Here is a 57,671-nt window from a genome sequence, read left to right as displayed (position 1 = left end):
GCCTTTCAGGATCTGATCAAGCGTCATGAATCATTCAGGACTTCCTTCCATATGGTTGATGGACAGCCAGTTCAACGAATTGATCAACAGGTGGAATTCAGGATCACATCTCTCGAGCTGGGTGACCAGACTTTAGAAGCGTGGCAGGCGAGATTTGTACGTCCATTCAATCTGACTCAGGCTCCGTTGCTGCGGGTCGAACTTGTGCAGATGGGGCCGGCTGAATACAGTCTGATTATGGATATGCATCACATTATTGCGGACGGTGTTTCTATGGGCGTTTTGACCAGGGAGCTGATCGCCCTGTATGAAGGACAAACGTTTGAACCACTACAATTGCAATACAGGGATTATGCCGAGTGGCAGGCACTATCCAGAACAACGGAAGTGATGCAGGCACAGAAGGACTACTGGCTCAGTGCCTATCAAGAGGAAGTCCCGCTCCTGGATCTGCCTATCGATTTTGCAAGACCACAACACCGCAATTATGAAGGCGAACTGTTTCCGTTCGAGTTATCTGAGGGTGTGTCGCAACGGCTGTCTCAATTGGCTCATCAAGAGGGCGTAACCTTATTTATGCTTCTGCTTGCTGGTTATACAACACTGTTACATCGATACACTGGGCAAGAGGATATCATCGTGGGGACACCAATAGCAGGTAATTCACAGCCGGAGCTGGAAAATGTAATCGGTTTGTTCATTAATACGCTGGCACTTCGGAATCGTCCCGTAGGCACGTTTACGTTCAAGGAGTATCTGAACGAGATCAAGGAGAACACACTTCAGGCCTATGAAAACCAGGATTATGCATTTGATGAACTGGTTGAACAGCTTGCCTTGGCAAGAGATATGAGCCGAAGTGCCTTGTTTGATACGATGCTGGTATTCCAGAATTATGACAGTGAGGAGCTTGCGATAGAGGGTGTGCAATTCAGCTCACTTCCTCCAAGTAACATCCGATCCAAATTTGATATCACTTTAACCGCAATGGAAGCTGAGGGCCGGATCAAATGTGTATTTACGTACTCTACGGAGTTGTTTAAGCCTGAAACAATAGAGCGTATGGCAGGCCACCTGACTGAGTTGCTGGATAATATCAGTAACGATGCCACGTCGCGGTTGCAGGATATTCAATTCATCACGTCAGAAGAGACAAAATCTATTATGCAGCTATCCTGTGGTCAACCTGTGCAATACAGAACAGATGCAGCCCTGATCGAACTGTTCGAGGAGCAAGTGAGGAAGTCATTCGGGCAACGGGCAGTTGTGTCAGGAGAAAACGAATTATCTTATGAAGAGTTGAATCGCAGCGCTAATCAACTGGCTCGCTCGTTGAGAGCAAGAGGGGCTGTACCGAATTCGGTTATCGCAGTAAGCATTAATCCATCTGTGGACTTGATTATAAGCATGCTGGCCGTTCTTAAAACGGGAGCCATCTATTTACCGATTGATCCTGAGCAGACTGTGAACAGGACAAATGTTATTTTGAAAGACAGTCAGGCTATCCTTCTGTTGACGGATCATCCGTTGTCCAAGGAGTTATCTTTCAGTGGCGATGTGTGTCAGGTTAACGATGGCAGTATCGAGAGCTTTGACTACACGGATCTATCTCTGCCGACTTCGCCTGAACAGCAGGTCTATATGATCTATACATCAGGTTCAACAGGTACTCCGAAAGGTGTCTTGGTTCGCAACCGAAATATTGTTAATTACACACAATGGTTCATCCGCGAGGCGGGAATTTCTACGGCAGATCGAACGATGCTGATGTCTTCCAGTGCTTTTGATCTGGGATACACAGGTGTATTTTCATCCTTGTTGCAGGGCGGAGAGCTTCACGTTCCAAGCAAGGAAGACTACACCAATCCGGCTAGAGTATTACAAATGATGGCTTCACAGCGTATCACATTCATCAAACTGACACCTTCATTATTCAATCTGCTGCTCCATGATCCTGCATTTACAGAATGGCAGCCTGTGCTGAGGCTGGTTGTGCTTGGTGGAGAGAAGACGAATACAACGGATGTGGAAAAGTATCTTCAAGAATATCCAAACAGCCGGATCATGAATCATTATGGTCCAACTGAAACGACGATTGGTGTCGTTTTTCATCACATATCGTCTGTAAATGTTCATTCCTTTATGGATTATCCGGTTATTGGCAGACCGATCGATAACACAGCGGTATACGTGCTGGATAACCATAATCATCTGGTGCCCCGGGGTGTTTTCGGTGAAATTTGTGTTACGGGTGAAGCAGTATCCACCGGCTATTTCAATCAAGCAGAACTGACCCGAGAGAAATTTGTTGAAGATCCATTTCAGCCGGGGCAGATCATGTACAAAACAGGAGATCTTGCCCGTTGGACACATGATGGTGAGCTGGAACTGGCAGGTCGGAAGGATAACCAGGTGAAAGTGCGTGGTTATCGGATTGAATTGGATGAAATCAAAAAACAAATGCTGCTTCTGGAAGGTATACGCGAGGCCGTTATCGTACCTGGAGCCCAGGAACAGGCTGCCGTACTCTGTGCCTATTTCACCGCAAACAGATCGATACCATTGGACGAAATTCGCATTCATCTGGGTGTCGAATTGCCTGAATATATGATTCCTACGCATTGTATGCAATTGGATACCCTGCCTCTGAACGGCAATGGGAAATTGGATGTACGTGCACTTCCCGAACCGGATGCAAGCATGGGTGGAGAGACGGTCTATGAGGCCCCAAGAAACGAGGCGGAGAGGTTGCTCGTTTCGATCTGGGAAGAGGTGCTTGGCTTCAAGCCAATGGGCATTAACCATCACTTCTTTGCTTCCGGTGGTGATTCCATCAAAGCATTGCAAATTATATCCAGACTGTCCAGAGCTGGCAAAAAGCTCACCATGAAAGAGCTATTTGCCCATCCACAGATCAAGTTGCTGGGACGTTACATGAGAGAAGATTCCCTTATAAATCGGATGAAGCAGCCTGTGACGGGTCCAGTTGATCTTACACCCATCCAGAAGTCTTATTTCTTGCAGCATCAACGTACAGGAATGAACCACTTTAATCAGTCCCTGATGTTGTACCGCGAGGAGGGATTCAATCCAGAGACAGTCCGGCAGATCATGGAAGGGTTAATGATGCATCACGATGTCTTGCGGATGTCCTATCATGAGGAACAAGGCAAGGTGGTGCAGACCCAGCTCGATTATGAAGCAGGTCTTTTCCAAATGGAGGTACAGGACATGAACGGTCTTGATGAGCAGGAATTGTTCATCAAGGTGCAGCAGGCAGCCTCCCGTATACAGGAATCCATAGACATTTTCGAGGGGCCGCTGGTGCGAGCTGTCATTTTCAGAACCGATCAGGGAGATCACTTGCTCCTTGTAATCCATCATATGATAATTGATGGTGTATCCTGGAAAATTTTATTGGAAGATTTGGCGATAGGATACCAGCAGCTTCTGGAAGGACAAGATCTTTCTTTTTATCCGATTACGGATTCTTACCCGTACTATGCCTCTTTCCTGAACGACTATGCGAAGGGAGGGCGTCTCGCGAAAGAGCGGGCGTATTGGATCAAGACGGATCAGGAAGAGACCGGTTTTCTTCCAAGGCATGAAGTTCATCTGGATGAATACCGTTACGGTGATAATCGAATGAGCAGTGTGTCGCTGGACCGGGAGATGACCACTCAACTTTTACGAGAGACAAACCAGGCCTACTATACCGAAATTAATGACATTCTACTGGCTGCTCTCGCTCTCTCCATCAGGAAATGTGCAGGAGCGAGCAAAATTAAGGTAACGATGGAAGGTCACGGTCGCGAGCTTATGGGAGACGAATTGGATATCAGTCGTACAGTTGGCTGGTTTACAAGCAAATATCCGGTATGTATCGATCTCGGGAATGAGGAAGGGCTTGGCACAACGATCAAGGATGTTAAAGAGCAGCTAAGAAGAGTTCCAGCCAAAGGAATCGGTTACGGCATATTGAAGTATATGTCCAATGAGTTGCCAATGTTGAAAGAGCAGACACCGCCCCTGTTGTTTAACTATTTGGGACAGATGGATCAGGACATCAATAGTGGTCTGTTTCGTTCTTCCTGGTTGTCAGCAGGCAATCCGGTTGGTGATGATGTGATTCGTGCCAATCCAATGGAAGTTATTGCCTATGTGGCTGATGGTCAATTGATGATTAACATCACTTACAATCACAAGTTGTTTGATGAATCCATTGTAGTGAACTTTGCAACAACCTACCAAAAAATGCTTCAACAGGTCATTGAACATTGCGCGCAGCAACAGCAGGCCGAAAAAACGCCATCCGATTATGGAGATCCATATGTAACGCTGCAAAATTTGAAAGTGATTACGCAAAAGTTCGGCCCAGAGCGAATTGAGAAAATATATCCTTTGGCCAACATGCAGCGCGGGATGCTGTACCATGCACTTGAGAATCGCGGAGACAGGGTTTATTTTGAGCAGCTGATCATGAATATCAGAGGAAATCTTGACATTGATCGGTTTCAGGAGAGTCTGACCCTGTTGATGCAACGTCACGAAATGCTTCGTGCTTCCATTGAATACCAAGTTACGGAAGAGCCGCGGAATATTATTTGTCAAAACCGCGGGGCTGCTTTTGTATACCGGGATCTTCGAGGATTGCCAGAACAGGACAGAGGCACTCGTGTATTGTCAATTGCTATGGAGGACAAAAGAAAAGGCTTTGACCTTGGAAAAGATACACTGGTTCGATTTGAATTGTTGCAGACCAATGAGGAGCAATACTCGTTAATCTGGAGTAACCATCATATCTTGCTTGATGGCTGGGCAAGAGGCATCATTCTTGCAGAGCTGGTCCATCTCTATGAATGCAAACGTACTGGGAAAAACATTCAGCTCCACGAGCCTGTACCTTACAGTGAATATGTGGAATGGTTGCAGGCGTTGAACAAGGATGAAGCCATCTCGTACTGGAGGAATTATCTGGGCGGATATGAGAACAAGGTTCAGTTGCCAGCAGGAGCTTCTCGTTCATTGAACGATGGGGTCACTCCACAGGAGCATCAATTCCGCATTTCCAGACAGCTCACGAAGCAAATGAATGACCTTGCCAACCGGAACCATGTCACATTTTATACGGTTATGCAGTGTGTCTGGGGAATCATGCTTGCGAAGTACAACGATACTTCGGATGTCGTCTTTGGAACGGTGGTATCCGGGAGAGAAGCGCAGGTAAGAGGGATCGAAAACATGGTTGGTTTATTTATCAACACCATTCCTGCACGGATTCAATGGGATGAGGGACATACCTTCAAACAACTGGTTGGAGATATGCAGGCCTTATCGATTGAAGGGAGTCAGCATCACCATCTGGGTCTGGCTGAAATTGCGTCTTTGAGCAGTCTGAAAAGAGATTTGATCGATCATATTATGGTTTTTGAAAATTACTCGGTGGATTCAAGTCTCGTGGAACAGGGCGCGAGTGATATTGGGTTTGTCATTGAGGATGTCCATAGTCAGGAACAGACGAATTATGGATTCAATCTCATTGCAATACCTGGTGAAGAGCTTGTAATCAAGTTTGCTTATGATTCGGGCAAATATGATGAAGCCCTGATGAAAGTCATGGAAGACCATATGCTTACGCTGTTGAAACAAATTGTGACAGATGAAAACTTGCGGGTTGATGATATCCAAATCATGACCAAACAAGAGCAGGTCATCCTGTTGGATCAGTACAACGATACCGCATCAGCCTATCCAAAGGGCAAAATGATGCATCAGTTGGTCAGTGAACAGGCCGCCAAGACTCCTGAACATATTGCCGTAGCGTTGGGCGATAATGCGCTGACTTACAATCAGCTCGACATAAAATCGAATCAATTGGCAAGACATTTAAAGGCTATCCATGTTGGTCCAGGTTCCATGGTGGGTATTATGGTTGAGCGCTCACCCGAGATGATTGTTGGCATTCTGGCTATTATGAAGGCGGGCGGAGCGTATGTGCCCATTGACCCGGAATATCCCGCAGAACGAATTGCATTTATTTTGGAGGATAGCGGTTCACCGATTATATTGGAAATGGGAGAAGGCCATACCGTGTCAGGCAGAACATCCGTAGCGATTGATGCGGATTATAGCCATTATTCAGCAGAACCATTGGAACTGCAAGCTGGACCGGAGGATATAGCGTATATGATTTATACCTCAGGATCGACCGGGAAACCAAAAGGCACAATGATTCCGCACAGCGGTCTGATCAACTATATTTTCTGGGCGAAGGACGTTTATTTGCAGAATCAGGAGCTTGATTTTGCCCTGTACTCTTCCTTTGCGTTTGATTTGACGATCACTTCGATCTTTACACCGCTGGTTACTGGAAATAAAATAGTGGTATATCCAACCAGCGGAGATGAACCGGTGATCCTGAATGTATTCAGGGATCGGCAAGCAGGCGTGGTTAAATTGACACCATCACATCTGAATCTGATTAAGGATATGGACAATACCCGTTCCAGTATCAAGTGCCTGATTGTAGGTGGTGAGGACCTGAAATCGGAATTGGCTCGGGAAGTGTACGAAAGTTTCGGAGGCAAGGTTCAGATCTTTAATGAATATGGGCCAACGGAAACGGTTGTAGGCTGTATGATCCATCCGTACAATCCCGAGACGGACACGAGAATCTCAGTACCTATTGGGAAACCTGCTGCAAATGTGCAGTTATATGTGCTGAATCAACAGCAGCAACTGCTTCCGGCTGGTTCACCAGGGGAACTTTACATTGGAGGTGATGGAGTATCCCGAGGATACTTCGGACGTCCAGAACTAACGGTGCAGAAGTTTGTACCCAATCCGTTCAAAGAAGGGACTACCCTATACCGGACAGGTGATTTGGTGCAATGGCTGCCTAATGGCGACATGGAATTCCTCGGACGAATCGATCATCAGGTGAAAATTAGGGGATACCGTATTGAGCCGGGAGAAATTGAACATCGTTTGCTGCAACAACCGGAAGTCAAAGATGTAATTGTGACCCCGCGGCAAGATGATGCTCAGCAGAGCTATCTCTGTGCGTACATCGTACCTGTGGACCCGAGTAAAAAGATGGACATCGTTCAACTGAAACAGGGATTGCTTGACGAGCTTCCCGCATATATGATACCTGCATTCTTTATTGTGATGGATCAACTCCAATTGACGGTGAACGGAAAAGTGGACTTGAAGGCATTGCCTGAGCCCAAGGGCAGTGTGACAGCTCTACATTCCTATACACCACCGGAAACGGAACTGGAACGCCATATGACAGATATTTGGGAGGACATTCTTCCAGTGAAGCCAATTAGCATACATGCAAATCTGTTTGAGCTGGGTGCGAATTCGTTAAACGTGATGTCTTTTGTATCCCGTTTGTACAGTCTGTTGAATTTTAGAATCCCGTTTAAGGACATTTTTGAAAAACCGACCATTGCTGATCTGGCGGCCTTTGTTGAGAAAGCCATAGATCTGCTGGAGGACTACACCGAAGATTACATGCAGCTAACCCGGACGAGCGAAAAAAATCGGATTATTTTCTGTTTTCCTCCCGCTGCTTCCATGGGGATTGCCTACATGACGCTTGCTCAGCATCTGGACTCGTTCGGAGTTTACAGCTTTAATTTCATCACTTCAGAAGATCGGATTGCTCGTTACGCCCAAATGATGATTGATATTGAAAAGGAGGGCCCGTTCACACTGATGGGTTACTCCTCGGGTGGAGTGCTGGCCTTCGATGTAGCCAAAGAGCTTAATCGCAGAGGATATGAAGTGCGTGACCTGATTATACTGGACTCAAAATACCGAACAGAGGTGGAAGAGCATCGTCTGACTGAAGAACAAATCAGGCAGGAGATTCAGCAAAAGTTCAACATGAGTCAATATCAAGACCTTGAAAAATTGGCGAATGACTATTTGCTGGAGCTGATTACGAAGTCTTACCTGTATGTTCATGAAGCCATAACCTTTGGTACGATTGATGGTAACATCAGTTATGTGACTTCAGGACTTTTGAATGCCAATGCTTCGATTGCCTTGTGGGCCCAATCCACCACAGGACAATTCAGACAAGTGAAAGGTTACGGCAAACATATGGAGATGATCGACAAAAACTATCCAGAAATTGTGGAACAGAATGCAATGCTCATCAACGAACTCTTGCTGACAAGCACTAAATAACATTATAAGGTTGGCGTTTCGTGAGTCAGAAACGCCAACCTTTTTTTAACATGAAAGTAGGTTGAAATCATGCAGAATATTCGTGTACTCATTGCGGATGACGATAAGGAGATTCGAGACCTGATCCGAAAATACCTGGAGCGAGAGATGTACACCGTGGATACTGCCGCAGATGGTGAACAAGCGCTGCAGCTGTTCCAACAGCACAAATATAATATGGTCATTCTTGACCTGATGATGCCTCAGATGGACGGTATGGAAGCTTGTCGAAGAATTCGCAGTATCAGTAATGTACCCATCATGATGGTAACAGCCAAAGACCACGAAACAGACAAAATTATAGGTCTTGGCATAGGTGCAGATGATTACATTACCAAACCATTTAGCATTCATGAGCTGGTTGCCAGAATTAAGGCACTTATGCGCAGATTTATGGTTCTTGGGACGGAGGTTCCTGACCACAGTGAGGTCATTCGTTTCAAAGGATTGATGATGAATTTGAAAACATACACAGTTGATGTTCAGGGAAAAGAGACCGATCTGACTGGCAAAGAAACGGAATTGCTCAAATTTATGATGTCCAATCCTGGCCAGGTATTTACCAAAGCCCAATTATTCAGAAATGTATGGGATAACGGGTACTTGGATGATGACAATACCATCATGGTACATATCCGAAAGCTGCGAATGAAGATTGAATCCGATCCTTCGAATCCACAATTCATAAAAACCGTTTGGGGCATCGGTTATAAATTTGTAGGTGAACGGGATGAGTAGAGATGCCGTCTTGATGTTATCCGGTCTACAGTTGATCATCGGAGCTGGGGCACTTGCCATGGAATACTACACGAGCTTGACGCATGGTTCACGAATGTGGTTGTTTGCAGCTTTCGTTTTCACCAGCATCATGGTACTCGTTAATCAATATCAGAATCGAAGCAAGCAGCAATCGATTGCTTCTGAACTGCATCGGGCGGTCAATGGAGAAGGAAAAAGAAGAATATTAAGCAAAGGGAATGTACTGCTGGATGAGATCGTTTTTGCAGCAAATGACCTGATGGAGCAGCTTGAAAGCATAAAGATCGATGCCCAGCGCTCTCAGGCAGTAAGAAAGAGTCTGTTTTCCAGCATTTCTCATGATATTCGCACACCTCTAACTTCGATGATTGGTTATGTGGATGCGCTCAAGGATGACATTGCTTCGACAGAAGAAGAGAGAAGAGACTATATGGATATTTTGTCGCGAAAATCGAAGGATTTGAAAAAAATGATAGATGAGATGTTCACCATGGCCAAACTGGATGCAGACGAGATGCCCATGCAGGCTGAACCGTTGGATCTGGCCGAATTGACTAGGGAGATTTTGATTGAATTTATACCCAGTCTCAAAAAAGCAGAGATGGATCTAAACATTCAGATTCCGGATTACCCTTGTTTCGTTATGGCAGACAGGCTGAGTATCCATCGTCTCATCAGTAATCTGATTCAAAATTCTATCCAGTATGGGCATGAAGGGGGCGTTCTGGGAATTGAAATAGCATGTTATCATCTTAATTTCCAATTAACCGTATGGGATCAGGGACCAGGGATATCGGAGAAAGAGCTAAATCTGGTGTTTGAACGTATGTATCGCAGTGACCACTCACGTAGCCCTGTCTTTGGGGCAAGCGGGCTTGGGCTTTCAATTGCCCGGACACTGGCTGAGAAAAATGAGGGGCATTTGCAGGCAGAGAGCACACCTGGCGTGAAAACATCCTTTATATTCACAATCCCCAAGTATAAGCTGCTGTCAAAGTCACAGCACAATTAAGAGATAGTTAAGATTTGGATAAGCGCTATTTAAAATCTGAAACCTAGAATGAAATTATCAGTTCTTGGAAGGAAGGTGCGCTAGACGTGAGTGTAATTATCAAAACAACAAATCTTACCAAACAATACGGGACTCAAAAATCAGTTAATTCACTGAACATGACCGTTCAACAAGGTGGGATATACGGCTTTCTTGGACGCAACGGGGCAGGGAAAACGACGACAATCCGTATGCTGCTCGGTCTAATCAAACCAACGCATGGTGAGATTGAGATATTTGGAGAGAACCTATTTACCAATCAAAAAGAAATATTAAGAAGAACCGGCTCGATTGTAGAGGTACCCGGGTTTTATGAGAACCTGACTGCCCGCGAAAATTTATCCATCAACGCTCGAATTATGGGAATATACAAAAAGAATGCAATCGAGGACGCGCTCGAAATCGTAGGTCTGCAAAATGAAACCAAAAAATTGGTTGGCAAATATTCTTTGGGAATGAAACAAAGGTTAGGCATTGCCCGAGCCCTGTTGCACTATCCAGAATTGCTGATTCTTGATGAACCTACCAATGGACTTGATCCGATTGGGATCAAAGAAATTCGCAGGCTGATTAAAAATTTGGCCACGGAGAGAAATATTACCATCTTGATTTCAAGCCATATTTTATCGGAAATTGAACAACTGGTTGATTACATGGGCATTATTCATGAAGGGAACCTGCTAGAGGAAATTTCATTTGAGCAGCTTCGGAAGAGGAACCGTAAATACACCGAATTTCAAGTTTCAGATGATAATAAGGCTGCGGTCATTCTCGACGGTTTGGATCAGGCTGAATATGAAATTCATGATGAACGCAATATCCGGGTGTATTCCCATCTTGGACAACAAGGGAAGCTAAACAGAATCTTTATGGAAAATGATATCAACGTAACCAAAATTATGGTGAGTGAGGATCGTTTGGAAGATTATTTCACCAAGCTGGTTGGAGGTGGAACCATTGGTTAATTTGCTCTACACTGAACTTCTCAAGCTGAAACGCTCCAAAATGTTTCTGCTTAGTATCATCGGAGCGGCCGTTGCCCCTTTGATGGTAGCTGCTGCCATGTTTGTGCAAATGAAAACAAAGGAGCCTTATCTTGTTGCACAATTCAGTGTGCTAATGTCCAACACAAGCATATATGCTGTACTGGTCATTGGAGTTCCGTTGTATGGTGTCATTACCGCTTATCTGTATAACAGGGAATATGCGGAGGATACAATGAAGAATCTGCTGACCATTCCGGTTTCCAGAGTCGCTCTGCTAATGTCCAAATGGATTTTGTTGCTGGGATGGATTATGCTGCTTACATTATCTGCGTGGGCGCTGGCGATCATTTTTGGTTCGCTGGGTCAATTTGCAGGTCTTACTCCACAGTTTGTGCTTAACTCGTTCAGCAATTATGTAGTGGCAGGTCTGCTGTTGTTTCTGTTGTCGACCCCGATCATTCTGATTACGCTCGTATTAAAAAGTTTTGTGCCGGCGATTATCGTAACCATTATTATTACACTGGTGAATGTGATGCTGGCTACAAGTGAACATCGCGGACTATTTCCATGGACCGCAGCACTGGATATCGCGAATGGAACACTGGAAGCCAAATATCCTCCAGAGTATTCATATATTTCGATCGCTGCTACATCCATCATTTGTCTTGGACTGGCCATTGGTTATTTTAAGAAAATAGATATTCATTAGTCTTGTCTTCAAACTTATCGAAACCTTCTCGGAAACATGCAAAATCCTAATCAAGTTGGTCGCATATGACTGCGAAAAACATAACGGAGAAGACCTGATTAGTATGGATGAGGGCTTCTTTTTCAATGATCAGGTCAACCCGTAATTACGGGTTGGCCTTTTTTGTGCTCGTTTTCCGATGGGGGAAGCTGGGATGAAAAGCTTAACGTCCACTGCCTGTTCCCCAATATCACTTAATGATATATACTTACCTGATCAAATGTGATATTGATAATCAATATCAATTATTGAGTGATGTATACATTGGAAAAAGTGAAACGAGGAGTGCGGATAGATGCAAGAGGAAGAAGCAAGACAGGGATTTACACCGGAGATGATTGATATGATGGCCAGTATCTGGACACGTTCGATCATTACATTAATAGATGTACGCTTTCAGAATATAGCGTCACAATACCCGTTGGAGCAATATAAAATGCCTAGTAGCATGTTTATCTATGCATATGGGGGAGAAGCGCAAATCCAACTGAATGAAACCACATTTGCAATGGAACGCTTCGGTTTAGTTCACGGCGGGAAGGGGAGCATGCTCAGTATTACGCCTAAAGAGGAGATGGTGAAGACCTTTATGGTGTTTTATAGAGCAGAATCACCTCTTTTTTTCAAGAAACATCTGCAACAATTACTGGAGCAAGTAAATCCATTTGTTCAACAGTTTGGTTATACGCCAAGTGATCCCATCTTGCTACGCGATTGGTTCCAACGGATGATGAATGGCTGGAAACGTGGCAAAGCGATGGATCAGCTACAGGCCAAAAGTTTTTTATATCAATTGATTCATGAGGTCTACAGGGATTTGGAGGGTGGTGAGATTCGGTATCTCCAGCCAGATCCAGCCGGTTCTGCCAAGATATATCTCGATAAACATTACAGGGAGCCGATTATGTTTCAACAAATTGCCGATATGTTTGGGATCAGTGGTGGACAATTAACGCGGTTGTTCAAAAAAAGGGAAGGGATGAACTTACAGGAGTATCTCATTCAGAGAAGGATTGAAGCTGCCTGCCATGACCTGAAACATACAGAAGCGACGGTTAAAGAAATCGCGACAGGAGCTGGTTTCGCAGATGAGAAAAACCTGTTCCGAATGTTTAAGAAGCTTTACAAGATGACACCAAGTGATTATCGGAAAATAAACGCACTATCCATGCAGGTTGATGGTATTGATAATGATTCTCATCTACCTTACGATGAGAGGGAACTAGCAAGTCTAGTCAAGTCTTATAGAGATGGGGAATCAACGATGTTTGGAACATTAAGAAGTAAAGAAATGATTTTGGCGGCGGCGATAAGCATGATGCTGTTATTGACGGCATGTACGTCAGGGACGCCAGCGAATAATGGGGGAACGGCAAATACAACACCTGCGCAGACACAGCAGACGACACAACAGGAAGGGTCGGAGACAAAAGCTTCAGAAGCAGTCTCGCAGACCAGAACGATATCCACAGTTAAGGGTGATGTTGAGGTACCTAACAACCCTCAGCGAGTTGTAGTTGATTATTTGGTTGGTGATGTGGTGGCCCTAGGTGTAACTCCTTTAGGTGTGGCTAGAGCTGCACGGGGGGAGACAGAGCCTGTTTATGCTAACCAGATTACAGACTCCATAAAAGTAGCCATGGAGCCGGAAGATATCATGACGCTTGAGCCTGATCTTATCATTTTGGCATGGAGTGATGAGTCGTATGATGATTTATCCAAAATTGCCCCGACCATTTATGTTCCCTATGGTGATATGACTACAGAAGAGCGGATACAATTTATTAGCGATGTTTTGAACAAACAGGAAGAGGCTAAGGATGTTTTGAATGCTTATACCGGAAAAATCGAAGAAGCAAAGCTAGCCTTTCAGAATGCGGGCCTATCCGATGTGACGATTACGGTTGGAGAATTCAGTGATAAAAGTAACTACATAGCTGGAGCCAAGCATGCCGTTGGTGAGCTTGTTTACGATGAACTTCAATTGCAGGCACCTTCAAAAGTCCAAACGGATATTATTGATGCAAATAAATATTGGGGCGATGTCTCCATGGAAGTATTACCCGCTTACTCTGGGGATTATATGATCTTCTTAGGAGATGGAAACGTTGCTGCTAATAATGCAGTGTGGAATGCCATACCTGCTGTGCAACATAATCGGATCGTAAAGGTGGATTCTTCGCTATCTTGGTCCACCGACGTAATGACTTCCAGTGCATTGATTGATTATATTGTTAGTCAATTGCTGGCATTAGCTAAATAAGAGTTAGAACGAAATTTTAATTGAGCACTCCAAATTTTCAAACATGACCAGTCGAATTTATGGACGTCAATAACCATATTCGTTTGGATTGTAAATAGGTGATGAAAGGGAAACGAAATGAAAAGCAAGCCTGAACAAAAACGCCGTGGGGCGATGAACTTCACCATGTACATGGTAGTAGGGCTTGGATTAACGGTTCTCATGTCGGCGGCATCAATTATGTTTGGTGCTGCTGATATGAGGTTAGCAACGGTATGGGAGGCTATTTTCCGATTTGATCCAATGCTCACTGAACATCAAATTATTCAAACCATGCGTCTTCCGCGTACCGTAGCTGATCTGATCGTCGGGTGCAGCCTTGCAGTATGTGGCGCGATCATGCAGGGGACAACGCGTAATCCGCTGGCCGACTCCGGGCTCATGGGGATTAGCTCTGGGGCAGCATTTGCAATTGCACTTTGCCTGGCCTTTCTGCCGGGTTATTCGTATTGGCAGATGATGTTGTTCGCTTGTCTGGGAGCAGCGATCGCCACCGGTATGACGTACTTTACCGCGTCACTGGGCAATCGCGGAATGACGCCTCAGCGGCTTGTACTGGCAGGTCTGTCTATTTCAATGTTGTTTGGTGCACTCAGTCAGTATTTGGCAATTAATTATGATTTGGGGCGAGCATTGACATTCTGGACGGCGGGTAGTACAGCGGGTGTCAAATGGGGTGAACTGTTGATTATCTCACCGCTTTTTGTTGGTGGTATACTGCTGGCACTGGCGCTTTCCCCTTCGGTTACATTGCTCAGTTTGGGAGATGATGTAGCAAGTGGACTCGGCATTCGTAGCGGACTGGTCAAGATTTTGTCGACAATTATTGTACTTGTACTGACTGGATTGGCTGTTGTTGTGGTTGGCCCGGTTGGTTTTGTGGGTCTGATTACCCCGCATATTGTGCGATATATGGTAGGTGTCGACTATCGATATATTATTCCGGCAGCGGCGTTATATGGTGCGTTGCTGACCGTATCGGCCGATTTGGCTGGACGTTTGATCAATAAACCGTTCGAAACGCCGATTGCCATTATATTTTCTATCATTGGTGTGCCGTATTTTCTCTTCTTGGCGCGAAGACAAAGGAGGGAATATGAATGACCAAGCGGCGTTATACGGTGAAACGAGACATTATCATCAATGTAGTGCTTATGGTGCTCATCCTTGTGTTTGCGATCATTAGCATGAATTCTGGCAAGATGAATCTTTCACCGCTAGAATTGCTGAACGTTCTCATAGGAAACGGTACCGATAAGCAAAATCTGATTGTGTTTGATTTTCGTCTGCCACGAATTGTACTTTCGATTTTGGTAGGTCTGGGAATGGGAGCGGCGGGGGTCGTGATGCAGAGTTTGCTGCGTAATGACATGGCTAGCCCGGGTACACTGGGAATTAGTTCGGGATCGGGTTTGTTTGTCCTGTTCTTCGTTGTATTCATTGAATCCACAGGCAAGAGTTCCTTTATTGCTCTGCCTCTGTTGGCTTTTGTTGGCGGACTATTGGCAGCGGGTTTGATCTTCTTATTATCGTATCGCCGCGGACGAGACATCTCGCCAATCGGTTTGATCCTGACCGGGGTCGCGTTAGGAAGCGGGTACGGGGCGCTGACGACCTTCTTGACACTCAAGCTGGATGATTCGCAGATGAACTTCATGCTGTATTGGCTGGCGGGGAGCCTATGGGGCGATGATTGGGGTTATATTTCCATACTGACACCATGGGTCTTGATCTTACTCGGCTATATTTTTTACAAGGCTCGCATACTGAATGTCCTCCATCTGGGCAATCAGACAGCACAGGGGCTTGGTGTTTCCGTGAAACGGCAGTTTTTTGGGTTGTCAATCGCGGCTGTTGCTTTATCCTCTGGCAGTGTAGCCGTGGGGGGAAGCTTCTTTTTCGTTGGCTTGATCGCTCCGCATATGGCCAGAAAACTGGTCGGTCCCGATCACAAATTGCTCATTCCGGCTGCCAGCTTGGCCGGGGGACTAATCGTGGTGTTGGCTGACACGATTACGCGCACGGTTAGACTCGTAGGAGATGTGCCGACAGGAATCGTTATTACAGTTATTAGTGTTCCATATTTTCTTTATTTACTAGCAAAAGCCAAATAACACAATCAATGATATGGTCTGAATATTTTGTGGAAAACGGCTTGGCAGGATTGTGCGTTGCTTATTAAAGCAGAATGCACGATATCAAAAGTTCAACGATCGAAGCTAGCCTGCATTACCGCTAGGCTTCTTAATAAATAGCATATAGAAAAAGATGCCATTACGAGGATGTCGTATTGGCATCTTTTGATTGTACTCATTGTTTGATAGCCAAGTTGATTATCGGGAAATTACATCAGGATTTATATGGCAGGCTCATCTGACAGCTGAAAACGGGAAACAAAATACCAGATGAGCTCGCGACGCGAGGATATCTTGGTTTTGGCGAAAATGGATTTTAAATGATCCTGAACCGTGTAGACGGAAATATGCATCGCAGCAGCAATTTCTTTGGATGAATAGCTGCGCAGCACATATCCGAGCAGTTCCCGCTCTCGACTGGATAATCCATGGCTTTCGGCAAGCAAGGGCAGCAAATCCTGCGGCATCGCCTGCTCCAAACGGATAGCAATCTGATCCGGTCCTTTAAGCTGTTGCATGAGACTGGCATGAAGTATGAGGTAACGCCCATCCGGAAGTTGAATGCAAACTTTGGATGGTGAGTCGGGAGCAAGTTGAGTATCTTCAGCCCGTTCAGCCCGATTCTTGCGCTGCAAGTGGGAACTCACTGCACGTACCGGACGGGGCAGAATGTCTGGCCCTACATGTTCCAGCGTACGCAATTGGGACAGCCAATATTGCGCGGAGGCGTTCAGGGATAAGAGCTGGAACGTATCCGAAGTGATCAAAATTCCGGGTTCCTCGGGACTTTCACTTGTGATCTCATCGATCAGTGTCAGGCTCGTGGACCGCAGCATCGATGCAATAGAAGCGGTCCAGGACTGGATCATCCACCGCTCCTCTTCTGTAAAGACAGCACTTTCTGTCTTACGATATAGGGTCAGATATCCCCAGCAAGCGTCTCCACTGACCAATACAGCACGTAGTTCATCACCGAACCCCGCTGGCTGAAGAATGTTGATATATCGAGGGCTTTGTTCAAGCTGTAAGTTGGACATATGAAGTGTAGCTGTATACTCACCACTGCGAATTAATTCAGCGTATTTATGTATATCTTCTTCCATGTATTCATTGATGAATAACCGATCATGAATGGCCTCAATGCCATCTTCTGTCACGGCTCCTGTGGAGAGAAGAGTCAGAGGATCAACGGTAGTGAAACAGTATGCGTCGTAAGGGATAACCGAATGGATCTGCTTGAGAACAGCTTCCCGGTAGGTACGTGAGGTCCACGTTCCTTTTTCAAGAGAAGTGATAAGTATGTAATTCTGATCAATACGTGATGTCAACAAGATATCTCCTCTCTCTGTGCGCATATCCCAATGTTCTGGGATTGTAGGCTCGGCGTATCCTTCTATAATGAAATTAGACGAACAACGAGTCAAGTCTAACTTCAATTCAAGAGGAGTGCGATATCCATGAATCACAATTCATCACCGATGAGCTGGGAAACAGCAGATGTTCATCGTTACGAACAATCGATAGCCCTGAAAATTCCGGGTTATTCTCATATGCATGATCTAATGGAACGGCTGCTTTCAGCATCTTTTGCAGATAACAACGATATTCATATCCTTGTTGCCGGTGCGGGAGGGGGAAAAGAGATTGCTCTGCTCGGATCACGTCATGCCGGTTGGACATTGACTGGAGTAGATCCATCACAGCCCATGCTGCAACTTGCTGAGAAACGAGTCACGGAAGCAGGCATCGGTTCCAGAGTGACGCTGCAACCTGTCACGGTTGAAGAGTTGCCGGAGGATATTTTATATGATGGGGCGACAAGCATGCTCATGTTGCATTTCCTTCAAGGGATGGAGGCCAAGAGAACGTTTCTGACCAGCCTCGCAACGAGACTTAAACCGGGTGCACCCCTGATCATTGCGGCTATAAACGCCGATCTTCGATCACCTGCACTTCCAATCATGATGCAAGCTTGGCAGGATCACATGTTGAGTGTGGGCGTGCTTCCTGAAGAGTGGGAGCGTTTTGCTGCTTCCTTAGGCCGTGAATCCGATCCAATATGCTCTGAAGAGATGACTCAGCTACTGACCGAATGCGGTTTCTCACAAATCACACGTTACTTCGGGGCGTTCTGGGTGGAGGGGTATTATGCAATTCGAAACTAACGTGAAGCCTATGAAAGATCAGATCTGGGTGGTTGGTGGTTATGGTCAAGTGGGGCAGATGATATGTAGTCAACTGGGGAAATTGTTCCCAGGTAAAGTATGGGCTGCGGGTACACGCATGAACCGTGCGGAAGAGTTCAGTAGGTCTACAGGTGGTGCTGTGCTACCGCTTCAACTGGATGTAACACGACCTGTAGAGCCATCCATGTTAAGGCCTGTGAAGCTGGTCATCATGTGTGTTGATCAGAGCGATACCCGGTTCGTTGAAGCCTGCGCACAAGCCGGAACCGATTATATTGATATTTCTGCAAAATATGATTTTCTCGCTCAGGTTGAACAGCTGCATACCAAAATGCAACGTTCCCAATCGACCACGATCCTCAGCGTTGGATTGTCACCGGGAGTAACGAACTTGCTTGTACGCGAAGCGACCATGCATATGGATCGGGTAGAGGAAGCAGATATTACCGTGATGCTGGGACTTGGAGAGAAACACGGAAAAGCTGCCGTTGAGTGGACCGTTGATCAGATGAATGCCACCTACCAGGTGATGCAAAAGGGCAAGCCTACGGAAGTGCAAAGTTTCGGAGATGGCAAAAGGATCGATTTTGGAGCGGTATTGGGGAACCGGAAGGCCTATCGATTTAACTTTTCAGATCAACACGTGGTTGCTCGGACGTTACGAATTCCAACTGTATCCACCCGACTATGCCTGGACTCCCGCTGGATCACAGGATCCATGGCAATCTCCAAACGTGCAGGGTTGTTTTCGTTGTTGCGTATCCCGTCTATTCGGAATGGAACGGTGAAGGCCTTTGGTCTTATTCCTGGAGGAGAGCCGATGTATGCGGTCAAGGTCGATGCCATTGGATGGGAAAATGGGGAACAAGTCCGCGTCGAACAATTGCTTGTTGGCGATAAGGAAGCAGATGCAACAGCAGCCGTAGCAACAGCCGTGGCGGAACGCGTATATAGAACGGAGTCAGCGTTGCCTCATGGTGTGTTTCACATTGAACAGTGTCTCTCTTTACAGGACATTCAGGATGCACTTCATACGCCACTAGAGGTGACCACCCAGATCACCTAGTTTCATGTTCTTTTGCTGGGAACCTCCGATCTGCTATGATGGAACAATAATCATGGCATGAATGGAGGGAGGGAGATCATGAACTGCGTTGCTGTATTACCTTATTACAAAGTACAGAGAGAAGTGACGGGTCTCGCCCAAGAGATTGAGATGAATGCCCGCTCCATGATTCTGTATTCAGATAAAATCGTGACCAAATACCGCGAGTTCAACATTACGGAAGTGTTTGATATGTCATTTCGCCGTATGGGTGATGAAGGTGGATTTTTCTATCTGCACACAAGCACAGGAGTATATCCATATATGGTCGAGATTGACCCCAAACCCTTTATACAAACTTTCAGAAAGATGACGATACAAAAATTAAAATGACTTGACCTTTCCGTTACGTGAAGGCTTACCCTCGGATATGGAATGAACCATAACCAATTCAGAGGAGCCGTGAATGTAATGAGTATACTGATTCAGCAAGCTACGATCCTGACGATGAAAGATGCCGATGCCGCCTTCACGGGGGATATTCGTGTTGAGGGAGATCGCATTACGCAGATTGCTGATCACATTGTGCCTCAACCGCAAGATGAGATTATCGATGGTCGCAATAAGGTTGCCATGCCAGGACTGATTAATGCCCACCAACATACACCAATGAGCCTGCTCCGGGGATTCTCGGATGATCTGAAGCTGATGGACTGGCTCGAACGCAAAATGTTGCCTGCCGAAGCGCGGATGAACCCGGAAGATATCTATTGGGGGGCCAAGTTATCCATTGCCGAGATGATCCGTTCGGGTACCACTGCTTTTGCGGATATGTATATCCATATGAACGAGATTGCAGAAGCGGTGAAGCAAACGGGTATGCGGGCATCGCTTACACGTGGAATGGTATTCATGGAGGATGATGGGGGACGCAGGTTGCAAGAGGCGATCGATCTTGTACAGCGCTGGTCTGGAGCGGCCGAGGGGCGGATTACAACCATGTATGGACCGCACTCTCCCTACACTTGTCCCATGGAGCCGTTACGTGAAGTCATTGCTCTGGCTGTCGCTGAGGATATTCCGCTACATATTCATCTGGCTGAGACGAAAGAAGAAGTTGTGAAGATTCGTGAACGTTATGGCATGACACCGACAGAGTATTTGGAAGAGGCGGGTATGTTCGAACAGGCACATGTGTTGCTAGCGCATGGTGTACACCTCAATCGAAGGGATATCAGCAGATTGAAGGGTATGCGCGGTGGTGTAGCACATAATCCGGTCAGCAATCTGAAGCTGGGATGTGGAATTGCTCCGATTACCGAGATGTTGGCCCAGGGGATTAACGTGGGGATCGGAACCGACGGAGCGGGAAGTGCCACAACCGTGGATATGTTCGAAGAGATCAAAGCCGCGACCTGGCTGCAAAAGCTGGACTATGGCGATCCCACTTGCTTGCCAGCCAAGGATGTACTAAGCATGGCTACACGTGGAAGTGCTAGTCTGCTTGGTCTACAGGATGAAGTGGGTATGCTTGAGGTGGGGTGTAAAGCTGATCTGATCCTGATCGATCTGGTGAAACCACATCTTCAACCTGTACATGAAGTAGAATCGTTACTGGCTTACAGTGTAAATGGGGCGGATGTGGACACAACGATTGTGAACGGTCAGATCCTCATGCAAGGCAGGAAGTTGTTAACGATTGATGAGGATGAACTTTACCGTGAGGTGAAGGTTAGAGCCAAACGGATTGTTGAGGGAATTTAATTTTTAGTGAATTTAATCCAAACTGGAAAAATATCTGTGCTCAAAACGCTATGGAGGCTTACTCCATGGCGTTTTTTGTCGAATTATAGCTGGAAATAGTTCCATGGTCCTGTTCAGAATTGGTTCAGAATGACTCGTTATACTGAGCGTGTAGTTGTTCAAATTAGAAATGTATACGAGGAGGAACATGAATTGAAGGGGAAACAAAACAAAAAACGGCTTAAGCCAATATTGAAAAAAAGCATGTTGACTGCGCTCGGATTGGGTATTGCACTGCCTATAGGTGGAACGCTCCCGCAGGCTGACGCAGGTGCAATTGGTCCGGTAATAAACATTTCACGACCAGTTCTTAACGATGGCATCAACTGGTTTAGTTATTCATCGGAAGAAAATAATCCTTCTTTTGTGTCCGATGTGCCTATCGAGGTAACCATCAATAATATCGTCAGAATCAATCTAAGTACACATTTTCGATCCGATGAGTATAGTACGCTCACAGCTATCTCAAGTGATAGCAATATAGCTGAGACTTATGTAGAAACGAGACAAGATGAGAATACGCAAACGCCTATCAGTACATTGGTGGTTATTCCTCGCCAAAGCGGCATAATCAACATCGAATTGAAAGCAAATTATATGATCTCTGGTGCACCAGAAACGGTTACGGATAACATTGAACTTTACATTAGTAAAAAAGGGGATGTAAATGCAGACGGGAAAGTGAATTCTTTGGATGCAGCTGACCTTTTCAATTATCTTCGTAACATGATGACTCGCCGCAGCTTTTCTTATGTAGAGATGAACCGAATGGATGTGGATCGTAATATGGAACCCACTCTGGGGGACATGGATGCTTTGTTAATAGGATACAAAGGCAAAACACTTGGTGGAAAAAACAATGACTATGTGTTGACCTTTAAACAAGTAGATGATGCGCCGTATGTACTAAATGGTGAATTGAAGAATGCCATGTTAATTGGAAATGAAATTGGCGTTAGTCATTATATAATGGATATTGATTACAATGATTACATTAATACTCCTTCTTACCAGTGGTACCGCGCAACGGAAGCTTCGAGAGAAGATATGGTGCCAATCGAGGGGGAAACAGGAGCAAAGTATACCGTTAAAGATGAGGACGAAGGTTATTATCTTGTGCTCGAAGTTATTACTCAGTCCACTTGGGACTCGAATACGGAGCCTAGAAAAGTATACATTGTTGGAAAAGAAAAAATACAACGCCTTGATTAATTCATATTTTTATTTTAGATAACGAATAACAATACATTTTCTATCTTTACCATACGATCTATCAATTGATACAGACATGGAGGCTATCACATGTTTCAACCGAAAAAGAAACGTCCTAGAATCAGAAAAACAATGTCAGGTCTGATCGCACTGACATTACTCTCTTCGCTCATATTGCCAAATGCAGCTGGAGCAGAACCGGTAGAACCAGCACAAGTACAATTTGCAAATGTAAGCGTACAGGCAGGGCAGACCGTTCATGTACCCGTTGCATTGAAGAAGTCATATTTCGGGGTGAAAGCTTATAATATGCAGATTGATTATGATACGTCTGCACTGGAAATTGTTCGGATCACTCCTAAATCGATCAACGCCATCACCACATCCCCAAATGAAGATGGTGTAGCAGATTTTCAGTACGAAATTAACAGTGCGGAAGGCTGGGTTCGAATCATATGGGTCGATTTTACCGGGGGTGACCATTCAATTGTAGATGAAACCCAATTATTTGATATGGAGATCAAAGCCAAAAGCAACGCGACGCCTGGAACGAAACAGCTATCCGTAGATCAAACGGATTCAGAACATTGGCATTTTACGAATGTGGAACATCAGAGCTACACTGAATTGTCCGGTGGAACCATCACAATTACAGCAAACTCAGGTGGTGACAATTCTGGTTCGACACCCACACCGAATCCTGGTAACTCTTCGGGTGGAGGAGGAAGTGTATCGCCAACCTCCCCTGTCATTACCCCTGTTCCATCGACTCCGGCGGTAAACAAAGGTGTAGACATCTATGTCAACGGACAGAAACAGGAACAATCTGCATCGGCTACCACATCAACGGTAAACAATCTGGTTACCACCACTGTTCACGTGGATAATGACAAAGTCATTAATCAGATTGGAAGTGGACTAAAAACGCTTCTACTGCCGATTACAGGTACTGGCAAGGGTGCGGTCGTTGGTGAACTGAACGGAAAATTGGTTAAAACGATGGAAGGAAGTAATGCCGAAGTTGTCATTCAGACAGACAGTGGTACGTACACTCTCCCGGCAAATCAGATTCAGATTGATCAGGTTCTGAACCAATTTGGAAGCACTGTTCCAATGGAAGATATCACCATTCAAATCGCTATTACACCTAGTGCCACATCCAAGCAATCAGCCATTCAGGCCGCAGTGGATAAGATGCAGAACACTTCGGTCGTTGCAGCTCCAGTTGATTTTGAAGTAAAAGCCATCTGGAATGGACAACAAGTTAATGTGGATCGTTTCAACTCTTATGTAGAGCGCTCCATTACATTGCCAGAGGGAGTGGATGGTTCAAAGATCACGACAGGCGTTGTGCTTCAGCCCGATGGCAGCCTTCTGCATGTGCCGACTAAGGTTATCAAAGGCAATAAACAAGATTCTGCTATTATTAACAGCTTGACGAACAGTACCTATGCGCTGATCTATCATCCGGCAACATTCAGCGATGTATCAAGTCACTGGAGTCGGGATGACGTACAGGATCTGGCATCCCGTCTGATCGTACAAGGTACTGGTGAGAACGTGTTTGCGCCAGACCGGAGTATTACGCGAGCGGAGTTCACGGCTGTTCTGTTAAGAGGTTTGGGTCTGCACTCCCCGATTAGCACAGAAGCGGCATCGTTCACAGATGTGAAGACTGGCAGCTGGTATGAGGGTGAGGTTCAGACGGCAGTGTCCTACGGCCTGATCTCAGGTTATGCTGATGACAGCTTCCGTCCGAACAGCGAAATTTCTCGTGCTGAAGCGCTGACCATTGTGTCACGTGCGATGAAACTGGTCGGTCTGGCACAGGCCGATGCTTCAGAGACAACAAGTCTGCTGAGCACATACAGCGATAGCGCTAAAGTACAAGCATGGGCAGCAGAGCCGGTTGCATCGGCGATTAAACAAGAGCTGGTACAAGGTGCTGATGGCAAACTGATGTCAGATGCAGACATTAGTCGTGCACAGTCAGCCGCGATTGTGAAAAGGTTACTTGCAAAAGCTGGACTAATCTAATCAAATTTTGGACACCTACACTTCCTTGAAATGATTTATTTCAAGGAAGTTGTAGGTGTTTTTTTGTATATAGTTCTTTTGAACAACCTCTTATAGGTGCAATGGTCCAGTTCATTATCAGTTCATACTGATTTGTTACGATATGAACATCAAATAGATAGATATTGTGCTTGATCAGGAGAGGAAGAGATCCATATGAAAATACTAGAAGTTAAAAATGTGAAGAAATCCTACACCTTATATGGAAAAGAAAGAGTTCCGGTACTCCACGGTTTGAACTTAAGTTTTGAGACAGGGGAATTTGTCTCCATCCTTGGCGAATCTGGCTGCGGTAAGTCAACGCTGATGAATATCATTGGTGGCATGGACTCCGATTATGAAGGGGACGTTGTTGTTCGTGGCAAGAACTTAAGTTCCATGACCGAGAAAGAAATGGATGATTATCGGAAGAATAACATCGGCTTTGTCTTTCAAAATTTCAATCTGATCCCGCATCTGTCTGTCCTCGAAAATGTGACGATTGCGATGCAAATGACGGATACCAATGAGAAGGATCGCAACCAACGTGCTGTTGATATTTTGACAGAGGTCGGGCTGAAGGATCATCTGAACAAACGTCCCAACCAGTTATCTGGCGGTCAGAAGCAACGGGTTTCCATCGCACGGGCGTTATCCAACAATCCGGATATTATTCTTGCAGATGAACCAACGGGTGCTCTGGATAGGGAAAACGGAGATCAAATCCTCGCTCTGCTCGACAGTATAGCCAAAAAAGGAATGCTGGTGATTGCCGTAACTCACTCGCAGAAGGTCGCTGACTCCGGTACACGGATTGTGAAGGTTGAAGAGGGGCGCATTAGTGACGATATTCACCTGAAAGATCCTTCTACGGCTGTTTACGAGAGTGGTCAGGATTCTTCCCGGAGCCTGAGCTTGCTTGCTTCATTCAAGATGGCACTTAAAAATATGAAACTCAACGGCAAGCGTAATGTACTGGTAGCATTGGGTGGATCTATAGGTATATTAAGTGTACTCCTGATGCTCTCCTTGGGGAATGGAATAACGACATATATGAATGACGAAATCAATTCAAGTATGGACCCTTTGCTTGTGGATATAACCAAGCCGAGTGAAGAAGCCAAAGACATGCAAGGTCCTGAGGCCTTGATGGCACCAGGTGAACCTTTTACCGAAGCTGATGTTGAGACGATTCGCAATTTTCCTAATGTGGATCATGTAGAGACAATTACAACTATTACAGGCAAATCCACTATGGTGAATGAAAAACAAAGTGTAGGACTCACACAGTTAACGACGTTAACGGATGCTTTTGATCCAGCACTGATGACAACTGGTGTTCTGCCGGTAGAAAATCAGATGTTGTTACCTCTCGATACAGCGAAACAATTAAGCGGAAATGATCAAGCTGAAACCATGATCGGCAAGTCTGTGTTTCTATATATCAATGAGATGGATAGTAATAATAAACCAGTGACCTTGGAGAAAGAAGTAACGATCTCAGGGATCTATGAAGCGGCAGATCAACGATCTCCAATGCAACAATCCCCGGGATACATTTCATCAGAGACGTTGGAGCAAATGTATGCGGACAAAGGAATAACAATCGGGCCAATTCAAGTTAACGCCTATGCAACCGATATGAAATATGTAAATGATATCAATGAAGCTGCTGTGGATGCTGGTTTCGCAGGCTCTCAAATGGCCAAGGTCATGGAGAATATCACCACATATGTAAGTATGGCTTCCATTGTACTCGCGGGTATTGCAGGCATTTCGTTGATCGTATCCGGTATTATGATACTGGTTGTACTCTATATTAGTGTCGTGGAACGGACGAAAGAGATCGGGATACTGCGGGCGATTGGAGCAAGAAAGAAGGATATCAAACGAATATTCTTCTCCGAATCTGCCTTATTAGGCATATTTAGTGGTATTATTGCGGTAATCTTTGCAGTGATCATAAGTTATGTGTTAAATATACTTCTGGACAATGCGTTTGGAGCAAAACTGATTAATCTCTCTGGATATTACATCTTGTTTGGTCTCGTGGTAAGTACGGCGATTAGTATCGTGGCCGGTTTGATGCCATCATCAAAAGCGGCGAAGCTGGACCCGATGGAATCCTTGCGATACGAATAAAACCAATGGCGGAAAGGATAGGGTTACATGAACACGATTCTGGTGGTTGACGATGATTCCCATATCCGCAAATTAATCCGAATCTATCTTGAAAAGAATCAATTTTCCGTGCTGGAAGCAGCAGACGGTCAAGAGGCGTTAGATCTTCTCTCTCATACGAAAGTTGACCTGGCAATTGTGGATGTAATGATGCCGAGAATCGACGGCATTGAACTGACGGAAGATATCCGGTCTTATCTGGATATTCCGATCCTGATGGTGACAGCCAAGGGAGAATCCAAGGACAAAGTCAGAGGATTTAATGCCGGGTCAGACGATTACCTGGTTAAACCTTTTGATCCTGTGGAGTTAATCCTGCGTGTGAAATCGTTATTGAAACGATATAACAAAAGTTCATCAAATATCATTCAGATCAGCGGTGTAACGATTGATTTGGGCAATCTGATGGTCGTTGCGGACGGACAAACCATCGAATTGAAAAAGAAGGAATGTGAATTGTTATTTTCTCTGGCGAGTTCGCCAGGGAAAATATTCACACGTACACAGCTTATAGATGATCTATGGGGCATCGATTATGAAGGCGATGAGCGTACGGTCGACGTGCATATCAAACGGTTAAGGGAACGGCTTGAACCTGTACCTGAGCTAGTGATCTCAACGATAAGAGGACTTGGATATCGTCTGGAGCGGACATGAACATGTTGAGGAAGAGCCTGCGACTTCGAATTGTAGCTACGTTTATCGGGATTGTTCTGGTGAGTTTAATTCTCTCCTTTATGATCAATAACGGGTCCCGCGAAAAGGCGCCGAATCGTTTTATGGTTACCTTTGCTGAAGACATCGCTACAATGATTAACCTGATTGATGATCCGGAAAAAGTGAAATCTAGCTTGGGTATTTTTGCCCGCTACGGCTTGAATATTACTCCCGTGAATCAACAAAGTGAAGTGTTGTCTTCCTTGCCAGAGGATAAAGTTCATTCGTTATTTGAGGCGGGGACAACCGATGCAATGTTCATGTCCAGTAAAGATGGAATTGCGACCATAGGTGTTCCCGGAACAAACGAGGGGATCGGCACATTTCTGATTCAAAGTGATTTCTCCTCTCTTTTTCATACACTGCGAAACACGCTCTTAACTTCACTATTAACAGTACTGGTCATTGGTAGCCTACTGATCCTGTTCATGTCCGGGTACATTGTGAAACCAATTAAGAGATTAACGGTTGCAGCGAAGGAGATGTCGTCAGGTGACCTGTCGGTTCGCTTGAAACATAATAATCAGGATGAGTTCGGGGAACTGATGGAGAGCTTTAATCATATGGCCAGTGAGTTGCAAAAAATCGATTCGGTTCGTGATGACTTTGTCAGCAACGTCTCTCATGAAATGCAGTCTCCGCTCACATCAATTAGAGGATTCACCAGAGCCTTACAAGATGGTGTTATTCCATTAGATGAGCAGAAAGAGCATTTGGATATTATATATGAGGAAACGCTGCGCTTATCGAGGCTCAGCGATAATCTGCTTCGGCTAGCCTCGCTGGATTCAGAGCATCATCCGGTTCATTTCACCACATTCCAGGTAGATGAACAATTAAGAAGGGCGATTTTACTGGCAGAGCCGCAGTGGGCGCAGAAGGACATCGAGATCGAACTGGACTTGTTGCCCTGTGAGATCACGGTGGACAAAGATTTGTTCGATCAGGTCTGGCAGAATTTAATAAACAATGCGATCAAATACACCGGCCCTAAGGGTACCATTCATGTCGAGATTGAGACGACATCTTCATTCGTGAAGGTAGTGATTAGAGATTCTGGACAAGGTATACCTGAGGAAGCACTTCCGTATATCTTTGATCGATTCTACATGGTGGACAAAGCGCGAAGCAGCTCGCTTCGAGGCAATGGATTAGGGTTGTCCATTGTAATTAAAATTTTGAAATTGCATCAATGTACAATTGATGTAGAGAGTGAAATAGGTAAAGGCACCCAGTTTATGGTCACGATCCCAAGATCGAGCATTACAACTTAAGGCAAGCCAGAATAGAAAGCAGCAATATGAAAACAATCGGTTCCTGTGCGTTCAGGATTCAGATTGCTTCATATTGCTTTTTTGATATTAGGATACTCGACAAAATTTCATATATAGTTTTGTTTAGCAGGGAATCATTTGATAAAATAGAAGAGACGTTATGTGAATCTATGAACTTAATCAATTTATCATACACAGAATGGAGCCATCCAATGAAATATCGCAATATGGAAGATTGTATTAACGATCTGGAGCAGCACGGTCATTTGATTCGGGTCAAAGAAGAGGTTGATCCTCATCTGGAGATGGCAGCGATCCACATGAAAGTGCACGAGGCTAAAGGCCCGGCGTTGTTATTCGAAAATGTAAAAGGCTCAAAGTTCCAGGCCGTATCCAATCTGTTCGGCACGGTGGAACGAAGCAAGTTCATGTTCCGCGGTACGCTGGAAGGCGTACAACGGGTCATGGCAGTTCGTGACGATCCCATGAAGGCGCTTAAGACGCCATTTCAGCATGTCCAAACAGGTCTTGCTGCGTGGCAGGCGCTGCCAAAACAGAAATCTATTAGCCTGCCGGTGTCCGCGCAAGAGATTCAAATCTCGGATCTGCCGCTCATCAAACACTGGCCTATGGACGGTGGGGCATTTGTGACGTTACCACAGGTTTATTCGGAAGATCCGGACAAACCAGGCATCATGAATTCAAACTTGGGGATGTACCGGGTTCAACTGAATGGCAATGATTTTGAAATGAACAAAGAAATTGGATTACACTATCAGATTCATCGCGGAATTGGTATACATCAAGCCAAAGCGGTCAAAAAAGGAGAACCACTGAAAGTCAGCATTTTCATTGGGGGTCCACCAGCACATACACTCTCAGCGGTTATGCCTCTGCCTGAAGGACTCAGTGAGATGACATTTGCCGGTTTGCTCGCCGGACGTCGCTTCCGGTACAGTTACAAGGACGGGTATTGCATCAGTAACGATGCTGATTTTGTCATCACGGGTGATATCTATCCAGGAGAGACAAAACCCGAAGGTCCGTTCGGGGATCATCTGGGTTATTACAGTCTGACACATGAATTCCCGCTAATGCGTGTGCATAAAGTCTATGCCAAACCTAATGCTATCTGGCCGTTTACGGTTGTTGGTCGACCACCGCAAGAGGATACGGCTTTTGGTGATTTGATTCATGAGATTACTGGAGACGCGATTAAACAGGAGATTCCTGGTGTCAAAGAAGTGCATGCGGTCGATGCGGCAGGGGTCCATCCATTGCTGTTTGCAATCGGCAGTGAACGTTACACGCCGTATCAGGCGGTGAAGCAGCCGACAGAGTTGCTCACGATTGCTAATCGCATTTTGGGTACGGGTCAGCTCAGTCTGGCGAAGTACCTGTTTATTACTGCTGAGGATCAGCAACCTCTGGATACCCACAAGGAAGTTGAATTCCTAACCTATATCTTGGAGCGTATGGATATGCAGCGGGATATTCATTTCCATACCCATACGACGATTGATACTTTGGATTACTCGGGTACAGGACTGAACAGCGGCAGCAAAGTTGTTTTTGCAGCATATGGCGACAAGGTTCGAGAGTTGTGCACGGAAGTGCCGGGATCTTTGAAAAACATTCGTGGTTATGAGAATCCACAGCTCATCATGCCGGGTATTGTTTCGATCCAGACATCGGCCTTTACGAGTTATGCGAATACAGCACAGGAGATGCAAGCATTCACATCTCTATTGAAAGAACAGGGAGGCCTGGACTCGTGTCCGATGATCATTCTATGTGACGACAGTTCGTTCCTGAGTGCTAACCTCAGCAACTTCTTATGGGCAACCTTTACTCGCAGCAACCCTTCACATGATATGTATGGGGTTAACAGCGGGTATGACCACAAGCATTGGGGTTGTGATCAGGTGATTATTGATGCACGTACCAAACCCCATCAGGCACCGCCGCTGATTCCCGATGCTTCGGTCGAGAAGAGCATTGAACGATTTTTTGTTAAAGGTGCTAGTCTGGGTTCGATCAAAATCTAATTTGAGATGATTTGAAGAAGTTCAAACGGAGCGTTTGAACTTCTTTGGCTTACTCTGATACGGCAATGAGGCATAAAAGTGTGTGAAAGTTTAAAACCGGGACTAATATGGATATTGGAGTGAGGATAAAGTCTTAGACGTTCGTATTTACCATTGTGATTAAGGTCGTTTGAACTATGTATGAAATGAAGAATTATAACGATATAAAGAAGTATAGGTATTTTTGTGGCCCCGTTCCGTTGGGTGCTGTTACTATAATGAATTGTTCAGGGGGAATACCGATTTGAGAATCCATATTATGAACCTGCAAGACGGAGACCGTCTAACTGCGGATACATTCAGCGATGCAGGATTACACGTTCTCGGGAAGGGAACTGTGATCAAAGGTGAGGATATCACCTTGCTTATGCAGCACCGTGTAGATTATGTAGATATTGAATCACGCGAAGAGGAAATCACTGAAGCAGAATTTTTTGCTGCAGCCGCCAAGCACGCTTCCGGGATAACTACGAAGGAAGAACCGCCTGAAGAAGAGCTGAAGTCCCAATTTATTCAGACTGTACATAATTATCAAAATGCTTTTCTCGAAGCTCTGACCGTTGGCAAGTTCAACGCCACCATGGTGGATGATGCACTGCAACCGATGGTTGAAGGACTGGATGAGCAGAAAGATGTCGTTCATCTCCTGATGATGCTGGAGCGGGATGACGTCAATAACTATACACATTCAATCCAGGTAGGATTGTTGTCCTTCTACCTTGCGAATTGGCTTGGATATTCTCAGAAGGAGAGTTATCAGATTAGTCGCGGTGGTTATCTGCATGACATTGGAAAGTGCAAAGTTTCCCACCGGATTCGGAACAAAACAGAACCGTTGACGAATGATGAGCAGCTTGAAATGCGGCGTCACACGATATATGGCCATGAAATTATTAAAAATTCGATGACGGATGAAGCGACAGCACTGGTTGCTCTGCAGCATCACGAACGGGAAGATGGGTCGGGTTATCCGATGCAACTTGAGAAAAGTGAAATTCATCCATATACCCAGATTGTATCTGTAGCGGATATCTATATAGGCATGAGATCCGGGAACCACGGAGGCAGCAATCCAAATCTGATCAACAACCTTAGAGATATCTATGGAATGGGATTTGGTAAATTGAATGAAAAACCGGTTCAGGCATTGATGCAACATTTGCTTCCTAATTTCATCGGGAAACAGGTATTGCTCAGCAATGGAGAAAAAGGAGTTATTGTCATGAACAATACATCTGATATTTTCAAACCACTCATCAAAGTGGAGTCTGAAGAATATCGCGATCTCTCCAAAGAGCGTACGCTTGCCATTGATGAATTGCTTATTTAATCTAAATATGATCTGTATTCCTTACTTATATTGAGAACGGGCCTCCTGTACGAAGACAGGGGACCCGTTTTTTGTTATATCATCCTAAATGTGTTGTTCGACCAAGAAAGCAAGCGTATACTTTGCAAAGACCTTATTTTTCCTGCCAAGGAGCGATCGCCATGATTGAAGTGACTACCGAGATTACGATACATGCCTCGATTGAACGGTGCTTTGACTATGCCCGGGATATTAATATACATACTCAGACCGTCTGGCAACATACGCGAGAGCGAGCAGTCGCAGGAGTAACCACAGGAAGAATTGGAGCAGGGGATACAGTTACATTTCAGGCTACTCATTTTGTATGCTGGCATTCCTGGAGAGTCGCAATCGTAAACTCAAAGTGATACTTGAGCAGTAGCCAGAATTGAAGGGATAAAGGAGAGAAGACATTTGATGGATAATGAATATTTTGTAGGTTGGGGCACACTTGCCTTGATTAATGCCGGACTGGCTCAGGGAAAAAACAGAAGTGGTCGGAACTGGTTTCTGATTTCCCTGTTATTTGGTCCGTTGGCAACTCTTTTTATTGTGGTGTGGAACAAACTGGACTAATTCAATGATCGAGATTCCGATGCATATAACGATCGATCATCCAGAATACAAGGGCTGCTGCACTAACGCCAGCACCTAACCAGCATACGGCTGTCCAGCCCGCCCATGCATACACTTGGGTAGAAACGATGGAGCCGGTTGCACTGCCGATGGAATAAAAGATCATATAGGCTGCCGTCAGGCGGCTCTGCGCTTCGGGACGAACTTCGTAGATCAGACTCTGGTTGGTAACATGTACGGCCTGTACGGCGAGATCAAGCAGGATAACACCCAGGATCAGAAACCAGAGGGAATGATGGACATAACCGATGGGCAGCCAGGACAAGAGTAGAATGACAAGCGCAACACCGGTTGTTTTCTGCCCAAGGCCCCGATCGGCGAGTTTACCTGCACGGGCGGCAGCCAGTGCTCCAGCCGCTCCAGCCAGACCGAATACACCTATGACCGTATGAGACAGGGACAGTGGAGGGCTACTTAGTGGCAGAACCATGGAAGTCCACAAGATGCTGAAGGCTGTAAAAATCAGCATGGCCAGCACACCTCGTACTCGTAACACACGCAACTCACGGTACAGTTGCAAGACGGAACCGAGTAATTGGATATAGCTTTGTTTCACTTGCGGGGATTGCTGCCTTGGGAGAACAAAAAATAAGGCGACAATTCCGAGTAATGTAAGGCTGGCGGAGAAGAGATACACCGATCTCCACCCGAGCCAATCGTTCAGCGTACCTGCAACCGTTCGTGCAAGTAAAATGCCAATGACGATTCCGCTGGTTACCAACCCGACAATGCGACCACGTTCGGAAGGGGCTGCCAAGTGTGCAGCAAAGGCAACGAGCGTTTGCGTAATGACGGCTAATAAACCAACGACAGCCATGCCCGTGAATAAAAGTGAGCTGGATTGTGCGGTTCCTACGAGAACCAGTGCAAGCACGGATAAGAGCATTTGAATGATGATCAGCTTGCGGCGATTTAAGAGGTCACCAAGCGGAACAAGAAGGAACAGCCCCAAGGCATAACATATTTGAGTCACTGTGATGACAATCCCTATGGATGATGGAGAGAGGCTGAATTCTTGAGCGATGGAGTCCAGCAGAGGCTGAGCGTAATAAATATTGGCGACCGCAAGTCCGCTGCACAAGGCAAAAAGAAGAGCAACTAACCGTGACATGGCAGGACGATCCTTATTGGATAATTGTGCATCTGGAGAAGAAGTTTGCATGAGTAGTTGTCACCTTTCTGTTATGTACTGATCGGTATGTTATGTTTCGGGATAACCATACTTTATTTGCGTGAATTCTGTCAACAGAGAATTGGGTGAGGGTTAAACTGAAGATTATTTACCCATAGAATACGACGATAAAATAACCATGAGATCGCTTGTATTACTGATTTTTTTCGATTTAATTTAGAGCTGAAAACTCCTTTTCTGTTATTAGGTTTTGACTTTGTAATAAGAGTGAGATTACAATATAAACATACTGATCGATACATAAAGAGGTGAATTGTATGGTTAGACAACGGGAATTTGATACGGATAAAGCACTTGATGCAGCGATGCATACGTTTTGGGACAAAGGGTTCGAAGCGGCATCTTTAAATGACTTGACGACCGCAATGGGCATACAACGTCCCAGTCTTTACGCGGCTTTTGGCGATAAAAAGGAATTATTTGAAACAGCACTTCGCAGGTATACCACTCAGCATGCGGCTCAAGTCAGAGCCAGACTTCAACAGGGCTCCACGGTGCGAGAGGCCTTTCGAGGGCTGTTTGAACATATTGGAGCCGAGGGGAGTGTAACCGAGCCTAGTCACGGCTGTTTTTGCATTAATACGATGGTTGAGCTGGCTCCACATGATCCCAAATTCGCTGTCCTTACACGGGAGCATCAGATGTACCTGGGTGTTCTTTTCAAAGAAACGATAGAACGAGGGCAACAGAGCGGGGAGTTGTCTACTGACATGAACACAAATGCGGTCGCACAGTCTCTGGTAGTATCCATGATTGGACTGACTGTACTGATGAAATCAGGACCGGACCGCTTGTTTGTAGAGCAGAGTATCCAGGTTACGCTGTCTTTGTTACAATAATCGGAATGATATTTATGAAAGTGATGCGAAGTACCTCATTTTACAAGGATGATGGAAGTTGTTTCCCTTCTCTTATCTGTGTCTGAGGGCATTGGGCAGATCAGGCCGAAGTTGCTACAATACAGTTAAGACTTGAGCAGGTATAGGAGGAGATCAGGAATGAATACGAAGTTGCGCTGTGCCGTTTTGGATGACTATCAGAACGTTGCGTTGACGTCGGCAGACTGGAGTTCGTTGATGGATCGGGTGGAGATTCAGACATTCAACAACTATATGGGCTCGGAAGAAAAAGTCATTCAGGAATTGCAAGATTTCGATATTGTGGTCCTGATGCGGGAACGTACACCATTTCCGGAGAGGGTTATTTCGCAGCTCCCTAAGCTAAAACTTCTGATTACAAGTGGTATGCGCAATGCATCCATAGACCTTAAGGCTGCGGAGCAAAAAGGGATCATAGTGTGTGGAACCGAGGGAAGCTCTAATCCGCCGACGGAGCTTACATGGGCACTAATTCTGGGGCTGTCCAGACAACTGGTTACGGAAAATAATGCACTTCGCTCTAACCGAAACTGGCAGAGCACTGTAGGGTTGGATTTGTATGGGAGAACACTTGGATTGCTGGGTTTGGGCAAGATAGGCACTCGCATGGCTGAGATTGCACAAGCATTTGGCATGAATGTGATGGCCTGGAGTGAGAATCTAACACAAGAGAAAGCCGAAAAACATGGTGTCATCTGGTCCGAGACCAAGGAGCAATTGCTTGCACAGAGTGACATCGTATCCATTCATCTGGTATTAAGTGATCGTACGCGGAATCTGATCGGACAAGCCGAATTTCAACAAATGAAATCGAGTGCGCTACTCATCAATACGTCGCGAGCGGGCATTGTCGATCAGGAAGCTATGGTAGAGGCATTGCAGAGTGGTGTGATTGCTGGTGCAGGTCTGGATGTATATGAGCAGGAACCGCTGCCGGTTAACCATGTGATGCGCACATTGCCCAACGTTCTGGCCACACCGCATCTGGGTTATGTGACTCGCGGCAATTATGAGATCTATTATAATCATGTCGTGGGAAATATAGAGATGTTCCTGAAGGGAACACCGATCAGGCAACTGCTTTCTTAGAATAAACGTATGCGGAGTATGACTCTGCTACAGTTATATAGAATCAACGACAAATAAGGTGCTGCCAGGAGAGAGTTAGACCTGAGCAACACCTTTTTAGTATATCTATGTAGCAGGACACCGCATAAAGGGATATTCGTAAAATATATTCTTTCCTACCGACCCATCCCCTCACCAAAACAAATTTAATTGTGTTGTCCTCGCTGGGAGGAATGAATCATGGCAACGCTTGATTCACGAACGATTAAGCGTGGTTCAAATTGGATGTGTTCGTAATCGGTCGTATTCATCTCCCGAATTCGTTTTAACAACAGCTCGGTAGCAAGTCTGGCGACTTCTTCGCCCATAATGGACACGGAACTAATCTGAGGAGACGTGATGGTCGTCCATTGATTATTATCCACACCCACAACAGCCACATCTTCAGGTACACGAACCCCTAACTCCTTGAACCGATTAACCAATCCGATGGCAACCATATCATTAATGGCATAGACTGCATCTGGCATATGCGTAAGTCCGTAGAAATAATCTGCAGCATTGGCACCAGTATTCAATGAAAAGTCCTCACCAAAGTAGACGAGAGAAATGTCCACATGGCCTACAGCTTGCTCATAAGCACGGAAGCGCTCTTCAATAATGTCCTTCGGTGCTCCTGCATAAGCGATTCGAGTCCGGCCGATTTTGAACAGATGTTCCATCACCAGTTTGCCTTCAGGTTGAGACAGAGAGACGATATCTGCCCTCATTCCGGGTTCCAGTTTCTTGCCGTAGTTAATCATAGAGATGGGGAGCGGGGCTTTATCAATCAGTCCCGGTAACGTTTTGGGATAGGCCAGAGGCATGAAGATCAATCCATCTACATGCAATTTTTTTACATTACGTATCGTTTCCAACTCGGTTCGGGCATTGCCTGCCGTGTTAATCTGAACGACATGGTACCCGTGCTGCTTCGCCGTTTGCTCAACAGACCAGGAAATATCCGGAATAATGGCGTTACGTATGTCGGGCACAACGAGCGCGATCTGGTGCGTTTGCCGGATTTTCAGACTCTGTGCGGAGGTGTTGGGTACAAAACCCAGTTCTTCAATGGCCTTCATCACCTTATCTCGTGTTTTAATGCTTATGCCTTCTGAATTGTTGATGGCCCGGGATACGGTAGCGATGCCCACGCCGGCACGCTCAGCCACATCTTTGATCGTCAGTTTCTGTTCTTTCCTCAATGTACGGTACCTCACTTTATCGGAAACGATTCCGAATATTTAGGGATATGTATGCACTTCACGATAAGTATATAACTTAATTATAACATTTGAGCCATGAAGTATCCCGTGATTGGACCACATTTATGCCGAAGTATGATTATATTTCATTCCGTCTGCAATATTATTTGTCAGGATATATCTTAATAACTTGGATTACACCGGTTAAACAATACCGCTAAATTAACTTTAATAAAAGTGTAAGCGTTCTTAATTAAACCCGATATGATCACGAAATAGACATATTAGTGGAGAAATATGTTTGACAGCGTATCTAAAATGTGACATATTTAATTTACGGAAACGTTTCCGATTATATCATATATTATGATCTGGGAGATGAAATGAATGAAAGCATTACGTTGGCATGGAGTCAAAGATTTACGTCTGGAGAATATTAATGAACCTCACCCTGAAGAAGGGAAGGTCAAAATAAAAGTGGAATGGTGCGGCATCTGCGGCAGTGACTTGCATGAGTACACAGCGGGTCCGATTTTCATTCCGGCTCAAGCACCACATCCGCTAACAGGGGAACAAGCGCCTGTAGTCATGGGGCATGAATTCTCAGGACAGGTGGTTGAGGTAGGCGAAGGCGTTACACGTTTCAAGGCAGGCGATCGTGTAGTTGTAGAACCGATCTATGCATGTGGACACTGCGAAGCTTGTAAACAAGGCAAATACAATCTGTGTGATAAAATGGGTTTCCTTGGACTCGCTGGAGGCGGAGGAGGATTCTCCGAGTATGTAACTGCTGCAGAAAACATGGTACATGCCATTCCGGATTCAATCTCGTATGAGCAAGGTGCATTGGTTGAACCTTCAGCTGTAGCACTTCACGCTGTGCGCCAAAGCAAGCTAAAAGTGGGAGATACGGCAGCCGTGTTTGGTGCAGGCCCAATCGGACTACTGGTCATCGAAGCGCTGAAAGCTTCGGGAGCGTCGGATATTTATGTGGTGGAGTTATCGGATGAACGGAAAGCAAAAGCCGAAGAACTCGGTGCCATTGTGATTGATCCAATGCAGTTTAATGTCGTGGAAGAGATCCATCAGCGTACACAAGGTGGCGTTAACGTAGCCTATGAAGTAACCGGTGTTCCACGTGTTCTGCAACAAGCCATCGATTCAACACGTATTGGTGGAGAGTTGATGATCGTCAGCATTTTTGAACAGGAAGCACCGATTCACCCGAACTCTATTGTTATGAAAGAGCGGACGGTCAACGGCATTATTGGTTATCGCGATGTTTTCCCGGCGGTTATCAGTCTGATGGATAAAGGTTTCTTCCCGGCTGACAAGCTGGTGACCAAACGGATTTCGTTGGATGAAGTGGTAGAGCATGGATTTGAAGCACTGTTGAAAGAGAAAAATCAGGTTAAGATTTTGGTAAAAGCTGAATAGAAATCACATAGAGTAAGAACAAGTAGACAGCACATCAGCAGATGTGATTGTCTACTTTTTTTGTATAAATAGGGCGAAATTTGTTGCATGTGCGGGTGGTTTTACATAGTATAAAAAGATACAAATTGTATCATCTTGGTGTGAAGGTAATGATGATGAAAAAATGAAGGAGGAAGCGGACATGCAGAGACATACAAAATGGACAGCCGTAATTTTGACCATTGTCGCAGGAATGAGCTGGATGCTTATGGGAAACTCCAAGCCGAAAAATACCACGTCAACGAGTCAACCCCCTGCGACGGAACGTGGGCTTGCCAAGGTGTCGAATGCACCGATCAGTTCAGCGGATGTAACATCGAAGATCGAACTGCTAGGCAGACCTTTTACCAAAACACCATATGCTAATAACGTCTGGGACATGCAACTGTACAACAGCAAAATATATTTGGGCCACGGAAATAGCAGCAATCTGGGCGTAGCTCCAAATTCAGGCCCTATTCCAGTCATTTATTATGATACAGCGAATGCGAAATTTAAGACCCAGTCGGTGACTAACAGCAACCCGGGCATCTTGCCACTAACGAAGATGTATGTGGATGAGGAACAGATTGATATCTACAGAGTACTAAACGATATGTTGTATATTCCTGGCAATGATTCTGATAGTGAACAGTGGGAACTGGGTAACTTCTATCGTCTGGATGGAGAGGTGTGGACCAAATATCGCAATCTGCCGCTGGGTGTACACGTATACGATTTGGCATCTTATCAGGGTAAGATGTTTGCCGCTCTGGGGACAGACTCCAAACCAACGATATTAATCTCTCATAATGAAGGTGAAACTTGGCAGAAATATGCTACCATTAATACGTTTGGTTTCCGGGCTTATACCATGTTCCATCTTAATGGCAAGTTATATGCATCTGGTATGATGTATCCTGCCAATAAAATATGGAATGACAAAACTAATATTCTGGAGATTAACGAAAAGCTTGAGAAACGGGATGTTGTCATCTATGGTAGCAAAATGTTACCTGGACTAACCTATCAAACGGGCACGATTCCTTATAATAAAATAGGCAAAAATGTTAACTTTAATAATAAGTTGCTCTATATAGCGGGAGGGGTGTTCAATGATGGACAACTGCTGCCCAAATCCTTGAATGTTATGACAGATATTAACCAGGCCAAACGAGTTAATCTGCCAGATGCCAAGGCGCTCCCAACCGATGTGCTGTTGCGTGATGGCAAGGTGTATGTGCTTACGTATACTCGCCAAAGTGCCAATCTGTATATCAATCGGGTCTACCAATCCACGGATCTGACCACATGGAATGAGATTTTACGTTTTACCCAGGACACCTATGCCAAGTCTTTTGAAGAGAACGAGGGTGACTTCTACTTTGGTCTCGGTACCGATCCGGATGTGTTATCGACTTCATCAGGGAAATTGCTTCGAGTGAATCGCAGTGATATCCCCGTGAATGCTAATTAAATTGGAAGGAAGATTATGGATTATATACTATGCTGCATCCACATTATTGGTGACCGGGAAAATTCGTTAAGATGTAGTAGAGTGAATGTCAGACTGCTTCGATGGTGTGATCAAACAGAGGCTGCCGTTAAGGTAGCTTTCTTTTTTTATCTAAAAGATTAGTTCGAACGACTCACTTCAAAAATTTGAAAATAAAATTAAGAAACTCTAAAATGGATAGAGAAATAATCCTAAATCAGTCAACTGGATTACACGTGTTACAATATACAAAAGCATGTCGCATTTCATGTAGATGCGGAGTTCCACACTTCCAATTGCAAAGGAGCAATGTACTATGAACGTACCTTCAGCATTATTCAAACCTTTCACCTCGGACAAGCTAACATTGTCTAATCGAATCGTTATGGCACCCATGACTCGCGGTTTCTCACCAGAGGGTGTACCTGGACCAGAAGTTGCTGAATACTATCGTCGCAGAGCAGCAGGTGGAGTGGGGCTCATCATAACGGAAGGTACAGGCATTAATCATCCATCTTCGGTTAGTGGAGCCAGTATTCCATTATTCCATGGTGAAGATTCGTTGCAAGGATGGGTTAATGTAGTGAAAGCAGTACATGAAGCGGGTGGCAAAATCATGCCACAATTGTGGCATGTGGGTACAGCACGTCGTTCCGGTGACTTGCCTAACGCAGAAGCTGAGCCAGTAAGTCCGTCAGGGGTTAGCATGGCAGGTGAACCATCACATGAACCATTAACGGAAGAGGAGATTCAAGGTCTTGTACAGGCATTTGCCCAAGCGGCAGCGGATGCACAGCGAATCGGGTTTGACGGCATTGAACTGCACGGAGCCCATGGATACCTGATTGACCAATTCTTCTGGGAGCAGACGAATCGACGGACCGACAATTATGGTGGTGATTTGGTACGTCGAACCCAATTTGCGGTTGAAGTGATAGAAGCTTGTCGTGCGGCGGTTGGCCCTGACTTCCCAATTGTGCTCCGGTTCTCCCAATGGAAGATGGGGAATTATGAAGCACGTCTGGTGGAAACGCCAGAACAATTGGAGCAATTCCTGGCACCACTCAGTGCTGCTGGCGTGGATATATTCCATTGCTCTACACGGCGGTTCTGGTTACCTGAATTCGAAGGATCTGAGCTGAATCTCGCGGGTTGGACACAGAAAATCACTGGCAAACCAGCTATTTCAGTTGGATCGGTAGGACTTGAAGCTGAATTTGTAGATAGAGCAACCGAGAACCAGGGAACAGGAGATGCCCATTTGGATCTATTAAATGAGAAATTGGAGAACAATGAATTTGACTTGATCGCCTTGGGTCGTGTTCTGCTTAGTGATCCCGAATGGCCTGCCAAAGTTCGTGAAGGTCGCATATCCGAAATCATTCCATTTACAACGGAAGTGTTGCAAACACTCCATTAATAGAAACCTAAGAACGTTTGGTGAAAGGTGAACTAACACTGAACGGCAACGATTTACAACGAAAAGTAAAACAAAAACGAACAAATAGGCCGCCTTTGGGCGGCTTTTTGAGCTTCCTATACTAATAATTTCAACATATGAAAAATTCACAATAGAAAATCATTTCCTGCACCGTTGCTCCTATTGATTATCCCCACAAGTCCCGCACGCGCTTGGTCACAACACCATTTAGTTCCATATTTCAGGTTCTATAGCAACCATTTTTTTCGCTGCATATATGTCAGCACAACGATTCAATCCTCAGAAGCGCTTATTTTGAAAATCATTCACCTTGTGATAAGGTTAGGCCTGAACCTAAGGGTTGCCAAGATGACATTACATAAGGAGGATGAATATCCTTGCACAACTATAGGTACAACTCGAACAAAAAATGGAGAAAACCACTGCATATGATATGTCTTCTGCTGGGGATCATTCTGCTTTTATCGGCATGTGGCCAAGCACAGAAACCTTCCTCCGCAACGGACTCGAATACCGGCTCCAATGCTGGCTCCAACTCAGGGCAATCTTCCTCATCGCCGGAGCAGAATACCGCTCCACCGCAGGAAGAAGTGCAAGAGGAACCGCAAGAGGAAGTCGATCCGGTGCAGGAGCAGCTCAGTTCATTAACGTTAGAAGAGAAGATTGGACAGATGATACTAGCTGGTGTTCAAGGGACGACGTTGGATGATCAAGCCAAACAGATGATTACGAATCAAAAGGTAGGGGGCATTATTTTCTATGCCAACAATGTATCAACACTAGAGGGAACAGCCAAGTTTGTACAATCCATCAAGGAAGCGAATCAGTCCAACCCGGTACCAATCTTCATGAGTGTGGATCAGGAGGGCGGCAAAGTGAGTCGTATGCCGGAGACGGTGGAATCCATTCCTTCCAGTAGAAAGGTAGGGGAGACGAAAGACAGCGCGCTTGCTGAAAAAATGGGCGAATTGCTGGCCAGACAAGTTCAGCTTGCGGGTTTTAATGTGGACTTTGCTCCTGTGCTGGATGTGAACAGTAACCCGAAGAACCCGGTGATTGGAGATCGTTCATTCGGCAGCTCGGCAGAACTGGTGTCACGTATGGGGATTGCAGAGATGAAGGGACTACGTAAAGAAGGCATTATTCCGGTAGTGAAACATTTTCCGGGTCATGGTGATACGTCCGTGGACTCCCATCTCGATCTGCCTGTCGTGAATAAAACGGAAAAACAATTGGCCGAGCTTGAATGGATCCCGTTCCAGGCCGCAGTGAAGGAGCAGGTAGAGGCGGTCATGGTTGCACACATTTTGTTCCCGAAACTGGATCCGGATCATCCAGCCTCCTTATCGGATGTCATTATTGGTGAACATTTGCGTGGGAAGTTCAAGTATGATGGTGTGGTCATCACAGATGACCTGAGCATGGGTGCAATCGCGAAGAACTTCAAGTTGGACCAGGCAGCCCTGGCAACGGTTAAAGCAGGAAGTGACATTCTGTTGGTAGCTCACAGTTATGAGAGTGCCAAGACGATTTTTGATACGCTAATAAGTGCGGTGAAGTCAGGTGAGATCTCTGAGTCTCGAATTGATGAAAGTGTATATCGTATCCTGGCGCTGAAGCAACAATACAAGTTATCCGATGATCAGAAAGCTTCTGGAGACCTGAAGCAATTGAATGCAGATATTGTGGATTGGCGTAAGCAAATCGATGCTAGATAATAAATCCTGTGTTATGATTTTGCCAGAGGTGAGATCCAATAATGTATACCATTATGATAATAGAGGACGATCCCAAGATTGCGGGATTATTGAAATCACATATTGAACGCTACGGGGACCGGGCCGTTCTGGTCGAGGATTTTGAGATGATTGTGCAACAGTTTGAGCAGGTACAGCCACATGTGGTACTTCTGGATATCAACTTGCCCAGTTACGATGGTTTCTATTGGTGCCGCCAGATTCGTACGCTGTCCACATGCCCCATTTTGTTTATCTCCGCGCGGAGTGGGAAGATGGATCAGGTCATGGCACTGGAGAACGGGGCGGATGATTATATCACGAAGCCATTTGAGCATGAGATTGTTATAGCGAAAATTCGCAGTCAGCTGCGCCGGGTATATGGGGACTATGCTGCACGTGATGAAGAACGCAAGGTGGAACTGGACGGCTTGGTCGTGTACTTGGAAAGACTGGAGATTCAGCTTGGTGATCGCAAAGTGCAGCTGACGAAGAAGGAAACGATCCTGCTGGAAACGTTACTGCGCCGCAGTCCAAAGCTTGTGAGCAGAGAGACAATCCTGGAGAAGCTGTGGGATGACTCTTTTGTGGATGACAATACACTCAGCGTTAACGTTACTCGGGTGCGTAAACGCTTAGCCGAACTTGGTATTACGGACGCACTGGAAACGGTCAGAGGTTCTGGTTACCGATTGAACAATACCTGGAAGGCCTCTTCACCATCATGAGATTGTTTATACGAGAACATCTCGCTTTAACGTGCTGGGTTGTTGCCATCTTGTTCACCGTTGTTGCAGTATTCTGGTATGACGGTTACAACGATTGGATCACGGCTGCTTATGCCGTAACGTTGGGATTATTTTTATACATCGGATATTTGGTGTATCGTTATTTTTCACATCGCTCCTTTTATACCCGGATGTCACGATCGATGGATTCGCTGAAGGAATTTGTACCATTGAACGAAACAAGTCCTTTATCACTGGCGCTGGAAAAGCTGCTGGATTCACAATACGGACAGTACCATGCTCATCTCCATCGGCTGGAACAACGGCAGCAAGAATATCTGACATTCATGAACCAGTGGGTCCATCAGATGAAGACACCGTTATCCGTCATTGAGTTGACCGTGGAAGGTCAGGAAGATGATGATCCTCGGTTCATAAGCATTCGGGAGGAAGCGGACCAGATGAGACGGGGATTGGAGACTGTGCTGTATGTGGCGCGGTTGGATACCTTCGAACAGGATTTCATTGTGGAACCTGTGATACTGAAGACCGCTGGGGAAGAAGCGATCCATGAGCTCAAGCGATTCTTTATTCGCAATCACGTCTATCCAGAGATGCATATAGAACCTTCGCTGGTTGTGCAATCCGATGCCAAGTGGCTTCGTTTTGTCTTGGTACAGTTACTGTCGAACGCAATAAAGTACTCCGCAGGCAGCGGGCAAAAGATCTATGTGCGTGCATATGAAGAGGAACGCTCTATCACGCTGGAAGTGCAGGATCAGGGCATCGGAATTCCGAAGTCTGATCTAAACCGGGTATTCCAACCTTTCTTCACCGGGGAGAACGGGCGGCATTTCAAAGAGTCCACAGGCATGGGGCTGTATATTGCCAAAGAAGTGTTAACGCGGATGAATCATCGGATTGATCTTGAATCTGTGTACGGCGAAGGAACGACCGTCCGAATCACATTCAGCTCCTGAAGTGACAGATTGAGGTAAGATTGGGACATGAGGTGTTTATTTTATTAAAGAAGTATGAGTGTGAGTATGAATTACAGTGTAAGTGTATGTATAGACGTCTATTGCCTGATCGGGGCGAAGGCGTCTTTTTGATGTTCATGATGCAACCTTACAACATTGTCATGTTGATGAAAGGTTAAACCATAGGAGAATGGCCGAAACTTCGATAGACTGTAGTCATAAGAGTACAGGAAAGGCCACGCATAATACGCATGCACATAGCATGAAAAGTAACTTGATTTTGAATTCATACATCACTAAGGAGTTGTAACCATGGAGATTTGTTCTGTGAAACAGATCAGTAAAATCTACAAAGGCATCGTATCTTATGAAGCGTTATCAGGTATTGACCTCAGTATTCAGGAAGGTGAGTTTGTTGGCATCATGGGACCATCGGGTAGTGGCAAAACAACGCTGCTGAACATGATCTCAACCATTGATCATCCAACATCAGGCGAACTGCGGATTGCAGGGAAGAATCCGTTTGAATTGAATCAGGATGAACTCGCTCTGTTCCGCCGCAAAGAGCTTGGATTCGTTTTTCAATCGTTCAATCTGTTAAATACCCTGACAGTCAAGGAAAACATTGTTCTGCCACTGACTCTTGACGGTGTTTCGCTAGCAGAGATGAACACACGTGTGGAACAGCTGGCAAGCAAGCTGGGGATCGAGGGTATTCTGAACAAACGGACATATGAGATATCAGGAGGACAGGCACAGCGTACGGCCATTGCCAGAGCGCTTATCCATTCCCCGAAGCTGATTCTGGCCGATGAGCCAACAGGCAACCTGGATTCGAAGGCGGCAAGAGATGTCATGGAGATTCTCGAAACTCGCAATCAGGAGGATCGGGCTACGATGCTATTGGTCACTCATGATGCAGTAGCTGCAAGTTATTGCAGTCGGGTTGTCTTTATCAAGGATGGCAAACTGTATAATGAAATTCACTACGGCGATAATCGCGCAGCCTTTTACCAGAAGATTATTAATGTATTATCCCTAATGGGAGGTTCAGGACATGAATTTTCGCCAGTTCGCCATTAATAACGTTGTTCGCAACAAACGAATTTATCTGGCTCATTTTCTGAGCAGTACATTTTCCGTTATGATCTTTTTTACTTACGCATTGCTTCTGTTCCATCCCGATTTGAAAGCGGGGTTAAAGGGATCAAGTGGGACGGTTACGTTGCTTGCGAATCAGGGGTTTGTGATTGCGGAGATCATTATATTCATCTTTTCATTCCTGTTCCTGCTCTACTCCGTTGGTTCATTTCTGAAGACGCGCAAAAAGGAATTTGGTATCTTCCTGATCATTGGCATGACACGTAAACAGATGAACAGACTTCTGTTTATGGAGAACATGTGTATCGGATTAGCTTCCATCATTACCGGGATTGGACTCGGAATTATTTTCGGCAAATTGATCCTGCTGATCTGTGGCTCCATGCTGGCTGTTGAGAACAGCCTTCGATTCTATTTTCCGCTAAAAGGCATTGCCCTGACGGCTGGTGCATTTCTGCTGCTGTTTGTTATCATTGCGATGTCGTCATCCTTGCTCATACGGAAAGGTTCGCTAATTGACCTTGTGAAATCAGAGGAAAAACCGAAACCGGAACCCAAAGCCTCACGTCTGCTCGCCTTGTTATCCGTATTGTTAATTGGTGGGGGTTATGCAGGAGTATTCACTTTTGTATGGATAAGCTTCTCCTTTCCGTTATTACTCGCAAGTGTCGTGGTTGTTATTGCAGGTACGTACTTTCTGTTCACACAGCTCAGTGTATACATCATTCGGACACTGAAAAGAAATCCAAGGTTGTTTTTTCGTAAAACCAATCTGCTCTTCCTATCTGAACTTACCTATCGAATGAAAGATAACGCCATCATGTTTTTCATGGTAAGTATCATTTCAGCTTCTTCATTTACGGGAATTGGCACCATGCTTGCTATTGCTGACCCGGGGTTGTCGTCCATGTCGAATCCGTACGCATTCAGTTATATGAATAACTGGGATACTCCCAACTCCGAGCGACATATTCGGCAGATTGAAGAAACGTTGATTGATCATCAAGTTCCCTACGTAAAGGGCAGTTATGTTCATATATCTGAAAATAATAATGGAAGGATTATCAAACTGAGTGATTATAACCGTCTGGCGAAGGCACTTGGGTACGAAGAACGTACGTTGAAACAGGTTGATGAGTCATTTATGACACCAAGTAATTTGGCGGTTCGTAAGAAGTACCGTGAACAGGCTGAACAAGGATTCTCAGGGGCGGAGGTCAAGCTGGAGATTGATAATCGGTCGGAACAGATTCGGCTAGTGACACCTGGTACCGATATTGTGATTCCTTATCAAAATGAAATTAATCTCTACGTTGTAACCAACGAATTGTTTGAGAAGTTGAGACCGGCGTATAACGAGGAAGTGGGGATGCCTGAAGATTTCTATTCCATGCGAACGACGCAATTTGTCGTAAAAGATTGGATGAGTACACGCAGCTTTGCTCCTGAATTGATCAAATCCATTCAAGATGATCATTCGGACAAAGGTTATTACGAGGTCAGCGCGCTTGTGGTGGACTGGCTTAATTCCAAACAAACAAACGGGATCATTCTGATCTTGAGCGGTCTGATTGGCATTGTTTTCTTCACCTTTGCAGCAAGTTTCACGTATTTCAGACTTTACGCAGATCTAGAACGGGATGAAGCGCAGTATCGCATGATTGGCAAAATGGGACTGAGTCGTCCCGAACTCCGTAAGATCGTAACAAGGCAGCTATTGCTTATGTTCTTCCTGCCGATTCTGGTGGCGGTCATCCACAGCTCGGTCGCTTTTGTAGCGTTGCAGCAGCTGGTTGATTTCTCGGTCTTCGGATACAGTCTACGCATCTTCCTGGTCTTTGCTTCCATGCAGATCCTGTATTTTGCACTTGTGCGCTGGCGGTACCTGCGTCACATGTATTCCAAATTAGTCTAACATAGCATGGCCCAACAGACACCGGACTCATCGCTCGGTGTCTGTTGACTTTTCTGGCTAAGGCACAGTACTATTTCATTAGATACAGAATGTATCATTACATAGTTTCTCAAGCAGTTAGAAGGATGGAGTTACAGAAATGTCAGGCCGGTGCCTGAGAGGGAGGACATATCATGAGTATCACGATGTCTCGTGGACAAGCATACATTCAACGTTTGAATGATGAGCGGAATGTATGGCTGGACGGAGAGCGTATCCAGGTAACTGGGCATCAGGCCTTTCAGGGAACACTTCAAACCATAGAAGGTTTGTTCAATCTGGTGGATGACCCGGAGACAAGGGAAACCGTGGCCTATTGGGACGAACAGACGGGAAGTTACGTGCATCGCTCTTTTCTAGTACCCCGTTCACTTCCTGACGTGAAGAGCAGGGCGGATGCTTTTCGGCTGTGGGCCGATCGGACGTATGGGGTGATGAGCCGATTGTCTGATTATGCTCGATCCCGGCTGACCGGTTGGTATGCAACACGACATGAGATGACATCACATGACCCGGCATTTGCAGACAAAATATCGACTTATTATGAACAAGCCAAACGAAAAGATGCATTCCTGACAATTGTCCAGCGGGACCCACAGATTAATCGTTCCTTGCCTGTTGGAGAAGATGAGGATGCCATGCTGCGAATTGTCCAAAGCAATACGGAGGGTGTGGTGATCCGCGGGGCCAAAATGGTTGCAACAGCAGCGCCTTATGCGGATGATATCATTGCTTATCCCGTTCAACGAATTCCAGGCCACCTGCCAGAGCTGGCCCATATGGTCATTGTAGCCGCGGACAGTCCGGGCTTGCACATGATGTGTCGTGAATCTTTTGCCACAAAAGATACAGATAAATCACATCCACTCAGTGCGCAGTATGATGAGATGGATGCTGTATTATTTTTTGACGATGTATTTGTGCCCTGGGAACGTGTATTACTGCACAATAACCCTGAAGCCGTATGGCAGATTCGCTGCAATACAGCATCGGCCAGTTTGGCCTACCATCAGAGTGTCATTCGATTACACTCGAAATTGGAATTCATTACAGCTGTGACCTCAGCCATTGCCAAGGAGATTGGGGTGGACTCCTTCCTGAATGTACAGGAACAACTCGGAGAGCTGATCAGTCAGATGCAGACTATCGAGGGACTGATTATTGCTGCTGAAGCACAGTCCAAGCCGGACGCATTTGGCAACTGGCTGCCGGAATTCAAATATATTGAAACCGCACGTAATCTGGGCAATCACTATTATCCCCGCGCGGTGGAGATTTTGAAGACCATTGCTGCGGGTGGTCTAATTCAGATTCCTTCAGGTACGTTTGAGATGAATGAAATGATGGGTTCCATGGTTGGCAAATATCTTGGTGGAGTAACGATGCAAGCCCCGGAGAAGATTCGACTCTTTCAACTCGCATGGGAGCTGACCGGAAGTCCACTCGGAGCAAGGCATGATCTATATGAACGTTTCTACGCGGGTGATCCCGTGCGCAATCGGGCGAACCAATATGTGCAGTATGACAAGGAACGTTTATTTGGGAAAGTTGAGCCGTGGCTTCGTTTGCTTAAGGACTAATCTGATGATCTAATACAAATGGTCCGAATGAAGATTGAAAAGCCTGAATGAAGAACGAAAAGCTTGAATGAAGGCTGAAAACAGCCCTATTTTATTTAATGCCTTGGCCTAAGCCAGGGCTCTATTTCTATTTATTTAGATTATCTTTAGAAATGATTTAGGTTGAATTAAGAGACGTAGTATATAGTAATAATGTAGAGATAGGCATAGAGTATAGGAAATGAGAGGAAAAACATGAGATACACCGTATTAATTGCAGATGACGAACCAGAGATTGTTGAACTGCTTCAACTATATCTGGAGAAGGACTATACCATTAAGACTGCGGTGAATGGAGCCGAGGCATTACAATGCATACGTTCAACACAGATCGATCTGGTCATACTGGACATCATGATGCCTGTAATGGATGGATTGCAGTTGATCAAACAGATCAGGGCCACATATCACATGCCTGTACTGTTCCTATCCGCCAAAAGTCAGGATCACGATAAAATCCTTGGACTTGGACTTGGGGCAGACGATTATATAGCGAAGCCGTTCAACCCGCTTGAGATTGTTGCCAGAGTAGAGGCGTTGCTTAGAAGAGTCAATCAATTTGATGCAGCGGAGTTCCCCGTTGCCAAAGAAGAGAATCTGGTATTGGGTGATCTGACGCTGGATCGATCCCAATGTACGCTTTTTCGTTCAGGAACACCTGTAACATTAACCTCTACAGAGTATAAAATTATGGAATTGTTGCTTGATCAACCTGGCCGAGTGTTCACCCGTAAAAAAATATACGAAGCGGTCTGGGGCGATTATTATGCGCACGAGGACAGCACAATTATGGTACATATCAGCAACATTCGGGAGAAGATCGAGCGTGACTCCAGACAACCGGAATATCTCAAAACGATAAGGGGACTGGGATACAAAATTGAAGCGCCCATGGAAAGCTAGAGAAAAGCGACTGTTGCAGACATCTCTGACACTGGACTTCTTGCTGTTCAACTTCTTTTTGCTGTTACTGGTATTGATCGTGTACCTTATGGTTTCACTGGATGTCGTGGATTTTCGCATTTCGGATCAGGTGGTTGATCCAGGTCTGAATGTTGAAGCCCACGTGTATGTAGCAGAGCTGGAGAACGAATTTTATTCCGGTGGAGGTTCGGTGTCGAAAGGCAAAGACACAGAGATTCAACGTCTCAAGGACAGCGGTGGCTGGATTGAAATTCTGGATGCCAATCGCAATGTCATTCGTCATGTGGGAGACAAGCAAGATGCGTTCACGCAATACAGTGAAGCTGATCTGTATGATGGACTGGAAAATCGGAGTGACCAGGAATACTATTATTCGATCACTCCTCTCTCGACTGAAGGAGCGGCAGCGTATGTATTGCTCAAAATCCCGCGTGATCTGGTCAGCGTGCGAATTAATGATAATCAGTTGATTACCAATCTGAAGCATCCACTATCCTTTTACATTATGATTGGCATCGGTTTGGTTTTATTATTGATCTTTGTCTATAGCTATTGGGTCGCACGGAGAATCAAAAAACCACTCAGCATCCTCTCCTCGGGTCTTACGCAGATGATACAAGGGAATTATAGTACACGGATGTCGATCTCGGCCGAGAGGGAATTTGTCCAGATAGGTGAGACATTCAACTACATGGCGGACGTCATTGAGAACACATCTGCGGAGAAACGTTACGCCGAAGAGAGCAAACAGCGACTGATTGTAGATTTATCACATGATCTGAAGACACCGATAACATCCATACAGGGATATGCGCAGGCATTGGTGGAAGGACGTGGAGAGGACAAGGACAGGCAGCAAAGATATCTGGGATACATCTATAACAAGTCTGTTCAAGTTGCACGCATGATACAGAATATGCTGGAGCTGCTCAAGGTGGATTCGCCCGATTTTCGCATGCATATTCAGAGAAGAGAGATTGGAGAATTCGTGCGCGAGATTATGGCAGATACGTATGGGGAGATTGAGCAGAAACAGTTTGTCCTTCATGTGCTTGTTCCTGATGAGGAGATCTATGCAAGGTATGATCCGGAACTGTTATCCAGAGTCATCCAGAATCTGATTACCAATGCTCTGTCTTATAATCCAATCGGGACCGAACTGCGCGTAGAACTCATTCCGCTGGATACCCATGTGGTGATTGAAGTGGCAGATACCGGAGTGGGCATACCTCAAGAACTATGGTCAACGATCTTTGACCCGTTTGTACGAGGGGATGAGGCGCGGACAGCGACCGGAGGCACCGGACTTGGTTTATCCATCGCACGACGTAATACGGAGAAAATGGGCGGACGGCTGATCCTTTCCCGACGTGGGCGAGAGACCACCGTGTTTACCATTGAGATTCCAAATTAAATAAGAGAAGAAATGTCCATGTGGAGGGAAATATTTTGTTCAAAGTAAATACGTTTGTCCGGTTCAGTATTGCACTGGCGCTGATATTGGTTAATATCTATTTATTATCACGTGTGAGCTTCATCTTTCAGCCGCTCGTCACCATGATCACGGTCATTACCGTGCCGATGATGTTGTCGGTGTTCTTTTATTATCTGCTAAGGCCGCTTGTGAATTATATGGAGAAAAAGAAAATAAATCGCACGCTAAGTATTTTGCTAATCTATCTGGTTATTGCTATTCTGGGAGTGTTCTTCATCATTGGTTTATGGCCATCGTTACGTGAGCAACTGTTCAATCTGGTCGATAACGCACCAAGTTTAATTAATTCATTAAGTGACCAGCTGAGAGAGCTGGAGCAAAATGGTGCCATTCAGGCCTTGTTCCCGGAGGGCTCAACACCTTTCTCTCAGATCACGGAGTATATCAACAAAGGATTTAACTTTGTGACCAACTACGTAAGTGGATTTTTCTCACTCGTTTCCAGTTTTGCGATCATCTTGTTTACACTACCGATTCTTTTGTTCTATATGCTGTTACAAGGCGAGAAATTTGGTCGTAAATTGGCACATATCGCTCCAAAACGTTTCCAGAATGACAGCCGTGAAGTCGTAATTGAGATTGATCAGGCGTTGAGTGGTTTTATTGTGGGAAGAGTTTTGGTCAATCTGGCATTGGGTGTACTGATGTATATCGGTTTCTTGATCATTGGACTGCCGTACGCATTACTGCTCACGGTAATCGCGGTCATCATGAACTTTGTTCCGTTTATCGGAGCGATTGTGTCGTCCGTACCTATTGTGATCATGGGTCTCGTGGTATCTCCATCGGTTGCCATCTGGTCTCTGATTATTATTCTTGTCGCTCAGCAGATTCAGGACAACCTGGTAGCACCGTACGTATTCGGCAAAAAGCTGGATATTCACCCGCTCACGACCATCATTCTGGTGTTGGGTGCAGGCGACCTGGGTGGAATTATTGCCATCCTGATTATTATCCCGGTTTATATGATCGTTAAGATTCTTTTGGTTCGAATCTATAACATGTTCTTTAAGGACAAATGGCAGAATGCATAGAATTTAATTATTCGAAGGAGTGGAGCACATGTCTGAAATTATCGAAAAACAATACAATGAACCTGAATATATCGCACCTCAATCTGTTCAAATGGGTACCATTCACATCTCGAATGATGTGTTATCCAAGATCGTGGGAATGGCCGCTCAATCAACGGCTGGTGTTTCCTCCATGTCCGTTGGACTGACTGAAGGCATTGCCAAGAGCATCAGCGGCAAGAGTCTGCAAAAAGGGATTGACGTACACGTCAAAGACGATCAGGCAACCATCCAGCTGCGCATCAACATTCAATATGGCAACAAGATGCACGAGGTCTGCCGTGAACTTCAACATAATGTTCAACAGGCTGTAGAGCAATTAGCAGGCGTCATGGTCGATGAAATCAAAGTGCAAGTTGTTGGCATATCCATGCCGGAGACCGTATAAACCAATGAAAAGAATGTAAGGAATAACAATTGTAAGGATAAACGATTGGCACAAACAGCACCTTCCCAATTAACAACTCAACTGGGAGGGTGCTGTTTTATGTTTGCGATAATAGGTGGGCGCTTCGCCCATCACTTTTTTGAACATTTTGGAGAAAAGCAATTGATCCGTATAGCCCACAGAACGGGCAATATCACCAATGGTCAGACCGGGATCAAGCGTCAATTCGGCTGCCCTTCGCATTCGGTAATGGACCAGATACGATTGGATGCTGCTTCCCATCTGATCTTTGAAGAGAGAACACAGGTAACTGCGCTGCAAGCCCACATGGGCCGCGATGGACTGAACGGTAATGGCATTGGCGTAGTTCATTTCAATGAAGTCCATTACCTGCGTTACGTACGTTTCCTTCGAATAATCCGGCATGAGTTGAAGATGCTCTGAGTTGGCCTGATCAATCAAAATGGAGAAGAATTGATACAGCAAACCAGTCATGCTAATCTCCCAGCCTCTGTGGGTATGGCGCGAATTAATCATTCGATGCAGACAGGATCGCATCTCGTCATCCCCATTGCCCAGCTCAAAGATCGGGTGATGCTCCGACAGACAAGCTTGCTGTAAAAAGGTTTGGCTATTGCTGCCTTGAAAAGCAACCCAGCTGTATTCCCAGGGATCATCCTGATCTGCTTCGTAATGAACAACAGAATGCGGAACGATCAGAAAACCTTGACCTTTGTGCAGGGTGTACGTTTTGCCACCCACTTCGAAGGTGCCTTTGCCATTCAAAATATAATGAATTTTGTAATAGTCTCTCATGGCAGGGCCAAAGTGATGACCTGGTGTACAGGCTTCCGTGCCATAATGAAGGAGCTGGAGCTCCTGAAAATGATTGTTTTTAAACATATACGTAATCAAGGGTATTCACTCCTGTGTGATTTCGTCTCATCTTGCATTTTAACATATTAAATAGTTGAAAAGATTAAATATTTAACATTAGTATATATAGATAACAATCATTATTCCATATGTTCAAAGTGGAATGCCATATCGTTTTGCCCGAGAAATGTCTAAGATTAGAAGCAGCAAGGCAAACCATACAGGAAAGTGAGAATAACGATGCCCTATACTGCGAGTGAACAACGATATGATGAGATGAAATATGTACGTTCCGGCAAATCCGGAATCAGATTGCCGCAAATTGCGCTGGGTTTATGGCAGAACTTTGGTGGCAACCGCACATTGGATATTCAGGAAGAAATGATTTTACGTGCCTTTAACCTCGGAATTAACCACTTCGATCTGGCGAATAACTATGGTCCCCCTCCAGGATCAGCGGAAGAGAACTTTGGTGTGATTTACAAAAAACATCTGCGTCCTTACCGGGATGAATTGCTTATCTCATCGAAGGCAGGTTACCATATGTGGAGTGGACCTTACGGCGAATGGGGTTCCCGCAAAAACCTCATTGCAAGCCTGGATCAAAGCCTTGGCCGGATGGGACTGGACTATGTAGACATTTTCTATCATCACCGTCCAGATCCGGACACGCCGTTGGAAGAAACGATGACGGCGCTGGATCATATCGTGCGGCAAGGTAAAGCTCTGTATGTGGGCTTATCCAATTATAATGCAGAACAGACACAAGAAGCGGTAACCATTCTTCGTCGTCTGGGTACGCCATGTCTGGTTCATCAACCAAACTACTCGATGCTGAATCGCTGGATTGAAGACGGTTTGCAGGACGTACTGGATGAGCAGGGCGTAGGTTCCATTGCGTTCTGTCCACTCGGCCGCGGTCAGTTGACCAATAAATATGTCGACAAGATCAAGGAAGAACGCGCCAATCCAACAGGCAATTTGAAAAAAGAAGCATACACAGACGAACGGATTGCCAAGTTCGATGCGCTTCAGGCAGTTGCCGAGCGAAGAGGGCAGACGATCTCCCAACTGGCTCTGAACTGGATCTTGCGTGGTAACCGTGTCACCTCCGCACTGATTGGTGCAAGCCGTGTGTCCCAGATTGAAGAAAACGTGGCTGCGCTCAGTGCACCGGACCTGACAACGGAAGAGTTGAATGAGATCGAAAGCATTTTGGAAGGTATGGGTAATTATCCGTGGTAACCGAAAAATTATAGTTAGACAAAGTTTATGGTAATATAAAAATTAAACACGAAATGGCTCCTTCCTGATATCCAAGGTGGTGCCATTTTTTTATATGTCATTTTCTTTATAGGAAAAGATCTATTATAATAGTTAACATTAATTGACCTATGTTTATTTTTTCGAGATAAGCCTAGTTCATAGCACCTGGTCCTAGGATTTAGGGTATAATATATAGAAGCTTTACATTTGAACTACGAAGGAGAGGCTCCATTTGAACTTTGAACAGTGGATTTCGCCTGAAAGCTATAACCTGACATCCGAGATGGAGAATCATCCATCAGACCGGATTGCACTTAGATGGCTCAGCGATCAACGTGAATTGGAAGAGATCACGTATGGTGATTTGTTCAAGCAGGCGAATCGTCTTGCTGGAGGTTTGCGTGAACTTGGACTGGAGAAGGGTGATCGGGTGTTGGTCATGGTACCACGCCGTATTATTGCCTACGTCATTTATATTGCTTGTCTTAAATTGGGGATTGCCGTTATTCCTTCCTCCGAGATGTTACGGGCTAAAGATCTGGAATATCGTCTGCGTCACTCTGAGGCGCGGGCTCTTATCGTATGGTCCGAGACAACCTCGGAAGTGGAAAAGATGGACGCGGATCTGCCGTCACTGGCACATCGTATCGTGGCATCACCTAATGGTGAAGCTAGCGTACCTACTGAAGGTTGGGTCAATGTGCATGAGTTAATGCAAAATCAACCCGAAGAGATGGCTGCGGTGGAAACTCACCGTGATGATACAGCTATTCTTGCCTATACTTCGGGCACAACAGGTAATCCCAAAGGCGTTATACATAGCCACGGTTGGGGATATGCCCACCTGCGGATCGCTTCTTCATTATGGCTGGATATTCAACCTTCGGATACGGTATGGGCAACGGCTGCACCTGGCTGGCAAAAATGGATCTGGAGTCCGTTCCTGTCGGTACTCGGAAGAGGCGCGACTGGCTTGGTCTACAATGGATCATTCCAACCCAAGCGTTATCTGGAACTGATGCAGGAACATCAAATTAATGTTCTATGCTGTACACCAACCGAATATCGGTTGATGGCCAAAGCCGATGATCTTGGACATTATGATCTGTCCCATCTGCGCAGTGCTGTTTCAGCGGGTGAACCGCTCAATCAGGAAGTCATTGAAATCTTCCAACGGCATTTCGACCTCACTATTCGAGACGGATATGGACAGACCGAGAGCACGTTGTTGATCGGCAGTCTCAAAGATGCGCCTGTACGCATTGGTTCCATGGGTCAGTCGATTACACCTGGATTGATTGAAATTATTGACGAAGACGGACAGCCTGTTCCTGCCGGTGAAGTAGGAGATATCGCGGTACACAAAGAGATGCCAGCTTTGTTCCGGTCCTATTATCAGGATGAGGGACGGAAGGAAGCGAGTCAGCGTGGCGATTATTTTGTAACAGGAGACCGTGCACGTAAAGACGAAGAAGGTTACTTCTGGTTTGAAGGGCGCAGTGACGACATCATTATCAGTTCGGGTTACACGATTGGACCATTTGAAGTGGAAGAAGCACTCATGAAACACGCCAGTGTGAAGGAATGCGCGGTGGTTGCGAGTCCGGATGAGATCCGTGGCAATATTGTCAAAGCTTTTGTTGTGCTGAGAGATGATTCACTGGCTTCACCGGAATTAATGCGTGAATTGCAACACCACGTCAAGGAAATCACAGCACCTTATAAATATCCACGCAAGATCGAATTTGTTACGGATCTGCCAAAGACCAACTCTGGTAAAATCCGCCGGATCGAACTGCGCGAACAAGAAAAACGTAATAGTTAGATCATTTTGTATAGATGAAATTTTGGGAATTGAACCTGCGTAGTGAAAGAGAAGGAATCGATTCTGCAGAAGCGAAAGCGGTCGTACAATATATGAAACAGGAGTGAACACAACCATGAGTCAATTTGAACAAACCTTTGAAAAGTCATTGGAACAATACGCAG

The 57,671-nt window shown here is 45.4% G+C and carries 43 protein-coding genes (2 of these 43 cut by a window edge); 39 read left to right on the top strand and 4 right to left on the bottom strand.

What is annotated here, in order from left to right:
* The 8 genes from IFU39_RS07495 to IFU39_RS07460 all read left to right on the top strand — a co-directional run.
* Positions 1-8,202, top strand: the 3' portion of a protein-coding gene (locus IFU39_RS07495) for an amino acid adenylation domain-containing protein (protein ID WP_342345639.1). Its footprint begins 3,762 nt before the window's first position; the window shows 8,202 of its 11,964 coding nt (coding positions 3,763-11,964); its start codon lies off the left edge, out of view; the stop codon is at positions 8,200-8,202.
* Between the two features lie 69 nt (positions 8,203-8,271).
* Complete coding sequence (locus IFU39_RS07490; RefSeq protein ID WP_105598484.1) at positions 8,272-8,979, top strand: response regulator transcription factor; 708 nt, start codon at positions 8,272-8,274, stop codon at positions 8,977-8,979.
* A complete protein-coding gene (locus IFU39_RS07485) occupies positions 8,972-10,012 on the top strand; it encodes a sensor histidine kinase (RefSeq protein ID WP_105598485.1) in 1,041 nt (346 codons plus the stop codon). The genes IFU39_RS07490 and IFU39_RS07485 overlap by 8 nt, the downstream gene beginning before the upstream one ends.
* 86 nt (positions 10,013-10,098) lie before the next feature.
* On the top strand, positions 10,099-11,016 hold the full coding sequence (locus tag IFU39_RS07480; RefSeq protein WP_105598486.1) for an ABC transporter ATP-binding protein: 918 nt from the start codon (positions 10,099-10,101) through the stop codon (positions 11,014-11,016).
* A complete protein-coding gene (locus tag IFU39_RS07475) occupies positions 11,009-11,746 on the top strand; it encodes an ABC transporter permease (RefSeq protein ID WP_146117027.1) in 738 nt (245 codons plus the stop codon). The genes IFU39_RS07480 and IFU39_RS07475 overlap by 8 nt, the downstream gene beginning before the upstream one ends.
* A 334-nt stretch (positions 11,747-12,080) precedes the next feature.
* Positions 12,081-14,048, top strand: a complete 1,968-nt coding sequence (locus tag IFU39_RS07470) for an AraC family transcriptional regulator (protein WP_192131930.1) — start codon at positions 12,081-12,083, stop codon at positions 14,046-14,048.
* A gap of 117 nt (positions 14,049-14,165) precedes the next feature.
* The gene (locus IFU39_RS07465) at positions 14,166-15,191 is read left to right on the top strand and encodes a FecCD family ABC transporter permease (RefSeq protein ID WP_047842702.1); all 1,026 of its coding nucleotides are present in this window, start codon (positions 14,166-14,168) and stop codon (positions 15,189-15,191) included.
* Positions 15,188-16,201 carry a FecCD family ABC transporter permease gene (locus tag IFU39_RS07460; protein WP_192131928.1) on the top strand — a complete coding sequence of 338 codons (1,014 nt, stop codon included), beginning with the start codon at positions 15,188-15,190 and terminating at the stop codon, positions 16,199-16,201. Before IFU39_RS07465 ends, IFU39_RS07460 begins: the two co-directional genes overlap by 4 nt.
* Positions 16,202-16,443: 242 nt before the next feature.
* Here IFU39_RS07460 and IFU39_RS07455 read toward each other — a convergent pair whose 3' ends face one another.
* A complete protein-coding gene (locus IFU39_RS07455; RefSeq protein WP_244660889.1) occupies positions 16,444-17,550 on the bottom strand; it encodes a helix-turn-helix transcriptional regulator in 1,107 nt (368 codons plus the stop codon).
* Positions 17,551-17,679: 129 nt separating this feature from the next.
* Between IFU39_RS07455 and IFU39_RS07450 the strand changes: the two genes are divergently transcribed.
* The 13 genes from IFU39_RS07450 (at position 17,680) to IFU39_RS07390 (ending at position 32,709) form a co-directional block, all read left to right on the top strand.
* Positions 17,680-18,387, top strand: a complete 708-nt coding sequence (locus IFU39_RS07450; protein ID WP_192131926.1) for a class I SAM-dependent methyltransferase — start codon at positions 17,680-17,682, stop codon at positions 18,385-18,387.
* Positions 18,371-19,474: a saccharopine dehydrogenase family protein gene (locus tag IFU39_RS07445; protein ID WP_105598491.1), complete on the top strand. Its 1,104-nt coding sequence runs from the start codon at positions 18,371-18,373 to the stop codon at positions 19,472-19,474. Before IFU39_RS07450 ends, IFU39_RS07445 begins: the two co-directional genes overlap by 17 nt.
* A gap of 78 nt (positions 19,475-19,552) precedes the next feature.
* Positions 19,553-19,846, top strand: coding sequence for a hypothetical protein (locus IFU39_RS07440; RefSeq protein ID WP_074094818.1), 294 nt, complete (start codon positions 19,553-19,555; stop codon positions 19,844-19,846).
* Between the two features lie 78 nt (positions 19,847-19,924).
* Complete coding sequence (locus IFU39_RS07435; protein WP_192131924.1) at positions 19,925-21,217, top strand: amidohydrolase; 1,293 nt, start codon at positions 19,925-19,927, stop codon at positions 21,215-21,217.
* A 192-nt stretch (positions 21,218-21,409) separates the two neighbouring features.
* Positions 21,410-22,468, top strand: a complete 1,059-nt coding sequence (locus IFU39_RS07430) for a dockerin type I domain-containing protein (protein ID WP_105598493.1) — start codon at positions 21,410-21,412, stop codon at positions 22,466-22,468.
* A gap of 90 nt (positions 22,469-22,558) precedes the next feature.
* Positions 22,559-24,505 carry an S-layer homology domain-containing protein gene (locus tag IFU39_RS07425; protein ID WP_192131922.1) on the top strand — a complete coding sequence of 649 codons (1,947 nt, stop codon included), beginning with the start codon at positions 22,559-22,561 and terminating at the stop codon, positions 24,503-24,505.
* Positions 24,506-24,700: 195 nt separating this feature from the next.
* Positions 24,701-26,665 (top strand): ABC transporter ATP-binding protein/permease, encoded by a 1,965-nt coding sequence (locus IFU39_RS07420; RefSeq protein WP_192131920.1) that lies wholly within the window; start codon positions 24,701-24,703, stop codon positions 26,663-26,665.
* Between the two features lie 27 nt (positions 26,666-26,692).
* Positions 26,693-27,361 carry a response regulator transcription factor gene (locus IFU39_RS07415; RefSeq protein WP_091016806.1) on the top strand — a complete coding sequence of 223 codons (669 nt, stop codon included), beginning with the start codon at positions 26,693-26,695 and terminating at the stop codon, positions 27,359-27,361.
* The gene (locus IFU39_RS07410; protein ID WP_091016804.1) at positions 27,358-28,695 is read left to right on the top strand and encodes a sensor histidine kinase; all 1,338 of its coding nucleotides are present in this window, start codon (positions 27,358-27,360) and stop codon (positions 28,693-28,695) included. Before IFU39_RS07415 ends, IFU39_RS07410 begins: the two co-directional genes overlap by 4 nt.
* 212 nt (positions 28,696-28,907) lie before the next feature.
* Complete coding sequence (locus IFU39_RS07405; RefSeq protein WP_192131918.1) at positions 28,908-30,743, top strand: UbiD family decarboxylase; 1,836 nt, start codon at positions 28,908-28,910, stop codon at positions 30,741-30,743.
* 283 nt (positions 30,744-31,026) lie between these two features.
* Positions 31,027-32,112, top strand: coding sequence for an HD-GYP domain-containing protein (locus IFU39_RS07400; protein ID WP_192131916.1), 1,086 nt, complete (start codon positions 31,027-31,029; stop codon positions 32,110-32,112).
* A gap of 161 nt (positions 32,113-32,273) precedes the next feature.
* On the top strand, positions 32,274-32,501 hold the full coding sequence (locus IFU39_RS07395; protein WP_342345638.1) for a hypothetical protein: 228 nt from the start codon (positions 32,274-32,276) through the stop codon (positions 32,499-32,501).
* Between the two features lie 46 nt (positions 32,502-32,547).
* The gene (locus tag IFU39_RS07390; RefSeq protein ID WP_155985038.1) at positions 32,548-32,709 is read left to right on the top strand and encodes a hypothetical protein; all 162 of its coding nucleotides are present in this window, start codon (positions 32,548-32,550) and stop codon (positions 32,707-32,709) included.
* A 1-nt stretch (position 32,710) separates the two neighbouring features.
* Here the strand turns inward: IFU39_RS07390 and IFU39_RS07385 are convergent, their stop codons facing one another.
* Entirely contained in the window at positions 32,711-33,931 is a 1,221-nt protein-coding gene (locus IFU39_RS07385; RefSeq protein ID WP_192131914.1) for an MFS transporter, read from the bottom strand.
* A 287-nt stretch (positions 33,932-34,218) separates the two neighbouring features.
* On the opposite strand from IFU39_RS07385, the gene IFU39_RS07380 reads away from it, so the two are divergent.
* Both IFU39_RS07380 and IFU39_RS07375 read left to right on the top strand, forming a co-directional pair.
* Positions 34,219-34,800 (top strand): TetR/AcrR family transcriptional regulator, encoded by a 582-nt coding sequence (locus tag IFU39_RS07380; RefSeq protein WP_192131912.1) that lies wholly within the window; start codon positions 34,219-34,221, stop codon positions 34,798-34,800.
* Positions 34,801-34,959: 159 nt separating this feature from the next.
* The gene (locus tag IFU39_RS07375) at positions 34,960-35,928 is read left to right on the top strand and encodes a D-2-hydroxyacid dehydrogenase family protein (protein ID WP_105598500.1); all 969 of its coding nucleotides are present in this window, start codon (positions 34,960-34,962) and stop codon (positions 35,926-35,928) included.
* Between the two features lie 185 nt (positions 35,929-36,113).
* On the opposite strand, the gene IFU39_RS07370 is transcribed toward IFU39_RS07375, so the two are convergent.
* Positions 36,114-37,151, bottom strand: coding sequence for a LacI family DNA-binding transcriptional regulator (locus IFU39_RS07370; protein ID WP_192131910.1), 1,038 nt, complete (start codon positions 37,149-37,151; stop codon positions 36,114-36,116).
* 387 nt (positions 37,152-37,538) lie between these two features.
* On the opposite strand from IFU39_RS07370, the gene IFU39_RS07365 reads away from it, so the two are divergent.
* The 13 genes from IFU39_RS07365 (at position 37,539) to IFU39_RS07305 (ending at position 53,540) form a co-directional block, all read left to right on the top strand.
* Positions 37,539-38,588 carry a 2,3-butanediol dehydrogenase gene (locus tag IFU39_RS07365; RefSeq protein ID WP_091016793.1) on the top strand — a complete coding sequence of 350 codons (1,050 nt, stop codon included), beginning with the start codon at positions 37,539-37,541 and terminating at the stop codon, positions 38,586-38,588.
* Between the two features lie 181 nt (positions 38,589-38,769).
* On the top strand, positions 38,770-40,083 hold the full coding sequence (locus IFU39_RS07360; protein WP_192131908.1) for a hypothetical protein: 1,314 nt from the start codon (positions 38,770-38,772) through the stop codon (positions 40,081-40,083).
* Between the two features lie 334 nt (positions 40,084-40,417).
* Positions 40,418-41,521: an NADH:flavin oxidoreductase gene (locus IFU39_RS07355; protein ID WP_091016790.1), complete on the top strand. Its 1,104-nt coding sequence runs from the start codon at positions 40,418-40,420 to the stop codon at positions 41,519-41,521.
* A gap of 398 nt (positions 41,522-41,919) precedes the next feature.
* Positions 41,920-43,260: a beta-N-acetylhexosaminidase gene (nagZ, locus tag IFU39_RS07350; protein ID WP_244660888.1), complete on the top strand. Its 1,341-nt coding sequence runs from the start codon at positions 41,920-41,922 to the stop codon at positions 43,258-43,260.
* Positions 43,261-43,301: 41 nt separating this feature from the next.
* Positions 43,302-44,006, top strand: coding sequence for a response regulator transcription factor (locus IFU39_RS07345; protein WP_047842720.1), 705 nt, complete (start codon positions 43,302-43,304; stop codon positions 44,004-44,006).
* Positions 44,003-44,986 (top strand): sensor histidine kinase, encoded by a 984-nt coding sequence (locus IFU39_RS07340; RefSeq protein WP_192131906.1) that lies wholly within the window; start codon positions 44,003-44,005, stop codon positions 44,984-44,986. The genes IFU39_RS07345 and IFU39_RS07340 overlap by 4 nt, the downstream gene beginning before the upstream one ends.
* A 312-nt stretch (positions 44,987-45,298) precedes the next feature.
* Complete coding sequence (locus IFU39_RS07335; RefSeq protein WP_105598505.1) at positions 45,299-46,069, top strand: ABC transporter ATP-binding protein; 771 nt, start codon at positions 45,299-45,301, stop codon at positions 46,067-46,069.
* Complete coding sequence (locus tag IFU39_RS07330) at positions 46,044-48,002, top strand: ABC transporter permease (protein WP_192131904.1); 1,959 nt, start codon at positions 46,044-46,046, stop codon at positions 48,000-48,002. The genes IFU39_RS07335 and IFU39_RS07330 overlap by 26 nt, the downstream gene beginning before the upstream one ends.
* A 173-nt stretch (positions 48,003-48,175) precedes the next feature.
* The gene (locus tag IFU39_RS07325; protein ID WP_091016784.1) at positions 48,176-49,621 is read left to right on the top strand and encodes a 4-hydroxyphenylacetate 3-hydroxylase family protein; all 1,446 of its coding nucleotides are present in this window, start codon (positions 48,176-48,178) and stop codon (positions 49,619-49,621) included.
* Positions 49,622-49,855: 234 nt separating this feature from the next.
* Positions 49,856-50,563 carry a response regulator transcription factor gene (locus tag IFU39_RS07320; RefSeq protein WP_192131902.1) on the top strand — a complete coding sequence of 236 codons (708 nt, stop codon included), beginning with the start codon at positions 49,856-49,858 and terminating at the stop codon, positions 50,561-50,563.
* A complete protein-coding gene (locus IFU39_RS07315) occupies positions 50,541-51,998 on the top strand; it encodes a sensor histidine kinase (RefSeq protein ID WP_192131900.1) in 1,458 nt (485 codons plus the stop codon). The genes IFU39_RS07320 and IFU39_RS07315 overlap by 23 nt, the downstream gene beginning before the upstream one ends.
* 35 nt (positions 51,999-52,033) lie before the next feature.
* The gene (locus IFU39_RS07310; protein WP_105598509.1) at positions 52,034-53,113 is read left to right on the top strand and encodes an AI-2E family transporter; all 1,080 of its coding nucleotides are present in this window, start codon (positions 52,034-52,036) and stop codon (positions 53,111-53,113) included.
* A gap of 28 nt (positions 53,114-53,141) precedes the next feature.
* The gene (locus IFU39_RS07305; RefSeq protein WP_047842725.1) at positions 53,142-53,540 is read left to right on the top strand and encodes an Asp23/Gls24 family envelope stress response protein; all 399 of its coding nucleotides are present in this window, start codon (positions 53,142-53,144) and stop codon (positions 53,538-53,540) included.
* A gap of 69 nt (positions 53,541-53,609) precedes the next feature.
* Here IFU39_RS07305 and IFU39_RS07300 read toward each other — a convergent pair whose 3' ends face one another.
* Complete coding sequence (locus IFU39_RS07300) at positions 53,610-54,455, bottom strand: AraC family transcriptional regulator (RefSeq protein ID WP_192131898.1); 846 nt, start codon at positions 54,453-54,455, stop codon at positions 53,610-53,612.
* Between the two features lie 201 nt (positions 54,456-54,656).
* Between IFU39_RS07300 and IFU39_RS07295 the strand changes: the two genes are divergently transcribed.
* The 3 genes from IFU39_RS07295 to IFU39_RS07285 all read left to right on the top strand — a co-directional run.
* On the top strand, positions 54,657-55,661 hold the full coding sequence (locus tag IFU39_RS07295) for an aldo/keto reductase (protein WP_192131896.1): 1,005 nt from the start codon (positions 54,657-54,659) through the stop codon (positions 55,659-55,661).
* Between the two features lie 253 nt (positions 55,662-55,914).
* Entirely contained in the window at positions 55,915-57,507 is a 1,593-nt protein-coding gene (gene mbcS / locus IFU39_RS07290; RefSeq protein WP_445739033.1) for an acyl-CoA synthetase MbcS, read from the top strand.
* A 115-nt stretch (positions 57,508-57,622) separates the two neighbouring features.
* Positions 57,623-57,671, top strand: partial view of an aminopeptidase gene (locus tag IFU39_RS07285; protein ID WP_192131894.1) — the start only. 1,196 nt of this gene lie beyond the right edge of the window; 49 of the gene's 1,245 nt are visible here — the first part of the coding sequence; it begins with the start codon at positions 57,623-57,625; the stop codon falls past the right edge of the window.

This window comes from Paenibacillus sp. CFBP 13594, from assembly GCF_014842675.1.
In the GTDB taxonomy this organism is placed as follows: domain Bacteria; phylum Bacillota; class Bacilli; order Paenibacillales; family Paenibacillaceae; genus Paenibacillus; species Paenibacillus amylolyticus_B.
This window is presented reverse-complemented; position numbering and strand designations above follow the sequence as displayed.

What these genes read in the sequence shown, in the direction of transcription:
- IFU39_RS07380 (WP_192131912.1), top strand. Translation starts at nt 34,219, where the DNA reads ATGGTTAGACAACGGGAATTTGATACGGATAAAGCACTTGATGCAGCG.
- IFU39_RS07335 (WP_105598505.1), top strand. Translation starts at nt 45,299, where the DNA reads ATGGAGATTTGTTCTGTGAAACAGATCAGTAAAATCTACAAAGGCATC.
- IFU39_RS07445 (WP_105598491.1), top strand. Translation starts at nt 18,371, where the DNA reads ATGCAATTCGAAACTAACGTGAAGCCTATGAAAGATCAGATCTGGGTG.
- IFU39_RS07490 (WP_105598484.1), top strand. Translation starts at nt 8,272, where the DNA reads ATGCAGAATATTCGTGTACTCATTGCGGATGACGATAAGGAGATTCGA.
- IFU39_RS07365 (WP_091016793.1), top strand. Translation starts at nt 37,539, where the DNA reads ATGAAAGCATTACGTTGGCATGGAGTCAAAGATTTACGTCTGGAGAAT.
- IFU39_RS07405 (WP_192131918.1), top strand. Translation starts at nt 28,908, where the DNA reads ATGAAATATCGCAATATGGAAGATTGTATTAACGATCTGGAGCAGCAC.
- IFU39_RS07305 (WP_047842725.1), top strand. Translation starts at nt 53,142, where the DNA reads ATGTCTGAAATTATCGAAAAACAATACAATGAACCTGAATATATCGCA.
- IFU39_RS07325 (WP_091016784.1), top strand. Translation starts at nt 48,176, where the DNA reads ATGAGTATCACGATGTCTCGTGGACAAGCATACATTCAACGTTTGAAT.
- IFU39_RS07420 (WP_192131920.1), top strand. Translation starts at nt 24,701, where the DNA reads ATGAAAATACTAGAAGTTAAAAATGTGAAGAAATCCTACACCTTATAT.
- IFU39_RS07355 (WP_091016790.1), top strand. Translation starts at nt 40,418, where the DNA reads ATGAACGTACCTTCAGCATTATTCAAACCTTTCACCTCGGACAAGCTA.
- IFU39_RS07345 (WP_047842720.1), top strand. Translation starts at nt 43,302, where the DNA reads ATGTATACCATTATGATAATAGAGGACGATCCCAAGATTGCGGGATTA.
- IFU39_RS07440 (WP_074094818.1), top strand. Translation starts at nt 19,553, where the DNA reads ATGAACTGCGTTGCTGTATTACCTTATTACAAAGTACAGAGAGAAGTG.
- IFU39_RS07330 (WP_192131904.1), top strand. Translation starts at nt 46,044, where the DNA reads ATGAATTTTCGCCAGTTCGCCATTAATAACGTTGTTCGCAACAAACGA.
- IFU39_RS07470 (WP_192131930.1), top strand. Translation starts at nt 12,081, where the DNA reads ATGCAAGAGGAAGAAGCAAGACAGGGATTTACACCGGAGATGATTGAT.
- IFU39_RS07340 (WP_192131906.1), top strand. Translation starts at nt 44,003, where the DNA reads ATGAGATTGTTTATACGAGAACATCTCGCTTTAACGTGCTGGGTTGTT.
- IFU39_RS07435 (WP_192131924.1), top strand. Translation starts at nt 19,925, where the DNA reads ATGAGTATACTGATTCAGCAAGCTACGATCCTGACGATGAAAGATGCC.
- IFU39_RS07460 (WP_192131928.1), top strand. Translation starts at nt 15,188, where the DNA reads ATGACCAAGCGGCGTTATACGGTGAAACGAGACATTATCATCAATGTA.
- IFU39_RS07425 (WP_192131922.1), top strand. Translation starts at nt 22,559, where the DNA reads ATGTTTCAACCGAAAAAGAAACGTCCTAGAATCAGAAAAACAATGTCA.
- IFU39_RS07375 (WP_105598500.1), top strand. Translation starts at nt 34,960, where the DNA reads ATGAATACGAAGTTGCGCTGTGCCGTTTTGGATGACTATCAGAACGTT.
- IFU39_RS07360 (WP_192131908.1), top strand. Translation starts at nt 38,770, where the DNA reads ATGCAGAGACATACAAAATGGACAGCCGTAATTTTGACCATTGTCGCA.
- IFU39_RS07385 (WP_192131914.1), bottom strand. Translation starts at nt 33,931, where the DNA reads ATGCAAACTTCTTCTCCAGATGCACAATTATCCAATAAGGATCGTCCT.
- IFU39_RS07395 (WP_342345638.1), top strand. Translation starts at nt 32,274, where the DNA reads ATGATTGAAGTGACTACCGAGATTACGATACATGCCTCGATTGAACGG.
- IFU39_RS07415 (WP_091016806.1), top strand. Translation starts at nt 26,693, where the DNA reads ATGAACACGATTCTGGTGGTTGACGATGATTCCCATATCCGCAAATTA.
- IFU39_RS07320 (WP_192131902.1), top strand. Translation starts at nt 49,856, where the DNA reads ATGAGATACACCGTATTAATTGCAGATGACGAACCAGAGATTGTTGAA.
- IFU39_RS07295 (WP_192131896.1), top strand. Translation starts at nt 54,657, where the DNA reads ATGCCCTATACTGCGAGTGAACAACGATATGATGAGATGAAATATGTA.
- IFU39_RS07410 (WP_091016804.1), top strand. Translation starts at nt 27,358, where the DNA reads ATGAACATGTTGAGGAAGAGCCTGCGACTTCGAATTGTAGCTACGTTT.
- IFU39_RS07450 (WP_192131926.1), top strand. Translation starts at nt 17,680, where the DNA reads ATGAATCACAATTCATCACCGATGAGCTGGGAAACAGCAGATGTTCAT.
- IFU39_RS07485 (WP_105598485.1), top strand. Translation starts at nt 8,972, where the DNA reads ATGAGTAGAGATGCCGTCTTGATGTTATCCGGTCTACAGTTGATCATC.
- IFU39_RS07465 (WP_047842702.1), top strand. Translation starts at nt 14,166, where the DNA reads ATGAAAAGCAAGCCTGAACAAAAACGCCGTGGGGCGATGAACTTCACC.